At 72.0% G+C, this 55,550-nt stretch carries 51 protein-coding genes and 1 pseudogene (1 of these 52 only partly in view); 15 read left to right on the forward strand and 37 right to left on the reverse strand.

From position 1 onward, the window contains the following. Positions 1-285 carry the 3' portion of a hypothetical protein gene (locus ACZ4MF_RS01360; RefSeq protein WP_467488700.1) on the forward strand. The gene continues 189 nt to the left of window position 1, outside the view, so 285 of the gene's 474 nt are visible here — the last part of the coding sequence; the start codon falls outside the window, past its left edge; it ends in the stop codon at positions 283-285. Positions 286-340: 55 nt separating this feature from the next. Here the strand turns inward: ACZ4MF_RS01360 and ACZ4MF_RS01365 are convergent, their stop codons facing one another. After that, positions 341-2,362, reverse strand: a complete 2,022-nt coding sequence (locus ACZ4MF_RS01365) for a carbohydrate-binding module family 20 domain-containing protein (protein ID WP_467488702.1) — start codon at positions 2,360-2,362, stop codon at positions 341-343. Positions 2,363-2,609: 247 nt separating this feature from the next. Here ACZ4MF_RS01365 and pulA point away from each other — a divergent pair, with 247 nt between their 5' ends. Beyond that, positions 2,610-7,985 (forward strand): pullulanase-type alpha-1,6-glucosidase, encoded by a 5,376-nt coding sequence (pulA, locus tag ACZ4MF_RS01370; RefSeq protein ID WP_467488704.1) that lies wholly within the window; start codon positions 2,610-2,612, stop codon positions 7,983-7,985. A 68-nt stretch (positions 7,986-8,053) separates the two neighbouring features. Further along, a complete protein-coding gene (locus ACZ4MF_RS01375; protein WP_467488706.1) occupies positions 8,054-8,416 on the forward strand; it encodes a 5-carboxymethyl-2-hydroxymuconate Delta-isomerase in 363 nt (120 codons plus the stop codon). A 10-nt stretch (positions 8,417-8,426) separates the two neighbouring features. Here the strand turns inward: ACZ4MF_RS01375 and ACZ4MF_RS01380 are convergent, their stop codons facing one another. The 4 genes from ACZ4MF_RS01380 to ACZ4MF_RS01395 all read right to left on the reverse strand — a co-directional run bounded on the left by ACZ4MF_RS01380 (position 8,427) and on the right by ACZ4MF_RS01395 (position 13,081). Beyond that, positions 8,427-9,143, reverse strand: a complete 717-nt coding sequence (locus tag ACZ4MF_RS01380; protein WP_467488708.1) for a TetR/AcrR family transcriptional regulator — start codon at positions 9,141-9,143, stop codon at positions 8,427-8,429. 36 nt (positions 9,144-9,179) lie between these two features. Further along, positions 9,180-10,202, reverse strand: a complete 1,023-nt coding sequence (locus tag ACZ4MF_RS01385) for a PDR/VanB family oxidoreductase (protein WP_467488710.1) — start codon at positions 10,200-10,202, stop codon at positions 9,180-9,182. Continuing rightward, positions 10,202-11,080 (reverse strand): metal-dependent hydrolase, encoded by an 879-nt coding sequence (locus tag ACZ4MF_RS01390; RefSeq protein ID WP_467488712.1) that lies wholly within the window; start codon positions 11,078-11,080, stop codon positions 10,202-10,204. Before ACZ4MF_RS01390 ends, ACZ4MF_RS01385 begins: the two co-directional genes overlap by 1 nt. Positions 11,081-11,158: 78 nt before the next feature. Then, entirely contained in the window at positions 11,159-13,081 is a 1,923-nt protein-coding gene (locus tag ACZ4MF_RS01395) for a hypothetical protein (RefSeq protein WP_467488714.1), read from the reverse strand. 131 nt (positions 13,082-13,212) lie between these two features. Between ACZ4MF_RS01395 and ACZ4MF_RS01400 the strand changes: the two genes are divergently transcribed. Further along, positions 13,213-13,626 (forward strand): hypothetical protein, encoded by a 414-nt coding sequence (locus tag ACZ4MF_RS01400; RefSeq protein ID WP_467489460.1) that lies wholly within the window; start codon positions 13,213-13,215, stop codon positions 13,624-13,626. A 99-nt stretch (positions 13,627-13,725) separates the two neighbouring features. Here ACZ4MF_RS01400 and ACZ4MF_RS01405 read toward each other — a convergent pair whose 3' ends face one another. The 6 genes from ACZ4MF_RS01405 to glnII form a co-directional block, all read right to left on the reverse strand. Continuing rightward, complete coding sequence (locus ACZ4MF_RS01405) at positions 13,726-15,255, reverse strand: DUF1996 domain-containing protein (protein WP_467488716.1); 1,530 nt, start codon at positions 15,253-15,255, stop codon at positions 13,726-13,728. Between the two features lie 160 nt (positions 15,256-15,415). Continuing rightward, complete coding sequence (locus ACZ4MF_RS01410) at positions 15,416-16,069, reverse strand: response regulator transcription factor (protein ID WP_356020749.1); 654 nt, start codon at positions 16,067-16,069, stop codon at positions 15,416-15,418. Then, positions 16,054-17,328, reverse strand: a complete 1,275-nt coding sequence (locus tag ACZ4MF_RS01415; RefSeq protein ID WP_467488718.1) for a sensor histidine kinase — start codon at positions 17,326-17,328, stop codon at positions 16,054-16,056. The genes ACZ4MF_RS01410 and ACZ4MF_RS01415 overlap by 16 nt, the downstream gene beginning before the upstream one ends. A gap of 31 nt (positions 17,329-17,359) precedes the next feature. Then, positions 17,360-18,406 carry an NAD-dependent epimerase/dehydratase family protein gene (locus ACZ4MF_RS01420; protein WP_467488720.1) on the reverse strand — a complete coding sequence of 349 codons (1,047 nt, stop codon included), beginning with the start codon at positions 18,404-18,406 and terminating at the stop codon, positions 17,360-17,362. Between the two features lie 69 nt (positions 18,407-18,475). Further along, complete coding sequence (locus ACZ4MF_RS01425) at positions 18,476-19,069, reverse strand: winged helix-turn-helix domain-containing protein (protein WP_467488722.1); 594 nt, start codon at positions 19,067-19,069, stop codon at positions 18,476-18,478. A gap of 396 nt (positions 19,070-19,465) precedes the next feature. Continuing rightward, on the reverse strand, positions 19,466-20,497 hold the full coding sequence (gene glnII, locus ACZ4MF_RS01430) for a glutamine synthetase (RefSeq protein WP_467488724.1): 1,032 nt from the start codon (positions 20,495-20,497) through the stop codon (positions 19,466-19,468). 195 nt (positions 20,498-20,692) lie between these two features. On the opposite strand from glnII, the pseudogene ACZ4MF_RS01435 reads away from it, so the two are divergent. Next, positions 20,693-21,588: pseudogene (locus ACZ4MF_RS01435) on the forward strand (alpha/beta fold hydrolase). Between the two features lie 12 nt (positions 21,589-21,600). Here ACZ4MF_RS01435 and ACZ4MF_RS01440 read toward each other — a convergent pair. The 3 genes from ACZ4MF_RS01440 to ACZ4MF_RS01450 form a co-directional block, all read right to left on the reverse strand. Further along, a complete protein-coding gene (locus tag ACZ4MF_RS01440; RefSeq protein ID WP_467488726.1) occupies positions 21,601-22,308 on the reverse strand; it encodes an RlpA-like double-psi beta-barrel domain-containing protein in 708 nt (235 codons plus the stop codon). 120 nt (positions 22,309-22,428) lie between these two features. Then, a complete protein-coding gene (locus tag ACZ4MF_RS01445) occupies positions 22,429-22,797 on the reverse strand; it encodes an arsenate reductase family protein (RefSeq protein ID WP_467488728.1) in 369 nt (122 codons plus the stop codon). A 23-nt stretch (positions 22,798-22,820) separates the two neighbouring features. After that, positions 22,821-23,114: a hypothetical protein gene (locus ACZ4MF_RS01450; RefSeq protein ID WP_467488730.1), complete on the reverse strand. Its 294-nt coding sequence runs from the start codon at positions 23,112-23,114 to the stop codon at positions 22,821-22,823. A 394-nt stretch (positions 23,115-23,508) separates the two neighbouring features. On the opposite strand from ACZ4MF_RS01450, the gene ACZ4MF_RS01455 reads away from it, so the two are divergent. Continuing rightward, complete coding sequence (locus ACZ4MF_RS01455) at positions 23,509-23,823, forward strand: hypothetical protein (RefSeq protein WP_356020766.1); 315 nt, start codon at positions 23,509-23,511, stop codon at positions 23,821-23,823. Positions 23,824-23,884: 61 nt separating this feature from the next. Here the strand turns inward: ACZ4MF_RS01455 and ACZ4MF_RS01460 are convergent, their stop codons facing one another. Next, entirely contained in the window at positions 23,885-24,070 is a 186-nt protein-coding gene (locus tag ACZ4MF_RS01460; protein ID WP_467488732.1) for a hypothetical protein, read from the reverse strand. Positions 24,071-24,360: 290 nt separating this feature from the next. After that, the gene (locus tag ACZ4MF_RS01465) at positions 24,361-24,492 is read right to left on the reverse strand and encodes a hypothetical protein (RefSeq protein ID WP_467488734.1); all 132 of its coding nucleotides are present in this window, start codon (positions 24,490-24,492) and stop codon (positions 24,361-24,363) included. 146 nt (positions 24,493-24,638) lie between these two features. Here ACZ4MF_RS01465 and ACZ4MF_RS01470 point away from each other — a divergent pair, with 146 nt between their 5' ends. Continuing rightward, a complete protein-coding gene (locus ACZ4MF_RS01470) occupies positions 24,639-24,926 on the forward strand; it encodes a hypothetical protein (protein WP_467488735.1) in 288 nt (95 codons plus the stop codon). A gap of 16 nt (positions 24,927-24,942) precedes the next feature. On the opposite strand, the gene pspAB is transcribed toward ACZ4MF_RS01470, so the two are convergent. From pspAB to ACZ4MF_RS01490, 4 genes are all read right to left on the reverse strand, one after another. Then, complete coding sequence (gene pspAB / locus ACZ4MF_RS01475; RefSeq protein WP_356020775.1) at positions 24,943-25,527, reverse strand: PspA-associated protein PspAB; 585 nt, start codon at positions 25,525-25,527, stop codon at positions 24,943-24,945. A gap of 3 nt (positions 25,528-25,530) precedes the next feature. Continuing rightward, entirely contained in the window at positions 25,531-26,448 is a 918-nt protein-coding gene (gene htpX / locus ACZ4MF_RS01480; RefSeq protein ID WP_362820540.1) for a zinc metalloprotease HtpX, read from the reverse strand. A gap of 141 nt (positions 26,449-26,589) precedes the next feature. Then, positions 26,590-26,844 (reverse strand): SCO2583/SCO2584 N-terminal domain-containing protein, encoded by a 255-nt coding sequence (locus ACZ4MF_RS01485; protein WP_467488736.1) that lies wholly within the window; start codon positions 26,842-26,844, stop codon positions 26,590-26,592. An 84-nt stretch (positions 26,845-26,928) separates the two neighbouring features. Continuing rightward, positions 26,929-27,519, reverse strand: coding sequence for a cysteine hydrolase family protein (locus ACZ4MF_RS01490; protein ID WP_467488738.1), 591 nt, complete (start codon positions 27,517-27,519; stop codon positions 26,929-26,931). Between the two features lie 106 nt (positions 27,520-27,625). On the opposite strand from ACZ4MF_RS01490, the gene ACZ4MF_RS01495 reads away from it, so the two are divergent. Next, entirely contained in the window at positions 27,626-28,621 is a 996-nt protein-coding gene (locus ACZ4MF_RS01495; RefSeq protein ID WP_467488740.1) for a GlxA family transcriptional regulator, read from the forward strand. A 54-nt stretch (positions 28,622-28,675) separates the two neighbouring features. Here the strand turns inward: ACZ4MF_RS01495 and glnA are convergent, their stop codons facing one another. Continuing rightward, positions 28,676-30,085 (reverse strand): type I glutamate--ammonia ligase, encoded by a 1,410-nt coding sequence (gene glnA / locus ACZ4MF_RS01500; RefSeq protein WP_071382506.1) that lies wholly within the window; start codon positions 30,083-30,085, stop codon positions 28,676-28,678. 210 nt (positions 30,086-30,295) lie between these two features. On the opposite strand from glnA, the gene ACZ4MF_RS01505 reads away from it, so the two are divergent. Continuing rightward, complete coding sequence (locus ACZ4MF_RS01505; protein ID WP_467488742.1) at positions 30,296-30,763, forward strand: RDD family protein; 468 nt, start codon at positions 30,296-30,298, stop codon at positions 30,761-30,763. 162 nt (positions 30,764-30,925) lie between these two features. Continuing rightward, the gene (locus ACZ4MF_RS01510) at positions 30,926-31,426 is read left to right on the forward strand and encodes a flavin reductase family protein (protein WP_467488744.1); all 501 of its coding nucleotides are present in this window, start codon (positions 30,926-30,928) and stop codon (positions 31,424-31,426) included. Between the two features lie 13 nt (positions 31,427-31,439). Here ACZ4MF_RS01510 and ACZ4MF_RS01515 read toward each other — a convergent pair whose 3' ends face one another. The 4 genes from ACZ4MF_RS01515 to lipB all read right to left on the reverse strand — a co-directional run bounded on the left by ACZ4MF_RS01515 (position 31,440) and on the right by lipB (position 34,515). Next, positions 31,440-32,129: a DUF4191 domain-containing protein gene (locus tag ACZ4MF_RS01515; protein WP_467488746.1), complete on the reverse strand. Its 690-nt coding sequence runs from the start codon at positions 32,127-32,129 to the stop codon at positions 31,440-31,442. Between the two features lie 60 nt (positions 32,130-32,189). After that, on the reverse strand, positions 32,190-32,387 hold the full coding sequence (locus ACZ4MF_RS01520) for an SCO2195 family GlnR-regulated protein (RefSeq protein WP_356020791.1): 198 nt from the start codon (positions 32,385-32,387) through the stop codon (positions 32,190-32,192). Between the two features lie 220 nt (positions 32,388-32,607). Beyond that, the gene (lipA, locus tag ACZ4MF_RS01525) at positions 32,608-33,573 is read right to left on the reverse strand and encodes a lipoyl synthase (RefSeq protein WP_467488749.1); all 966 of its coding nucleotides are present in this window, start codon (positions 33,571-33,573) and stop codon (positions 32,608-32,610) included. 114 nt (positions 33,574-33,687) lie between these two features. After that, positions 33,688-34,515 (reverse strand): lipoyl(octanoyl) transferase LipB, encoded by an 828-nt coding sequence (gene lipB / locus ACZ4MF_RS01530; protein WP_467488751.1) that lies wholly within the window; start codon positions 34,513-34,515, stop codon positions 33,688-33,690. 229 nt (positions 34,516-34,744) lie between these two features. Between lipB and ACZ4MF_RS01535 the strand changes: the two genes are divergently transcribed. After that, entirely contained in the window at positions 34,745-36,202 is a 1,458-nt protein-coding gene (locus ACZ4MF_RS01535; protein WP_356020797.1) for a regulator, read from the forward strand. An 11-nt stretch (positions 36,203-36,213) separates the two neighbouring features. On the opposite strand, the gene ACZ4MF_RS01540 is transcribed toward ACZ4MF_RS01535, so the two are convergent. Next, complete coding sequence (locus ACZ4MF_RS01540; protein ID WP_467488753.1) at positions 36,214-37,578, reverse strand: NAD(P)/FAD-dependent oxidoreductase; 1,365 nt, start codon at positions 37,576-37,578, stop codon at positions 36,214-36,216. Between the two features lie 181 nt (positions 37,579-37,759). Next, positions 37,760-38,665: a TIGR01777 family oxidoreductase gene (locus tag ACZ4MF_RS01545; RefSeq protein WP_467488755.1), complete on the reverse strand. Its 906-nt coding sequence runs from the start codon at positions 38,663-38,665 to the stop codon at positions 37,760-37,762. Between the two features lie 67 nt (positions 38,666-38,732). Between ACZ4MF_RS01545 and ACZ4MF_RS01550 the strand changes: the two genes are divergently transcribed. Then, positions 38,733-39,224, forward strand: coding sequence for a GNAT family N-acetyltransferase (locus tag ACZ4MF_RS01550; RefSeq protein ID WP_467488757.1), 492 nt, complete (start codon positions 38,733-38,735; stop codon positions 39,222-39,224). Positions 39,225-39,234: 10 nt separating this feature from the next. Here ACZ4MF_RS01550 and ACZ4MF_RS01555 read toward each other — a convergent pair whose 3' ends face one another. Further along, positions 39,235-40,419 (reverse strand): MarP family serine protease, encoded by a 1,185-nt coding sequence (locus ACZ4MF_RS01555; RefSeq protein WP_467488759.1) that lies wholly within the window; start codon positions 40,417-40,419, stop codon positions 39,235-39,237. A gap of 323 nt (positions 40,420-40,742) precedes the next feature. On the opposite strand from ACZ4MF_RS01555, the gene ACZ4MF_RS01560 reads away from it, so the two are divergent. Together ACZ4MF_RS01560 and ACZ4MF_RS01565 are read left to right on the forward strand one after the other, a co-directional pair. Continuing rightward, positions 40,743-41,735, forward strand: coding sequence for a peptidoglycan recognition protein family protein (locus ACZ4MF_RS01560; protein WP_467488761.1), 993 nt, complete (start codon positions 40,743-40,745; stop codon positions 41,733-41,735). 85 nt (positions 41,736-41,820) lie between these two features. Then, positions 41,821-42,045 carry a hypothetical protein gene (locus ACZ4MF_RS01565; RefSeq protein ID WP_467488763.1) on the forward strand — a complete coding sequence of 75 codons (225 nt, stop codon included), beginning with the start codon at positions 41,821-41,823 and terminating at the stop codon, positions 42,043-42,045. 27 nt (positions 42,046-42,072) lie between these two features. Here ACZ4MF_RS01565 and ACZ4MF_RS01570 read toward each other — a convergent pair whose 3' ends face one another. The 9 genes from ACZ4MF_RS01570 to ACZ4MF_RS01610 form a co-directional block, all read right to left on the reverse strand. Beyond that, positions 42,073-42,591 (reverse strand): DUF4240 domain-containing protein, encoded by a 519-nt coding sequence (locus tag ACZ4MF_RS01570; protein ID WP_467489462.1) that lies wholly within the window; start codon positions 42,589-42,591, stop codon positions 42,073-42,075. A gap of 69 nt (positions 42,592-42,660) precedes the next feature. Next, entirely contained in the window at positions 42,661-43,656 is a 996-nt protein-coding gene (locus tag ACZ4MF_RS01575) for a helix-turn-helix transcriptional regulator (protein ID WP_467488765.1), read from the reverse strand. A gap of 76 nt (positions 43,657-43,732) precedes the next feature. After that, the gene (gene aceE / locus ACZ4MF_RS01580; RefSeq protein ID WP_467488767.1) at positions 43,733-46,435 is read right to left on the reverse strand and encodes a pyruvate dehydrogenase (acetyl-transferring), homodimeric type; all 2,703 of its coding nucleotides are present in this window, start codon (positions 46,433-46,435) and stop codon (positions 43,733-43,735) included. 312 nt (positions 46,436-46,747) lie between these two features. Then, entirely contained in the window at positions 46,748-47,383 is a 636-nt protein-coding gene (locus ACZ4MF_RS01585; protein ID WP_356020813.1) for a GntR family transcriptional regulator, read from the reverse strand. A gap of 183 nt (positions 47,384-47,566) precedes the next feature. Further along, the gene (gene sucB, locus ACZ4MF_RS01590; RefSeq protein ID WP_467488769.1) at positions 47,567-49,390 is read right to left on the reverse strand and encodes a 2-oxoglutarate dehydrogenase, E2 component, dihydrolipoamide succinyltransferase; all 1,824 of its coding nucleotides are present in this window, start codon (positions 49,388-49,390) and stop codon (positions 47,567-47,569) included. 62 nt (positions 49,391-49,452) lie between these two features. Continuing rightward, positions 49,453-50,841 (reverse strand): dihydrolipoyl dehydrogenase, encoded by a 1,389-nt coding sequence (gene lpdA, locus ACZ4MF_RS01595; RefSeq protein WP_356020817.1) that lies wholly within the window; start codon positions 50,839-50,841, stop codon positions 49,453-49,455. A 291-nt stretch (positions 50,842-51,132) separates the two neighbouring features. Then, on the reverse strand, positions 51,133-52,671 hold the full coding sequence (locus tag ACZ4MF_RS01600) for a leucyl aminopeptidase (RefSeq protein ID WP_356020819.1): 1,539 nt from the start codon (positions 52,669-52,671) through the stop codon (positions 51,133-51,135). 208 nt (positions 52,672-52,879) lie between these two features. After that, the gene (locus ACZ4MF_RS01605; RefSeq protein ID WP_467488772.1) at positions 52,880-53,491 is read right to left on the reverse strand and encodes an RDD family protein; all 612 of its coding nucleotides are present in this window, start codon (positions 53,489-53,491) and stop codon (positions 52,880-52,882) included. 53 nt (positions 53,492-53,544) lie between these two features. Continuing rightward, complete coding sequence (locus tag ACZ4MF_RS01610; protein ID WP_467488773.1) at positions 53,545-54,339, reverse strand: adenosylcobinamide-GDP ribazoletransferase; 795 nt, start codon at positions 54,337-54,339, stop codon at positions 53,545-53,547. Positions 54,340-54,442: 103 nt separating this feature from the next. Between ACZ4MF_RS01610 and ACZ4MF_RS01615 the strand changes: the two genes are divergently transcribed. Continuing rightward, a complete protein-coding gene (locus ACZ4MF_RS01615; RefSeq protein ID WP_467488775.1) occupies positions 54,443-55,210 on the forward strand; it encodes a hypothetical protein in 768 nt (255 codons plus the stop codon). The last annotated feature ends 340 nt before the right edge of the window (positions 55,211-55,550 follow it).

Below are 55,550 nucleotides of genomic sequence, written 5' to 3' on the forward strand. Positions count from 1 at the left end.
GTGCCCGCCGCCCAGTACCGGGAGAGCCTGCCGGACTGGCATCATCCCGCTTACGACACACTCATGCGCCGAGCCGGTCACGTGCACGAGACCGGGCTGACCGAGTCGAACTCCGAAGCTCACATGGCTGGCTCCGAAATCCTTGTCGGCCTGGCTGACGAGCTGATTGCCGTGTGGGACGGGAAACCCGCGCGGGGATACGGCGGCACGGCGGATGTTGTGGCCTATGCGGAACGGACTGGGGTCCCCGTACGCGTGCTGTGGCCGGAAGGCGCCAGCCGCTGAGGCCCGGTCCGCCCGCAGGGGGGACCGGGCCTGCGTACGGACCACGGTGAACTGGCTACTTCCAGGTGTCGCTCGTCGTGTAGCCCGACGAACTGCCCGTCGTGTACGAGCGGTTCGTCCCGGACTCCCAGGTCACGTTCCCGGAGCCGTCCTTCTTCAGGTACTTGTACGTGAAGGACGTGCTCTTGGGGACGATGACGAGCTTGCTCCAGTCCGGGTACGACGCCGAGGACAGCGGGATGGCGTCGGCCGTGTTCCATGAGCCGAGCGAGGGGATGGAGCCGGAGACGTAGACGTTGGTGCCCCAGTCCGTCGTCGCGTTCTCGTGGAAGGTGACGTCGGTGGCGTCCGTGTCCGCCACGTTCCAGGAGTTGTTCAGGGTGAGGGCCGAAGTCGCCGTCGCCGACGACCTGTTGGCGTTCGACTCCCAGGTGACGTTGCCGGCGCTGTCCTTCTTTATGTACTTGAAGGTGAAGGACGTGTTCACCGGAACGCTCACCTCGCCGGACCACTCCGGGTAGCCGGACGACGAGAGCGCCACCGCCTTCGAGGTGTCCCAGCCGCCCAGGGCGGCGATGGAGCCGACCACGTAGACGTTGGTGCCGGACGTGGTGGAGGCGTACTCGTTGAAGGTCGCGCTGACCGTGTCGCCGGAGCCGCCGCCGGCGTTCCCGCAGCCCACCGTGCAGGTGTAGGAGGAGTTGAAGAAGGCGACCGCGCCCTTCGCGGGGATGGTGATCGAGGCGCTGCCGCCGGAGACGGTCACGGTCGTCTTGCCGCCGTCGATCACGTTGGTGTACGTGCCGTCGGCCATGCCCGTCGTGAACGTGTAGGTCGCCGCCGACGTCCCGTTGTTGAGGGCGAAGAAGCCCTTGCCGCCGCGCCCGAAGCCGATCACGTTGGACGACATGGTCTGCCAGTTGGAGACCGCGGCCGTGTCGGTCGCGTTGTGCCAGGCCACCATGCCGACCACCGCGGTGTCACGGTCGAGGCAGTACCAGGCGCCGCCGGAGCAGTCCGTGTCCGTCACCATGCCCGACGAGTTCGGCGGGGCCTGGTCGCTCTGGGTCCACTCCCAGCTCGCGTACACCGTCGGGGTCGACCACGGGTAGGCGAGCTGGAAGAGGTTGGCGAGCTTGTAGGTGTCGCCGTCCTTGTACGACATGTGCAGGCCGTTGCGCTCGGTGTCGTGGTTGGTCACGAAAGACACCGAGTCGGCGGCGGGCAGGATGCCGGACGACGACAGCGAGGCCAGGTCGCTCACGTTGCCCTGGAAGGCCGACTTCATCGTGCTCGCGTAGGTGAAGTCCAGGACGTCACCGGTGCCGTAGTAGTCGCTCGGCTGCGGAGTCGAGCCGGGATAGATCTCCTGGAAGACGTACGGTGCCGTCCCGGACGTCGTGTCCGTCAGCTTGCCCTCGATCGCCGCGATGTCGGCTTCGGGGATGTGCTTGGCCGCGTCGACGCGGAAGCCGTCCACGCCCAGGGCGAGCTGGGAGTTGAGGTAGTTCGCGAGGCCCGCGCGGACGGTGTCCGACTCGGTCTTCAGATCGGGCAGGCCCAGCAGTTCGCAGTTCTGGACCTGGGTCAGGTTCGAGTAGTCCTGGATGGTCAGGTCCGAGGTCGGGCACTCGCTGGAGTCGTGGTAGTCGGTGCGGGACCAGTTGGGTGTGGCGTACTTGTTCGTGATGGTCGTGCCGTTGTAGCCGGTGCCGGTCTGGGCGGCGGTGTGGTTGATCACCGCGTCGGTGTAGACCTTCACGCCCGCCTTGTGGCACGCGGTGATCATGGCGCTGAACTTCGCCTGGCTGCCGAAGCGGCTGTTCAGGGAGTAGGAGTACGGCTGGTAGACGTCCCACCAGTAGTAGTTCGTCTGCTTCAGGGACTCCTCCGGCGGTGCCACCTGGACCGCGCCGTAGCCCGCCGGGCCCAGCACGTTGGTGCACTCCGAGGCGATCGAGTCCCAGTTCCACTCCCACAGGTTGGCGATCACGTCGCCCTTGGCGGTCGTCCTCGCCTGCGCGGGCGTCGCCGGCAGGGCGAGCACGCCCGCGAGCGCCAGCGCTCCGGCGGCCATGGCCCCGGCCGTCCGGCGGAAGACACCCGCGGGACCCGGTGGTCGGTGTCGGTTTCCGGTCATCTGCGGCTCCGAGAAAGGGATGGGGTTCAACAACCGGTGAGCGTGCGGCAGTTGAGAAGGGCACGTCAAGGTTGACGTTGAAACTTCTTGCTATGAGTTTCAAGCCTCTTGCTGTAAAGCTTTCGTTGGGGATACGGTCGCGCGGGGTCGGACCCAAGAGAGCCGCATTCGCTAGGAGTTACGTGTGATACCCAGAGCGAGACGGGCCGCGGCCGTCACCGCCGCAGCCCTCGCCGCCGCCCTGATCCAGCCACTGGCGGCCCGCGCAGCCACCCCGCCCGCACCCCCGTCGGACGCGGCGCTCGCCGCCCAGCCCGCCCGGCACGACGACACCCGCGAGCAGTTCTATTTCGTCATGCCGGACCGCTTCGCCAACGGCGACAAGGCCAACGACAGGGGCGGCCTCACCGGCTCGCGCCTCGCCACCGGCTACGACCCCACCGACAAGGGCTTCTACCAGGGCGGCGACCTCAAGGGCCTGACCAGCAAGCTGGACTACATCAAGGGCCTCGGCACCACCGCCATCTGGATGGCCCCGATCTTCAAGAACAAGCCGGTCCAGGGCACCGGGGCGGGCGCCTCCGCCGGATACCACGGCTACTGGATCACCGACTTCACCCAGGTCGACCCGCACTTCGGCTCCAACCAGGACCTGAAGACCCTCATCGCCAAGGCCCACGCCAAGGGCATGAAGGTCTTCTTCGACGTCATCACCAACCACACCGCCGACGTCGTCACCTACAAGGAGAACTCCTCCGACTACCTCGCCAAGGGCGCCTTCCCGTACCTGACCAAGGACGGGAAGCCCTTCGACGACGCCGCCTACGCGGACGGAAGCGGGAAGTTCCCGGCCGTCTCCGGCGACTCCTTCCCGTACACCCCGCGGGTCACGAGCGACAGCAAGGTCCCGGCCTGGCTCAACGACCCGACGATGTACCACAACCGCGGCGACTCGACCTTCGCCGGCGAGTCCGCGACCTACGGCGACTTCTCCGGCCTCGACGACCTGTGGACCGAGCGTCCCGAGGTCGTCCACGGCATGGAGCAGATCTACGAGCGCTGGGTGAGGGACTTCGCCGTCGACGGCTTCCGGATCGACACGGTCAAGAACGTGAACATGGAGTTCTGGACGCAGTGGGCCACCGCGCTGGACACGTACGCGGCCGCGCACGGGCGGAAGAACTTCTTCATGTTCGGCGAGACGTACGACAGCGACACCTCGGTGACCTCGCCGTACGTCACCCAGGGCCGCCTCGACGCGACCCTCGACTTCCCCTTCCAGGACGCGGCCCGCGCCTACGCCTCCCAGGGCGGCAGCGCCCAGAAGCTCGCGAGCGTCTTCGGCGACGACTGGAAGTACACGACCGACAAGGCCAACGCCTACGAGCAGGTCACCTTCCTCGGCAACCACGACATGGGCCGCATCGGCCACTTCCTGAAGCAGGACAACCCGAAGGCGACCGACGCCGAGATCCTGAAGAAGGACAGGCTCGCCAACGAGGTGATGTTCCTCAGCCGCGGCAACCCGGTCGTCTACTACGGCGACGAGCAGGGCTTCACCGGCTCCGGCGGCGACAAGGACGCCCGCCAGACCATGTTCGCCTCCCAGGTCGCCGACTACCTCAAAGACCCCGAGATCGGCACCACCCGCACCCACGCGAGCGACTCCTACGACACGAGCGCCCCGCTCTACCGCGACATCGCCGCCCTCTCCAGGCTCCGCAAGGCCGACCCGGCCCTGACCGACGGCGTGCAGACCGAGCGGTACGCGGCCGAGGGCGCCGGGATCTACGCCTTCACCCGGACGGACGCCAGGACGGGCGCCGAGTACGTCGTCGCCCTCAACAACGCGGACAGCGCGAAGACGGCCACCTTCGCGACGGGGTCGGCGGACATGGCGTACCGGGGGATCTACGGCGCGGACGGCTCGGTGCGGACCGGCGGGAACCGTGAACTCACCCTCACCGTCCCGGCCGAGTCCGCCGTCGTCTACCGGGCCGCCGGCCGGCTCGCCGAGCCCGCCGCCAAGCCGGCGATCACCCTGACCGCCCCGGCCGCCGGAGCCACCGGGACCGTGGACCTCGCGGCCGACGTCGACGGGGGACAGCTCGACCGGGTCGTCTTCGCGGCCCAGGTCGGAGACGCCCCGTGGCAGGTGCTCGGCTCCGCCGACCACGCCCCGTACAAGGTCACCCAGACCGTCGGCAAGGCCGTACCCGCCGGAACCGCCCTGCGCTACAAGGCCGTCGTGATCGACTCGGCCGGGCACACCGCGAGCGCCACGGCGAGCAGCACCAGCGGCACCCCGCCGGCGACGCCCGTCCCCACGGCCTCGTCGCGGGACTACGTGATCGTCCACTACAAGCGCGCCGACGGCGACTACGGCAACTGGGGCCTGTACGCCTGGGGCGACCTCGCCGACGGCGAGTCCACCACCTGGCCGGCCGGGCACCCCTTCACCGGCCGGGACGCCTGGGGCGCCTTCGCCTACGTCAAGGTCAGGCCCGGCGCCTCGAACGTCGGCTTCCTGGTCGTCGACAAGAACGGCGACAAGGACGTCTCCGCCGACCGGAGCATCGACGTCACCAGGACCGGTGAGGTCTGGGTCGAGCAGGGCAAGGCCGACGTCCTCACCCAGCGGCCCGCCGGATATCCCGCACAGGACACCACCAAGGCCGTCCTCCACTACCACCGCGCCGACGGGAACTACGACGGCTGGGGCCTGCACGTCTGGACGGGTGCCGCGAACCCCACCGACTGGTCGAAACCGCTCCAGCCGGTCAAGACTGATGCCTATGGCGCGGTCTTCGAGGTGCCGCTCGGCGCGGGTGCCACCAGCCTCAGCTACATCATCCACAAGGGCGACGAGAAGGACCTCGCCGCCGACCAGTCACTCGACCTCAAGGCGAACGGCTACGAGGTGTGGCTGTTGAACGGCCAGGAGAAGTACCTGCTCCCGCAGCCGGCGGGCAGCGCGGCCGCGCTCGACCTGACCACGTCCAAGGCGGTCTGGATCGACCGGGACACGGTCGCCTGGAACGGCGCCGACGGGGCCGCCTCCACCCAGCTGCTCTCCTCCCGCGACGGCTCGATCACCGTCAAGGACGGGGCGCTGACCAGCGACGACGAGCGCTGGATCCGGCTGGAGAAGACCACGCTCACCGACGCCCAGAAGGCGAAGTTCCCGTATCTGAAGGACTCCACGGCATGGTCCGTCGATCCGCGTGACCGGGATCGGGTGCGTACGGCGCTGACCGGCCAGCTCGTGCTCTCGCAGCGGGCCGCGAACGGCGCCGTGCTGGCCGCGACCGGCGTGCAGATCGCGGGCGTGCTCGACGACCTCTACCCGGGTGCCACCAAGGCAGCGCTCGGGCCGGTCTTCCACGACGGCAGGCCCACCCTCTCCGTCTGGGCGCCGACCGCGCAGAGCGTCGCACTGGAGCTGGACGGCTCGGTCAGGGCCATGCACCGCGACGACACGACCGGCGTCTGGTCCGTCACCGGGCCCGCCTCCTGGAAGGGCAAGCCCTACCGGTACGTCGTGAAGGTCTGGGCGCCCAGCGTCCGCAAGCTGGTCGTCAACAAGGTCACCGACCCGTACTCGGTCGCCCTCACCGCGAACTCCGCGCGCAGCCTCGTCGTCGACCTGAACGACAGGGCGCTCGTCCCGAGCGGCTGGGCGGGCCTGCGCAAGCCCAGGGCCGTACCGATGAAGGACGCGCAGATCCAGGAGCTGCACGTCCGGGACTTCTCGGTCGTGGACAGGACCGTCCCGGCGAAGGACCGGGGCACGTATCTGGCCTTCACCGACAAGAACAGCGACGGGTCCAGGCATCTGCGGGAGCTGGCGAGGGCCGGGACGTCGTACGTGCATCTGCTGCCCGCCTTCGACTTCACCTCCGTCCCGGAGACGAAGGCCGACCAGCAGAGCCCGGCCTGCGACCTCGCCTCCTACCCGGCCGACTCCGACCAGCAGCAGGCGTGCGTGGCGAAGACCGCCGCGAAGGACGCCTACAACTGGGGCTACGACCCGTACCACTTCACGGTCCCCGAGGGCTCGTACGCCACCGACCCGGACGGCACCGCCCGCACGGTCCAGTTCCGGCAGATGGTCCAGTCCCTCAACCAGGACGGTCTCAGGGTCGTCATGGACGTCGTCTACAACCACACTGCGGCGAGCGGCCAGGCGGACACCTCCGTGCTCGACAAGGTCGTGCCCGGCTACTACCAGCGGCTCCTGGCCGACGGCTCGGTGGCCAACAGCACCTGCTGCTCCAACACCGCGCCCGAGAACGCGATGATGGGCAAGCTGGTCGTGGACTCGATCGTCACCTGGGCCAAGGAGTACAAGGTCGACGGCTTCCGCTTCGACCTCATGGGCCACCACCCGAAGGCCAACATCCTGGCCGTCCGCAAGGCCCTCGACGGGCTGACCCCCGCCAAGGACGGCGTCGACGGCAAGAAGATCATCCTGTACGGCGAGGGCTGGAACTTCGGCGAGGTCGCGAACGACGCGCGGTTCGTGCAGGCCACCCAGGCGAACATGGCCGGCACCGGCATCGCCACCTTCTCCGACCGCGCCCGGGACGCCGTCCGCGGCGGCAGCCCCTTCGATGCCGACCCCGGCGTCCAGGGCTTCGCCTCCGGCCTCTACACCGACCCCAACTCCTCGTCCGCCAACGGCACCCCGGCCGAGCAGAAGGCCCGGCTGCTGCACTACCAGGACCTGATCAAGGTCGGGCTCAGCGGCAACCTCGCGAAGTACCGGTTCACGGACACCGACGGCAGGGCGGTCACCGGAGCGGAGATCGACTACAACGGCTCGCCCGCCGGTTACGCGGACGCGCCCGGCGACGCCCTCGCCTACGTCGACGCGCACGACAACGAGTCGCTGTTCGACGCGCTGACCTACAAGCTGCCCGCGCGGACGAGCGCCGCCGACCGGGCCCGGATGCAGGTCCTGGCGATGGCGACCGCCGCCCTCTCGCAGGGCCCGTCCCTCTCCCAGGCGGGCACCGACCTGCTGCGCTCGAAGTCCCTGGACCGCAATTCCTTCGACAGCGGCGACTGGTTCAACGCCATCCACTGGAACTGCGCCGACGGCAACGGCTTCGGGCGCGGGCTGCCGATGGCGGCCGACAACCAGGCCAAGTGGCCGTACGCCAAGCCGCTGCTGAGCCAGGTCAGGGTCGGCTGCCCGGACATCACCGGCGCCTCGGCCGCCTACCGGGACCTGCTGAGGATCCGCACGACCGAGCGGGCGTTCTCCCTCGGTACCGCCGCGCAGGTGCAGGACGCGCTCTCCTTCCCGCTGTCCGGCACGGACGAGACGCCCGGGGTGATCACCATGCGCCTCGGCGACCTGGTGGTCGTCTTCAACGCCACCCCGCAGCGGCGGGAGCAGACCGTCGCGGCCCTGGCCGGGACGCCGTACCGGCTGCATCCGGTGCAGGCCTCCGGTGCGGATGCGGTGGTGAAGACCTCGGCCTACGCCGCCGGGTCGGGCACGTTCTCCGTCCCGGCGCGGACGGTGGCGGTGTTCACCCGGGCGGGGAAGTAGGGTCGGGCTCTCGTCCCGGAACGGTCTTGAAAGCCGTCGTAGAAAACCGTCGCAGAACAGGAACGCCCATGCCGCAGATCACCATCGACTACTCGGACCTCGTGGCGGACGCCTTCGACCGTGAGGGCTTCGCCCGGGGGCTGCACGAGGCGACCGTGGCGATCGCGGCGGCGAAGCCGGAGGCCTGCAAGACGCAGTTCCGGCCGAGCGCGTACACGGTGTTCGGGTACGAGGACCCCGAGGCGCGCGGGCACGCGATCGTGCACGTGACCATCGGGCTCCTCGCCGGACGCAGCGACGAGACGAAGGCGAGGCTCACGGAGACGGCCCTGGAACTGCTCCGCGGGCACGTGGCGGACGCGGGCGTCGCCCTGCACGCCTCCGTCGAGGTCCGTGAACTCGACGCGTCCTACCGGAAGTTCGACCAGTAGCGGCCGCCGCTCAGGGCGCGAGGGTGATGAGCCGGCCGACCAGCTCCGCGAAGGTGCCGTCGGCCGGCTCGTCCTTCACCATCTGCTTGAGCAGGGTCGCCATGTCCGTGTCGTAGGCCGCGCTGACCGCGACCAGTGCGGCGAAGTCGTGCACGAGCTGGAGCTCCAGCTCGGCGCGCGGGACGCGGCGGCCGTCCAGCCAGAGCAGCGCCGTCGACTCGGCGAGCGAGATCCAGGACCGGACGACGAGCTCCAGGCGCGGGGAGGCGTCCGTGACGCCGAGGTGCGCGAGGATCTGCTCGTAGGCGGCCTGGCGCACGGAGTCGATGAGCGCGTTGGTCGTGGAGACGTGGTCCTTGGTTCCGATCCCGTCGGCGGAGACGGCCGGGCCGCCGCGCATCAACGCCGAGAAGCCGGGTCCGTGTTCGTCCACGAAGTCGAAGTAGCGGCCCATCACGCGCAGCAGCCGGGCGCCGAGCGGACCCTCGTGCGGCTCGGCGAAGCGGGCCGCGAGTTCCTCCGAGGCGCGCTTCAACGCGGCCTCGTACAGGCTGAGTTTGCCGGGGAAGTAGTGGTACACGAGGGGCCGCGAGATGCCCGCGGCCGTCGCTATCTCGTCGATGGAGACCTCGTCGGGCGAGCGTCGGCTGAACAGGTCGAGCGCGACGCCGATCAGCTGCTGCCGCCGCTCCTCGACGCCCATCCTGCGGCGAACCCCGGTACTCATGCGAACACCTTACCGATCGAATCCGGCCGCAGGCGTTCACATGTCGATCACCAACCGACCGCTTCGGGCCCGCGACACACAGATCAGCATCGAGTCGGCACGCTCCGTGTCCGTCAGCAGCTCGTCCCGGTGGTCGATCTCCCCTTCCAGCACCCGCTGTTGGCAGGTCCCGCAGAATCCCTGCTCGCAGGAGTACGCGGTGTCCGGCAGCTCCCGGCGGATCGCGGCCAGCACGGTGGAGTCGGCCGGGACGGTCAACGTGCGCCCGCTGCGCCGGAGTTCGACCTCGAATTCCGTGTTCCCGTCGGACGACGTACGTGGCGCGAACCGTTCGAGACGAACGCCCGGGAAACGCTCCGCGACGGCCGCCATGAGCCCCTCGGGACCGCAGCAGTAGACGACGGCCCCCTCATCGACCTCCAGCGCGTCGAGATCGGGCACGCCCTCGACCATGGTCACCCGGTCGCGGCCCAGCTTCTCGACCTCCTCCAGGAACGGCATCGAGGCACGGTCGCGCCCCGCGTACAGCAGCCGCCAGGGGGTGCTGTCCGGGAGCGAGCGCAGCATCGGCAGCAGCGGGGTGATCCCGATCCCGCCGGCGACGAAGACGTACGACTCCGCCTCGACGAGCGGGAAGCGGTTCCGCGGCCCCCGCACCTCCAGCTCCATGCCCTCCGTCACCTGCTCGTGCACCTCGCGCGAACCGCCCCGCCCGTTCTCGACGAGCCGGGTCGCGACGGTGTACGACGAGGTGTCCTCGGGGTCGCCGCACAGCGAGTACTGCCGGACCAGCCCCGAGGGCAGCACGAGGTCGAGATGCGCGCCGGGCTCCCAGCGCGGCAGGTCCGTTCCCTCCAGCCGGAGTCGTACGACGCCGTCCGCCACCGTCTCGTGCGCGGTGACCAGCAGTCGCAGCGCCCGCGAGCGCGGCCGGCCCGAGGTGGGCTCCTCCAGGGCGGGCAGCGGCCACAGCGGCGAGACCTGGATCCGGCGGCGCAGGGCACCCCGGGTCACCAGCACGGCGCCCGCGAGGAGCGCGACGGTACGCAGCTTCGGCATCACGCGGCCCCCTTCTCCGCCGCCGTGGCCGCCGGGGAGGACGCGAGGTAGGCGACGGCCTGTGCGGTGTCGCCCTCCTGCGAGGGGTGGTAGTCACGGCTCAGATAGCGGGGGATGGACCGGACCATGTCTCCGGCCGAGGGGAGCAGGCCCCGCCGGCCGCGGACGTAGAACTCCTTGAAGGACGCCTTGCCGTCGATGAGGGTCGGGTCGTTCTCCATGAAGAACCGCGTCCCGCGCTGCCACAGGAACACCAGTGCCGTGAAGGCCGTCGCCCAGGTCCGTGCGCGCCGCCGGTAGCTCCCGTCGACGTGCATGAACAACTCGAAGGCCACGGAACGGTGTTCGACCTCCTCCGCGCCGTGCCAGCGGAGCAGGTCCAGCATGGTGGGATCGGCGCCCCGCCGGTCCAGTTCCCCGGCGTTGAGCACCCAGTCGCCGAGGAACGCGGTGTAGTGCTCGATGGCCGCGATGAGCGCGACCCGTTCCATCAGCCACCACCTGCGTGGCCGCCCCGGCGGGAGCGTGCGGTCGCCGAGCAGCTTCTCGAAGAACCAGTCGACCTGCGCGGTGTACGGCGTCGGGTCGAGGCCCTGCTCGCGCAGGTGCGGCAGCACCTCGTCGTGTGCCTGGGAGTGCATCGCCTCCTGGCCGATGAACCCGATGACGTCCGCACGGAGCCGCTCGTCCCGGATGTACGGCAGTACCTGCTTGTACACGTGCACGAACCACCGCTCACCGGCGGGCAGCAGCAGATGCAGCACGTTGATGGTGTGCGTGGTGAAGGGATCGCCCGGCACCCAGTGCAACGGCGTGCCGTCCCAGGAGAAGGACACTTTGCGTGCCTTGAGCGGCACCCGGGCCTGCGTGTTAGACATGGCGTCAATGTACTGAGGGGTAAGCCCGCTGAGAACCCCTGTGACACATCTTGTTTACGCCGGTGTCAGCAACCGGGATCAGTGCAGTCCGCTGATCGTCCGGCCGTTCGCCAGGGTGCCCTTCAGCGTGGCCTGCGCCCCCTGCGTGGCCCGGGCCATCAGCAGCGGACCCTGGCCGGACGCGGTGATCCCGCCCGCGGCACTGATCGTCGCGGTGTCCTTGCCGCCCGCCGCCAGCAGGAACCAGTGTCCGGCCGCGGACTTCCACAGCACCCCGGCCAGCACCTGGGGATCGAGCGGCCCGCAGCCCCGTACGTCCGTGCCCTTGGCGACCACCGCGCCGACCGGCCGGCCCGGCGTGCGGAACTGGGCCAGCGCCGCCGTGCCGTCGCCGCGCCAGGTCTCGGCCCGGGTGCACACCCAGTCCGCGGCGCCGGTGCCGTCGGGCAGTGGCTGCTCCGCGAACTGCCAGGCGTTCACGCTCCGGACGCCCGCCGAGCGCTCGGCCGTGAGCGAGCAGGCGAACGGCGCCCAGGCGCGCAGCCCAGCGGGACCGGACGCGTCCGCGGGCGCGCCGGGCGGGCCCGCGGTCAGCCGGGCCGGGACCAGCTCGCCGAGGTCGGTGGAGACCACGGTGCCCAGGGCGCCGGTCAGCTGGAGCACGGTCCACGAGGTGCAGCGACCGGGCTGGAGCGCCGGGCTGGTCAGCGGTGCGGTGACGCCGCCGGTGAGGGCCAGCGGGGTCGCGGCCGCGGCCGGCTTCATCAGGTTCCGCGCCGCCGCCTTCTTCACCCAGGGCGCGGTCAGGTACCGCACGTTGCCGTCGGAGCGGCCGAGCAGCAGCGCGCTCGCCTCGGCGCCGGTCGCGCCGTCGGCGCGCGCGAGGTCGAGGGCGGCGCCCTCGGTGCCGCTCACCGGCTCGGCGTAGCGGACGATGCGCAGGCCGTCGTAGAGGATCACCACCCGGGCGTTGTCGACCTGGCCCGCGTACAGCAGCTGGGGCGGGCCGGCCGGGCCGCCGGTCTGGGTGCCGGGGGTCGCCGAGACGCGGACCTCGCTGCCGGGGCGGGCCCAGACGGCGAGGGCGCGGCGCAGCAGGCCCTGGTCGCCGGTGAGCGGGCCGCGCGCGGGCCACACGGAGAAGTCGCTGCGTGCGGAGGTCTCCCAGGCGGTGGGCGAGACATGGGTCAGCCGGGCCGGATCGAGGGCGGCCTGGGCGGCCGGGTTCTCGGCGTAGACGGGCGCGGCGGCGCCGTCCGGGCCCCAGCCGTCGCCCGGCAGGGCGACCAGTGCCCCGCACACCGCGAGCGCGGCGGCCGCGGCGAGGACGGCCTTGGTGTGCTGGCGGCGGCGCATCAGGTCGGTGGGCCGGGCCTGGAGCGAGCACGCGTCGAACTCGGCCGAGGCGAGCAGCGCGGGCTGCAGGGGCACGCCGTTCGCCGAGGCCAGCGCGTCGCCCGGGTCCTCGACACCGGCGGCGGACAGCAGCCTGCGCACGTCGGCGTCGGAGAGTTGCTCCAGGCCGCGCAGCACATAGGCGGCGCGGGCCGGGCCGGACAGGGCGGACAGCCGCTGGTCCAGGGCGAGTTCGTCGGCGCCGCCCGAGCGCGGGAACAGCCTCAGGCCCCAGACCTGGGGCAGCAGCGGCGGCAGTTGGGAGAGCCGGGGCAGGCCCTTGCGGGGGGCCGCCGCCTCCAGGGCCGTACGCAGGACACGCTCGCGCAGGAACGCGTACCCGGGGTCGCCCGGCCGGCCCGAGGTCTGGGCCGGGATCGTGGCCGACTGCGGCTTGCGGCCCCGGGGCAGGGCGCGCTGGACGAGGGCGTGTGCGGTCAGCACCCGGCGGCTGCGGCCGAGGCTCGGCGGCAGCACCAGATAGGCGATCCGGACCAGCCGTGGATAGTGCTCGACGAGCGCGGCCTCGGCCTGCTCGACGTCGACCGGGCCGGATTCCCCGGCGGAGGAGGCTGCGTGACGCTGGGCTACATCCTGTGACTGCACGCCATGGAGAACGAGCGGGGCGGCGGTCGGTCACCATCGGATGGGTGATTATCGCATTTGAGCGTACGACGGCCGGGGTCCGTATCCGAAGGAGTCGAGCCATGCTGGGGCCGCGAGGACCGGAGGAACTGATGAGGGTGACACGACTGCTGCTGGGTGCGAGCGCCGTGCTGGCGCTGGCGGGCTGCGGCGCGGGCGGGGAGACCAAGGCGGTCCCGCCCACCGCGACCGGCAGCCTGGAGAGCCTGGCCGCCGAGGTGAGGTGCAAGCCGGACATGCAGACCGACGCCGACACGATCCGGCAGGCCATCTGCACGAACACCGACGGGAAGTTCATCCTCGCCACCTTCTCCACCGACCGCGGCCAGCGCGAGTGGATCAACACCGCCGAGGACTACGGCGGTTTCTACCTCGTCGGCCGCAAGTGGGTCGCCGTCGGTGCCGATGACACCGTCACGGCGCTGCGCGGCACGCTCGGCGGGGACGTGGAGATCGGCGCGAACCACTCCGCGCACTCCTCCGCGCACTCCGGGCACGGCGGCTGAGCGCTGAGCACAGCTGAGCACACGGGAAGGCCGGTGACGGGAGGGGGGCTCCGTCACCGGCCTCGTCGTGTGGCCCGTGTCAGGGCCTCACGTGCGGCATCACGCGCAGTTCCGGCCGCTGTTGAGGCAGTTGGCGATCTTGTTGGCCAGACCGCCGGTCGTGACGCTGATGAAGTCGTCGTGGTCGGTGATCGCCTTGTGCAGCTCCTCCGGGAAGCCGTCGACCGCGTAGGCGTTCTTCACCGTGCCGTTCGCCTGGATGACGGGCTGCGGCACGTTGTAGACCAGGCGCATCGTCAGCTGCGGGATCGCCTTGAAGCCGTTCGGGCAGACCCCGCTCGCGGGATCGGCGAAGGCCACGTGCGTGCGGTGGTTGGCGCTGTCGATGTTCTGGCCGTCCCAGCAGCTCTGGAAGGCGAACGAGCGCACCACCTGGCTGCCCTGCGGACAGATCGGGTACTTGTCCGTCAGCTGCACCTTGTTCTCGAAGCCGGTGCAGCTCCAGTGCGCGTTGGCGTTGGCCGGGCCGTTGACGAAGGCCTTGGCGTCACCGGTGATGATCCGCAGGAACTGCGGCATCGCGACGACCTTGCTCGCCGGCGAGCCGACGTACTTGATCTGCGCCTGCTGGGCGACCAGGATCTTGCCGACGTTGAGGTCCTTGCCGCCGCCGTCGGCGTTCGCGTCCTTCTCCTGCGTGCCGTCCTGCTCGCGGATGACCGGCCAGTAGTACGCCGACAGGTCGTTGCGGTTCTGGCAGCTGGTGCCGCCCTGCAGGAAGGTCTGGTTGCTGGAGAACGCGTTGACCTTCTGGTTGCCCACGTAGTCGTGCACGTGGTGGGCGCCGTTGGTCACACCCGGCGCGACGATCACGTTGTCGCTGTTGTGGTTCTGGTTCGCGTTCACGCCGCAGCGCGTGGTGAACGTGCCCGTCGAGGCGTTCTGCTGCTTGGCCGGCTTGCCCTGGACGTTGGGCGCCACCTTCGTGATGTCCACGAAGTCCGCCGCGGCCGGGCCGTCACCGCCCTGCCCGCCGTTGTTGCCCTGCTGCTGACCGCCCTGCTGCTGGCCGCCGTTGTTGTTCTGCTGGCCGCCGTTGTTCTGCTGACCGCCGGTCTGGCCGTTGTTCTGGCCGCCGGCGTTGGTCTGGTTGGCGGACTGCGTCGTGCAGGCGGCGAGCTGGGACAGCGCGGTGTTGAACTGCCCGCCGACCCGCTGGATGTCGATCCGGATCCGGTCGATCGTCGCCGCGCGCTTGTCCTTGAGCGGACCGACGATCGCGTTCTGCACGAAGCTCGGGTCGTTCGTCTGCGCCTGCCGGGTGGAGGCGAGCCGGTTGTACGCCTCGGTGATCTGCTTGTCGAGGGTGGCCAGCTCGGTCGCCACGCCCTGGCGGGCCCGCCAGGGCACGTTCGTCAGCTTCTGGCCGACGTCCGGGCAGGAGATGGTCGCGACCTGCGCCGTCGCGGCCTTCGTCTGGTTGCCTCCCCATGTCTGGTTGTTCGACTCATGCGCGGAGGCATAGAAGTTCGCCCAGATCAGCCCGCCCCCACCGAGCGCTAGGGCCGCCGCCCCGGCAAGGGCCTTGGTGGCCAGCGGCGTACGGCGTTTTCGTATGTTGCGTCCCATGGAACTCCTCTGACTTCCTTGCGGGGCAGCATCGAGGCGCCCGACAGGAGTGAAGCGGCGCCCTTGTGTACGGACGCCGCCCCAGAGGTGTTCACCGGTCTCACAAATTCCTCGTAGAAACAGGTGAGTTGGCAGGTCACAGACGTCGACTCCGGCCGCGTCAGCGGTCCTGGTCGAGGTGGGCGAGCACCGCCAGCACGCGCCGGTTGTCGTCGTCCGACACCTCCAGTCCCAGTTTGGCGAAGATGTTGGAGGTGTGTTTGGCGATGGCCCGTTCCGTCACCACGAGCTGGGCGGCGATGCCCGCGTTCGACCGGCCCTGCGCCATCAGCTCCAGCACCTCCCGCTCACGCGGGGTGAGCCGGGCGAGCGGCCGGTCCTCGGCGGAGCGCCGGGCCAGCAACTGCTGGATCACCTGCGGGTCCATCGCCGTACCGCCGGCCGCGACCCGCCGTACCGCGTCGATGAACTGCTCGGCGTCGAACACCCGGTCCTTCAGCAGATAGCCGATCCCGCCGGTGCCGTCCGCGAGCAGCTCGCGCGCGTACAGCTGCTCCACGTGCTGGGAGAGCACCAGCACCGGCAGCCCGGGCCGCGCCCTGCGGGCGGCGAGCGCGCACTGGAGCCCCTCGTCGGTGTGCGTGGGCGGCAGCCGGACGTCGACCACGGCGATGTCCGGCTCCGACTCGGCCAGCGCGCGGGTGAGTTCGGGGCCGGTCTCGACGGCGGCCGCGATCTCGAAGCCGAAGGCCGTCAGCATCCGGACGAGCCCGTCGCGCAGCAGGAAGAGGTCTTCGGCTAGGACAACACGCACGGGATCTCCATGGTCACCATGGTGGGGCCGCCCGCGGGACTGCTGACGGCCAGGACGCCGTCGAATGTACCGAGCCGGCGCTCGACCCCGGCGAGCCCCGACCCGGCGCCGATCGCCGCCCCGCCCCGGCCGTTGTCGGTGACCGTGATCCGCAGCCGGCCGTCGGTGTGGTGCAGGCCGGCCCAGATCCGGTCGGCGCCGGAGTGCTTGACGGCGTTGGTGAGCACCTCGCTCACCGCGAAGTAGGCCGCCGACTCCACCGGGGCGTCCGCACGGCCCGGCAGCTCCACGGCCACCTCGGCCGGCAGCGGCAGCCGCAGCGCCAGCGCCCGTACCGCGTCGCCGAGTCCGCGCTCGGCGAGGACCGGCGGATGGATCCCGCGCACCAGGTCGCGCAGCTCCTCCAGGGCCTCGGCGGAGTTCCTGCGGGCCTGCGCGAGCAACTGCTTGGCCTGCGCCGGGTCGTGCTCCACCAGCATCTCGATCGTGCCGAGGTCCATGCCCATGGCGACCAGCCGGGCCTGGGCGCCGTCGTGCAGGTCGCGCTCGATGCGGCGCAGCTCGGCCGCGGAGGTGTCCACGGCGTCCCGCCGTGTCTCGGTCAACACCCGTACCCGCTCGGCGAGTTCGGCGTCGCCGCCGAGCACCGCCCGGGCCAGCCGGAAGTGGGCCGTCAGCGTGCGCGGGGTGTACCGGTAGGCGGCGACGAGGAGCGGGGCGGCGAGCACGGCCGCGCCGAACGCGCTGGTCAGGCCGGTGACCGGCACGAAGGCGTACCAGTAGGGGGTCCCGTCGGCCGGCACGTACGCCCGCCACAGCCCGGCCGGCAGCAGGAGCCCCTCGACCGGGTAGAACACCAGCAGGGCCGGCAGCAGCGCGGTGACGAAGCCCGCCGTGAAGAGCACCGGCAGCCACAGCACGTCGCGCCGGACCTGCGGGTCGGCCAGCAGCCGGAAGGTGCGGGTCCACGGCCGGGTCCCGGCCGGGACGGGCCGGTAGACGGCCGGGACCCGTATCCCGCACCACTGCTCCGCGAGCCTGCGGTGCACGTCCGCCAGGGCACGCACCCCGGTCAGGACCACGGGAGTCGTGAACAGCCCGATGCCGAGCGGGACGAAGGCGACGGAGAGGAGCGTCAGGACGAGGAACGCCACACCGAGGGGCAGCACGGTCACGGCCAGCGTCAGGCCCTGAACGGCGGCCAGCAGGACCCCGCGTGTCCGCTCCCGGAACGTGCCGTGACTGATGTCGGTGTTCATGGCACCAGTGTCGCCGAGACCCCTGCCGCAGTCAGTCGCCCGAAGTCCCCTCCTCGGGGGTGGTGCCAGGTACACCCCCGGCCGCGGCCAGCACCTTCGCCTCCGTCTGCGGATCGAGGCCGTTGCCCGTCCGGTCCGGCCGGACCGGCGCCACGCCGCCGATCGCCGTCAGCCACCGCCAGGTGTCGGCGACGGTCTCGGCGGCCGGCCGGCAGCTGAGCCCGGTGGCCAGCGCCCGGGAGACGTCCGTGCGGTGGGCGGCGGCGTACAGTTCGCTCTCCGGCGGCACCCACACCGGCAGCTGGGTCCAGGGCTCGATCCCGGCGGCCAGGATCGTCTCCGGGTCGGTCCAGCGCAGCTCGGCGTCCGCGCCCGTGACCCGGACACAGCTGTCGAGCAGCTCGCCCATGGTGGTGTGCCCCGGCGGACCGATCAGGTCGTACGGCCCGCTCAACCCCTGCCGGAGCGCGCCGAGGAGCCAGCCGGCCAGGTCGCGGGCGTCGATGAACTGCACCGGCAGCTCGCGCGGGCCGGGGGCCAGGACGGGGCCGCCGCGCGCGATCCGGTTCAGCCACCAGGGCAGCCGGCCGACGTTCTCGTACGGGCCGAGGATCAGCCCGGCCCGCACCAGCAGCGAGGCGTCCGCGCCGAAGGCCTCGGCGGCGGCCAGCTCGCCGCCCCGCTTGTCCCTGGCGTAGTCCGTCGGCCCCGCGTCGGCAGCGGCGCCCTCGACCACCGCCGCGCCGGGCCCGCCCGTGGTGGGCCAGGGCCAGGCGTACACCGACCGGCTGGAGACGTACGCGTACCGCGCGGCACGGTCCCGCAGCAGCCGTGCCGCCGCGAGCACGGCACGCGGCTGCGCCGACCAGGTGTCGACGACCGCGTCCCAGCCGCCCGGCTCGGCGGCGAGGGCCGCGAGGCCGTCGGGAGCGGTGCGGTCGCCGTGCAACGACCGCACCCCGGACGGCGGTTGGCGCCGTCCCCGGTGGAAGACGGTCACCTCCCAGCCGCGCGCCACGGCGGCCTCGGCCACCGCCCGTCCCACGAACTCCGTACCGCCCAGCACCAGAAGCCTCATGCCGCTGATCGTGCCCGGTCCGGGCGGGCGGCGGTACGGGACTCTGCCGAGGGCAGAGCCGGGGGAGGGTCAGTGGCCGGTCGGCGGGGTGTACTTGTAGCCGACCCGGCGCACCGTCTGGATCGTCTGCCGGTACTGCGCGCCCAGCTTGCGGCGCAGCCGGGCGATGTGCACGTCGACGGTGCGGCCGTCGCCGACGTGGCCGTAGCCCCACACCGTGGTGACCAGCTGGTCGCGGGTGTGTACCCGGTGCGGGTGGGCCACCAGGTGGGCCAGCAGCTCGAACTCCAGGTAGGTCAGGTCGAGTTCGCGGCCCGCGACGTCGGCGGTGCGCTGCACGGGGTCGATCCGCACCAACTGCTCGGCGCCGGCCCCGGTCTCGCCGTGTCCGGCCTCGGCCTGCTCGGTCTCGGCCGGCTGCTCCGGCAGCGCGACCGGCAGGAACGGCGGCCGCTGGTCGGCCGGGACCAGCACCAGGTAGCCGACCATCGGCGGCTGGCCGGGCAGGGTGGGCAGGGTGTGCTGCGGCGCGGGCAGCCAGGTGGCGCCGGGCGGCAGGACGTCCGGGACCTCGATCACCTCGTCCCGGTCGACGGCGCGCAGCCGGTGCCGGGCGGGAGCGGTGAGGGAGGTGGCGGACGAGAGGGAATGAGTGGTCGCCATGAGAGGTCAGCTCTTTCGCGCGAGAGGTTCGTCAGGAAGGGCGACGGCCGCGATTCGTGGTCGGGCGCGCCGGCGGGACGTACGTCGTTTCGCGCTGGCCGGAAGGCCGGGGGTTACGGCTCTACAGGGCCCGCGCGTCGGTCGCGCGACAACACACCCGGTCGAAGTCGTGGTGCTGACGGGAAGGCCAGAAGGGCTCAAGGTCGTGGCGACCTGTCGCGGTGCACTTCTGGGAACTGGCCATGCACCCATTGAAGCAGACGCGGCCGCCGACGAGGACCCTCCTCTCACTGCGTGGACGCTTCCTTGGCGGGAAGTTGACGTCGGCCCCGTGCGTGATACGCGACAGGGGCGCCCGCCGGAATGGCGGGCGCCCCTGGGTGCGTGTGTGGGGGATCAGACCTGGCCGGCCTTCTCCAGGGCGGAGCAGCAGGTGTCCACGAGCAGGCGGGTCACCACGTACGGGTCGACGTTGGCGTTCGGGCGGCGGTCCTCGATGTAACCCTTGCCGTCCTTCTCGACCTGCCACGGGATACGGACCGAGGCGCCGCGGTCGGAGACGCCGTAGGAGTACTCGTCCCACGGGGCGGTCTCGTGCAGGCCGGTCAGGCGCTCGTCGATGCCGGCGCCGTAGTTCTTGACGTGGTCCAGCGGCTTGGAGCCCTCGCCGAGCGACTCGCACGCGGTGATGATCGCGGCATAGCCCTCGCGCATCGCCTTCGTGGAGAAGTTGGTGTGCGCGCCCGCGCCGTTCCAGTCGCCCTTGACCGGCTTCGGGTCGAGGGTCGCCGAGACGCCGAAGTCCTCGGCGGTGCGGTACAGCAGCCAGCGGGCCACCCACAGCTGGTCGGAGACCTCCAGCGGGGCGAGCGGGCCGACCTGGAACTCCCACTGGCCCGGCATGACCTCGGCGTTGATGCCGGAGATGCCGAGACCGGCCTTCAGGCAGTTCTCCAGGTGGGCCTCGACGACGTCGCGGCCGAAGATCTCGTCGGCGCCGACGCCGCAGTAGTAGCCGCCCTGCGGGGCCGGGAAGCCGTTCTCGGGGAAGCCGAGCGGGCGGGTGCCGTCGAAGAAGGTGTACTCCTGCTCGATGCCGAAGACCGGCTCCTGCGCGGCGAACCGCTCGGCGACCTCGGTGAGCGCGGCACGGGTGTTGGACACGTGCGGCGTCATGTCGATGTCGAGGACCTCGCACAGCACCAGGATGTCCTCGCCGCCGCGGATCGGGTCCGGGCAGGTGAAGACCGGCTTGAGCACGCGGTCCGAGGCGTGGCCCTCGGCCTGGTTGGTGGAGGAGCCGTCGAAGCCCCAGATCGGCAGCGCGTCGAGACCGGCCGGAGAACCCGCGATGATCTTCGTCTTGGAACGGAGCTTCGCCGTCGGGGCGGTGCCGTCGATCCAGATGTACTCGGCCTTGAAGGTCACGGGGCCACTTCCTTCGGGTGGGTCGGGCGCACTTGTCGCGGGTGCTGCGGTGCTGCGGTGCTGCGGGTGGCTGCGGCGCCACGGCACCGGGGCGCCGCGTCGATCTCGCGGGCAGCCTCGCAACAGGCGATTTCTCGTCCGTTGCCCTTGTGTGAACCCCGTGTTACCTGATGTTTCTGTGCCGCGTCTCACGCGGTGAGGCGCTACCGTGCGGCGGTGGACTTCCGGGACGCATACGACAGGGTGCCGGCCAAGTGGCCCGCCGACCGCGAGGCGCCGACCGTCCGCACCCCTTCGGGGACACCCGCGTCAACTCCTGCGGCCCGCGCGACGCACCCCCGCTGCTCCTGCCCCCGGGCGGCGGGGCGGCCACCTCCGTCTCCTGGTACGGCCAGGCCGCCGCCCTCGCCCGCGTCCGCCGGGTGTACGCCGCCGACCTGATCGGCGCCCCCGGCCTGAGCGTCCCGGCCGCCGACCGTCACCCCCGTACGGTCGCCGATCTGTCCGCCTGGCTGGACGCCCTGCTCGACGGCCTGGGCGCCGACGAGGCCGGCCTGGGCGCGTACTCGTACGGCGGCTGGATCGCCCTGCACCACACCCTGCGGGCGCCCGGCCGGGTACGCCGCCTGTTCCTCCTGGACCCGACCCAGTGTTTCGCCGGGTTCAAGGCGGCGTACCTGCTGCGCGCCTGCCGATGCTGCCGCGTCCCTCACCCCGCCGGGTCCGGGCCTTCGTGGAGGGAGACCGGAGCGGGGGCGCCGCTCGACCCGGACCGGCTCGCCCTCCAGGAGGCGGGCGCGGGCTTCCCGGCCCGCAGGCCGGTCACGGGGCCGCGCCCGGCGCCGGACGCGCTGCGCGCGCTCAGGACGCCGGTCCTGCTGCTCGTGGCCGCGAACAGCAGGACCCTCCCCCACTCTCGACTTCGCTCAAGCGGGGGGACCCCCATCCCGCGCGAGGTGGCGGTCGGGGCCGCCGGGCTGCTGCCGCGCGTGGAGACGGCGGTCCTGCCGGGCGTCTCCCATCACGCGCTGCCCCAGTCGGCGCCGGCCGGCCTGGCGGGCCGTATCACCGCGTTCCTGTCTGCCGACTGATGCTCCCCGGCCTCACCCCACCTTCTCGATCAGCGCGTGACGGATGAGGAACTTGCCCGATTCCCGGACCTGTTCGAAGGCCGCGTTGTTCAGCAGGACACAACTGCCGGAGACCGAGGTGACCTTCACCGTCGTGGACTTCTTGTTGTCCAGGTTGGTGACCTTCAGGGTCGTCCCCGCCGGGAACCGGTCGCTGGACGCGGCCGGGGCGCCGCCCTCGCCGGAGAGCGTGACGGTGGAGCCGTTGCAGACCTGCTGCCCGGAGGCGGCGGCACCACCGGCACCACCGGCACTACCGGCGCCGCCGCTCCCGGCGGCGGACTGCGAGGGCTGTGCGCTCGGCTGGGCACTGCCGGACTGCTGCCCCGCGCCCTGCTGTGCCGACTGGGAGCCCTGAGCCGACTCCCCAACGGTGCAACCGGCCGCCTTCTGCTGGACCTTGATCTGCGCGATGACCGCCTGCCGGTTGGCGATCCGGGCCGCCGACTGGGCGTCCGGGGCGGCCTGCTGCCCGGCGATGAACCGTTCGTTGTTGCCGAGGGCCGTGGCGAGCCCCTGGCAGACGGTCGAGTTCCCGGCGGACAGGGTCTTCGCGTTCTGCGCGGTCTGGGCGGCGTTGGACGTGGTGGCGAGCGCGAAGGCCCCGCCGCCCGCCACCGCCGCGGCACCGACGAGCAGTGCGATCGTCTTCTTCGGACCGAGAGTTCGCCTGCGCGACATGCGCGCCTCCTGTAAGAGGTAGGGGAGCGTACGTCGCTATGTACGAGATACCGAACGAGGTGACTCAGCGACCACGGGAGCCGCTGAAGTGACCTGCGCCACACGGGACTTGCTGTCGGCTCAGCCCTTGTTGTGCGAGAGGGCCTCGCGTACGGCGTCCTCGGTGCGGGCCACCAGGGCCGTTCCGTCGTCGGCGGTGATGATCGGGCGCTGGATGAGCCGGGGGTGCTCGGCGAGGGCGGTGATCCACCGCTCGCGCGTGCCGGCGTCCTTCGCCCAGTCCTTGAGCCCCAGTTCCTTGGCGTCGGCCTCCTGGGTGCGGGTGATGTCCCACGGTTCGAGGTTCAGCCGGTCGAGCACGGCCCTGATCTCGTCGGCACCGGGCACGTCGTCCAGGTAGCGCCGGACGGTGTACTCGGCCCCCTCGGCGTCGAGCAGGCTGATGGCACTGCGGCACTTGGAGCAGGCCGGATTGATCCAGATTTCCATGCGGACACGGTACGCGCCCCGGATCAGGAGCCGGTCCAGCGCCGGCGGCTGCCACTGGGGGAGCACGTGATGGGCGTACCGCTCGCGTCGGTCGTCGCGGCCCCGTGGTCGCTGTTGCGGCAGAACTCGCCCGCCGCGTAGCAGTTGCCTGCGGCGGAGACGATCGAGCAGGTCCCGGTGCTGCCGGTGGTGCTGCCGGTGTCGAGGGTGGAGTCGTCGGTGCCGGCCGTCGCCGTCCTGGTGACGGTCACTGTCGGTGCGGGTGTGGGCTCGGCGGTCCTGGTGACCGTGACGGCGGGCTTGGGCGCGGCCGTCACGGTGGCGGTGACGGTCGGCCCTCGATGCGGCGGTAGTCCTCACGGTGTCGTCGTGGGCGCCGCACCGTCCGGCGGCCGAGCCGATCACCAACAGGAGGACGCAGCCGACCCAGACGCGCTTGCGCTTGAGCAGGGGGCGGATGTCCACGGGCCGTGGCGCGGGCGCAGCGGTGTGCGGGTAGTTCATGCCGTCCCCCCTTTGTTCGAATTTCTGCAGCCCCACATGCATCGTGAAAACCGTAGGTGACACGACGACAATTCCCTTGTTCACCTGGATGTTTGCCGGGCTCCGCGGGCTCCCTCGATGTCAGTGCCCGGCAGTAGACTGGAGGCAGTGTTCGAGGGTGTCGCCGGGCTGTCCGGTAGGCGCCCTGACCGCGACAGGAGGATGCCTGTGCCCGCTGCCGCCCTGAGGCCGAAGCCGTCCCGGACCCAGTCCACCGCCCAGCACCCCGTGCTGTTCGACTCGCCCGTCCAGCCCGTGACGAAGCGCCCGCTGCCGGCCGGACGACCGCGCCAGTGGTACGTCACGCACAACCGCCGGCTGAAGGCCATGCGCCTCGCCATAGCCCTGCTCGACTCCGGCGTCTACCTCCCGTCCCAGGCCTCCGACGCCGCGATCCGCACCACGGCGGAGGACATCGGCATGCGCCCGCCGTCCGACACGACCTGCCACATGGTCCGGGCGTTCATGCGCTACAACCGCTGAGACCGGCCGCACCCGACCGCACACCGGGTGCCCGCGCCATCGGCGGGCACCCGGTCCGCGCTCACGTCGGCGCGGCCGTGAGCCGCTCCACGAACGCCCGCCGGTGCGCGGGATGCTCCCGGAACCACAGGCCCAACCGGTGCTCCGCGTCCGCGAGTTCGAAGCGGGAGCAGCGGGCGCGTGCCGACAGCGCGTCCTGGAGGGCCTGCGTCACGGCCGGCGGGATGACCGTGTCGTCGCCCGGCACGGCCGGCACCATCCGGCCCCCGTAGGTACGTCTCCAGCGCCCGCGACCGCCGCCGGCTGTCCGGCGTACGGATGATCTCGCTGAACCGTCCCTGGCGGTTCTCGAACGGCACCTCCCGGGCCTCGGGCGCGTAGACGGCGGGCGAGCACAGGCCGACGGCCCTCACCCGCGGCCCGTAGTGCCGTACGAGACCGGCGACCGTCTCGCCGCTCATGCTGAACCCAAGGAGTCGTCCGCCGGAGCGTGCGCGTCGAGCGCCGCCACCGCCTGCTCGAACCGCCGCCGCAGGCTCAGCTCGGCGAGCTGCCCGTGCTGTCGCCGTGGCCCGAGAGGTCGAAGGCCAGGGCCTGGCAGCCGTGCCCCGTGAACGCGTCGAGCAGCGGCAGGAGCCGCTCCTTGCTGCCGTTTCCCGCACCGTGCAACAGCACCGCCGTGGCCCGCCCGGGGGTGCCGGCGCGCGGCGGGCGGAAAACGGGGTGCGGGCGCGGTCGTGGGCTCCCTACCCTGAACAAACGGCGCGAAGCCGACACACCCCACCCCCGCCACACTCACCCCACGGAGGTCCGTCATGCGTGGCATCATCGCGACCGGGACCCTCGTCCTGGTGATCCTCGGATTCGGAAACCATCTCTGGTGGCTGGCCGCCGTCGCGCTGCTCTACCTGTACGCGACGCTCGCGGGACACGGACGCGGTGCGCCCGGCCCGCCCCCGCCCACCGGCACGGGCACCCCGCCCCCGCCCGACAGCTACCGCGCCTACCGCGACCGCCGGGACCGGCAGGCCAGGTGGGAGCGGCGCTACCGCCGGGAGCGGCCCTTCGAGACCCTCCGGCAGGAGAAGCAGAAGAGCAGGTGAGCGCCGGCGTCCCCGGTCACAGGCCGGGGGCGCCCCACACCGGGAACCAGCGGCTCAGATCCTGCTCGATGCGCAGGTCGTTCGCGAGGGCCGCCTTCACCTGGAGTTCCAGCGCGCTGTCCCGCCGCTCCCCGCCGCCGGGGACGGGAGCGAAGGGGTAGAACGTGCCCCGCTTGTAGAGGTAGACCAGCGCCAGTGTGCGGCCGGCGTCGTCCCGGAACGCGGCCAGCGAGCACAGCAGCTGCGGGCCGAAGCCGTTGACCTCCATCGCGCTGTTCACCGCGTGCAGATCGTTGACCAGCTGCACCAGCTGGTCCGGGGTCCGCTCGGACACCAGCCACGAGTAGCCGTACGTGTCCCGCTCCAGCTTCACCGGCGGGCCCGTGCGGTCGGTGTCCGCGTCCAGCAGCGCCTGCACCTCCCGGTGGGTCTGCTCGAAGGCCGCCCCCTCCACCGTGGCGAAGCACACCGCCCCGCCCCCGGTGGGTGTGAAACCGGCCGCGGCCTCAAGGGTCACGGCCGCCGAGGGCAGCGCGAAGAGCTGATCCAGATCGGGCGCGACCGGTTTCGTACGGCCCAGCAGGATGTCCAGCAGCCCCAATGCTCAGCCCGCCTTCCCGGGAGTGGTGGCCTCGCCCAGCTCCGCCGAGATCCGACCCAGCTGCTCCAGGCGCTGCTCCAGGGTCGGGTGGGTGGAGAAGAACCGCTCCAGGCCCGGCTCCTTGCCCTTGGCCGGGGTGAAGAAGAACGCGTTGAACGCCTGGGCCGTGCGCAGGTCCTTGGTCGGGATCCGGGCGATGTCCCCGGAGACCTTGGTCAGCGCCGAGGCGAGGGCCGAGGGGCGGCCGGTGAGATGCGCGGCCGCGCGGTCCGCCGCCAGCTCCCGGTACCGCGACAGGGCACGGATCAGCATGAAGCTGATCGCGTACACCGCCACCGAGACGGCCAGCACGGCGCCCATGACGGCCGCCGTGTTCTGGTCCCGGCGGCCCCCGAAGAGGCCCGAGTAGAGGGCGAACCGGACGATCAGGCCGGCCAGCACGCCGAGGAAGGACGCGATCGTGATCACGGCGACGTCCTTGTGCGCCACGTGCGACAGCTCGTGCGCCAGCACGCCCTCCAGCTCGGCGGGCTCCAGCCGCCGCAGCAGGCCCGTCGTCACGCAGACCACCGCGTGATCGGGGTTCCGCCCGGTCGCGAACGCGTTCGGCATGTCCATCTCGGACACGGCGACGACCGGCTTGGGCATGTCCGCGATCGCACACAGCCGGTCCACGACCGCGTGCAACTCGGGATACTCCTCGCGCTCCACGACCCGACCGCGCATCGCGAACATGGCGATCTTGTCGGAGAACCAGAACTGGGCCACGAACATCGCCCCGACCACGACGACGACCAGCACCCAGGACCTCAGCAGCACGATCAATGCCGCGACGAAGCCCACGTACAGCAGCCCGAGCAGGAACATCGTGAGTCCCATGCGCACGGTCAGCCGTCGGTCGCTCCGGAACCGGCTCTGCATCTTGCATCACCCCGCAGTCACGCACTCGTCCCGCAGTCCAGTGTGCACCTGCCGCATGCCATGAAGCGGTCCCGAACGAGCCTAGGCGCGGCAAAGGCTGCCTGTGAGCGCCCCTCCCGGTACGCGCAGTGAGCTCTGCCCCTACGAGGAGGAGCTGAACTGCGAGAGCGCGATCAACGCCATCACCGCGACCACACAGCCGACCACCACGGCCGTCGACGCCCACGACGCCCGGCGCGGCGCCGCGTCCGGGTCGGCGCGGAAGGGCGCCGGGTCCGGCGGGTTCTCCTTCCAGCGGGCGGCGAGCATCCGCGCCCGGGCCGAGGGCTCCTTGTGCTCGGCGGACTCCGCCCACCGGTGATCGAACTCCCGCTCCCAGTCGTCCTGTTGCGACATCCCCGTTCAACCTCTCTCGTCCGTCAGGGTCAGGAGGGATGATCCCCCGAAAGGAGGAAGCCTGGGAAGCGGAAAAGGTTGCGCTCAGGCCAGCGACGCGGCCGACGGTACGACGACGCCGTAGAGGTCCGCGACCGTGGCGAGCGCGCTGTGGTGGAGCTGGGCGGCCCCGACCCCGGCGACCGGGGTGGTGAGCGGGCGGGTGGCACAGGCGTCGGCGACGACCGTGGGGCGGTTGCCGCGCAGGAAGGCGCCCTGGGCGGTGAAGGCGACGCACATGTGGGTCATGAAGCCCGCGAGGATCACGTCCTGGTGCCCGGCGGCGTCCACGTGCGCGGCCAGGTCGGTGTCCCGGAACGCGTCCGGCGTCTTCTTGACCACCACCGGCTCGCCCTCGGCCGGCGCGACCCGCGGATGGATCGCGCCGATCTCGGCCCGGATGTCGTACGGCGTCCCCGGGCCGCCGTCGTTGACGACGTGCACGACCCTCGCCCCGGCCGACCGGGCCCGCGCCAGCAGTTCGGCCCCGGCGTCGAGGGCGGCCTCCCAGCCCGCCAGTTCCATGACGCCCCGGGTGTAGGTGTTCTGGTAGTCGATGAGGATCAGCGTCGCACCGGCGAGCGAGGCCGGGGTCTGATCGAAGCCGTTGAGGTCACGCAGTGTCGTCGAAGTCATGACCCTCACGCTATGAGCGGCTCCCGGATGGCGGCAATGTCAGGTAACTTGCAGATTCGGACATCGGTCGGCCGTCGGTCGGCACCGAAGGGGAGCGGGGGACCGTATGGGTGGTGTCGAGCGGTTCATCGTCGTGCTGCTCTTCGACGGCGTCGACCTGCTCGACGTCACCGGCCCGCCGGAGGTGTTCGCGCTGCTGCGCCGCGAGACGGACGAGGCGGCCGGCTGCCGGGTCGTCCTCGCCGCCGAGACCCTGGACCCGGTCACCACGTCGGCCGGGGTGCGTGTGCTGCCCGACGTCACGTGCGAGGAGGCCGCCCGGCGCACCATCGACACCCTGCTGGTGCCCGGCGCGGTCGAGGTCGACGGGGAACGCCGGGTGCGGGCCCTGACCGACGAGGGCGTGGTCCGCTGGGTGCGGACGCTCGCCGGACGCTCCCGGCGCGTCGCCTCCGTCTGCGTGGGCGCGCATCTGCTCGCCGCCGCCGGACTGCTCGACGGCAGGCGGGCCACGACCCACTGGTCGACCGCGCGGCAACTGGCCGACGAGCACCCGGCCGTACGGGTCGACGCCGACCCGATCTTCCTGCGCGACGGCACCGTGTGGACCGGCGCGGGCATCACCGCCTGCCTCGATCTGACCCTCGCGCTGGTCGCCGAGGACTTCGGCGAGGCCGTCGCGCTGCGCGTGGCCCGGCAGCTGGTGATGTACCTGAAGCGGCCGGGCGGCCAGAGCCAGTTCAGCGTGCCGATCGAGCCCGTCTCGACCACGCGCCGCATGGACGACCTGCGCCGGTACGTCGACCGGCACGCCACCGGCCGGCTCACGGTCGCCGACCTCGCCGCCCACGCGCACGTCAGCGAGCGCCAGCTGACCCGGCTGTTCAAGTCCGAGCTGGACACGACCCCGGCCGCCTACATCGAGTCCGCCCGTGTCCAGGTGGCCCGGGGCCGCCTGGAGTCCACCGACGACACTCTCGACCGGGTGGCCTCGGCCTGCGGCTTCCAGACGGTCGACACCCTCGTCCGAGCGTTCCGCCGCCGCCTGGACACGACCCCGACGGAGTACCGCAACCGCTTCCGGCACACGGGCCGGACATGAGCGAGGCCCCCCGGCACGAGCCGAGGGGCCTGCTGATCCCGGGGGATCCGTCTGTCACACGTCGAAGTACAGCTCGAACTCGTGCGGGTGCGGACGCAGCTGGAGCGGCGCGATCTCGTTGGTGCGCTTGAGGTCGATCCACGTCTCGATCAGGTCCGGCGTGAAGACGTCGCCCTGGAGGAGGAACTCGTGGTCGGCCTCCAGCGAGTCGAGGACGGCCGGGAGGGAGGTCGGGACCTGGGCGACGTTCGCGTGCTCCTCGGGAGCCAGCTCGTACAGGTCCTTGTCGATCGGCTCGGCCGGCTCGATCTTGTTCTTGATGCCGTCCAGGCCCGCGAGGAGCAGGGCCGAGAAGGCGAGGTACGGGTTGCCGGAGGAGTCGGGCGCGCGGAACTCGACGCGCTTGGCCTTCGGGTTGGAGCCCGTGATCGGGATGCGCATGGCCGCGGAGCGGTTGCGCTGCGAGTACACCAGGTTGATCGGCGCCTCGAAGCCCGGCACCAGGCGGTGGTACGAGTTCACCGTCGGGTTGGTGAAGGCCAGCAGCGACGGGGCGTGCTTGAGGATGCCGCCGATGTAGTAGCGGGCGGTGTCCGACAGGCCCGCGTAACCGGCCTCGTCGTAGAACAGCGGGTCGCCGTTGCTCCACAGCGACTGGTGCACGTGCATGCCCGAGCCGTTGTCGCCGAAGATCGGCTTCGGCATGAAGGTCGCGGTCTTGCCGTTGCGCCAGGCCACGTTCTTCACGATGTACTTGAAGAGCTGGAGGTCGTCGGCGGCGGCGAGCAGCGTGTTGAACTTGTAGTTGATCTCGGCCTGGCCGGCGGTGCCCACCTCGTGGTGCTGGCGCTCGACCTTCAGACCCTGCCGGTCCAGCTCCAGGGAGATCTCGGCGCGCAGGTCGGCGAAGTGGTCGACCGGCGGGACCGGGAAGTAGCCGCCCTTGTAGCGGACCTTGTAGCCGCGGTTGTTCTCGACGGCGCCGGTGTTCCAGGCGCCCGCCTCGGAGTCGATGTGGTAGAAGGACTCGTTCGCCGAGGTGGCGAAGCGCACGCTGTCGAAGACGTAGAACTCGGCCTCGGGGCCGAAGTACGCGGTGTCCGCGATGCCGGTCGACGCGAGGTAGGCCTCGGCCTTCTTCGCCACGTTGCGCGGGTCACGGGAGTACTGCTCGCCCGTGATCGGGTCGTGGATGAAGAAGTTGACGTTGAGGGTCTTGTCCCGGCGGAACGGGTCGATCCGGGCCGTGGACAGGTCGGCGCGCAGCGCCATGTCGGACTCGTGGATGGCCTGGAAACCACGGATCGACGATCCGTCGAAGGCCAGCTCCTCGTCGGGGTCGAACGCCTCGACGGGCACCGTGAAGTGCTGCATGACGCCCGGCAGGTCGCAGAAGCGGACGTCGACGAACTTGACGTCCTCGTCCGCGATGAACTTCTTGGCCTCGTCGGCGTTCTGGAACATCCAGCTCCTCCTACTCCCGACCGTCCTCGCCGGGGTGGTAGATCGTTCGTGCGGCCAGTGCGGTGGCACACGCTGGTCTCGACCCTAGGGACGGGTGATTTCTCGGGCGTGACCCATTTGTTTCGCAGAAGTTAACCGGCCACCTGTCCACCGTAGCCCCGACACACCCCTCGGCACAGGGCTCGCGGCCGGGCGCAGTACCGTTGACGGGTGGACAACAGGCAGGCAATCGGATCATGGCTCTCCGGGCCCCGCGAAGCCATGGAAGACGCCGGCGCGGACTTCGGCCACCGGGGTGAACAGCTCGGTCTCCCGCAGGACGGGCCGAACTCGATCGCCCGGCCCGGCCGGCGCCTGGGCGCCCTCGCCGTGGACTGGGCGATGAGCGTCCTGATCGCATACGGCCTGATCACCAACGGCTACAGCCAGGCGACCGGCAACTGGGCCCTCGGTGTCTTCTTCGTCCTGAGCGTCCTGACCGTCGGCACGGTCGGCTTCACCCCGGGCAAGCGCCTGTTCGGCGTCCGCGTCGTGGCCCTGGGGACCGGCACGGTCAACCCGGTCCGCGCCCTGGTCCGCACGATCCTGCTGTGCCTCGCGATCCCGGCCCTGGTCTGGGACCGCGACGGCCGCGGCCTGCACGACCGGCTGGCGAAGACGGTCGAAGTACGGATCTGAGCGTCGCCGGGCGCACCACGCGCGTCGCCGGGCGCACCACGCGCACCCGGCCATGATCCGGTTGCCCCGCCCCCTGCCCGGCGGCATAGTCGTGACCGTGGTCGTGACCGCCCGGACACGGACGGTCGTCGGACCGACGTCGCGGGACAGGTGGTGCACGCAATGACCGATGGCCAGGATGTGATGGCGGCCGAGGTGACCCCCGAGGACTTCCGGGACGCCATGGCCCGCTTTCCGTCGGGCGTGGTGGTGGTGACCGCCCACTGCGAGGACGGCACCCCCCGCGGCTTCACGGCCAGCTCCTTCTGCTCGGTCTCCCTGGAGCCCCCGCTGGTCCTGGTGTGCCTGTCGGACACGGCCGACTCGGCGCTGGTCTTCGCGCGCTGCGAGCACTTCGCGGTGAGCGTGCTGGCCCCGGAGCACCAGCACCTGGCGCTGCGCTTCGCCACCAAGGGGGCGGACAAGTTCGCCGACCCGGTGCTCAAGCCGAGCCCCACCGGGCTGCCGACGGTGTACCAGGCGCCCGTACAGCTGGACTGCGCCGCATACGCGCGTTACCCGGCCGGGGATCACACGATCCTGATCGGCCGGGTAACGGGGGTGCGGCTGGGCGAGGGGTCGCCGATGGTGTACTGCGAGCGGGAGTTCCGCTCGCTGGACTAGCGCGTGTCGGGGCTCAGCGGCCCTTCGGCATGCGCATGCCCTTGGGCATGGGGCCCTTCGGCACCGGCATGTTGCTCATCAGGTCGCCCATGGCGCGCAGCCGGTCGTTGGTGGCCGTCACCTGGGGGCCGGTCAGCACGCGCGGGAACTTCAGCATGGTCGTCCGCAGCTTCTTCAGCTCGACCAGGCCCTCGCCGTCGCCGACGATGACGTCGTGCACGGGCACGTCGGCCACGATGCGGTTCATCTTCTTCTTCTCGGCGGCCAGCAGGGTCTTCACCCGGTTCGGGTTGCCCTCGGCGACCAGCACGATGCCGGCCTTGCCGACCGCCCGGTGCACCACGTCCTGGCTGCGGTTCATCGCCACCGCCGGGGTCGTCGTCCAGCCCCGGCCGATGTTGTCCAGCACGGCGGCCGCGGCGCCCGGCTGGCCCTCCATCTGGCCGAAGGCGGCACGCTCGGCCCGGCGGCCGAACACGATCGCGGCCGCCAGCAGAGCGATCAGCAGGCCGAAGATGCCCAGGTAGACGGGATGGCCGAGCAGGAAGCCGATCGCGAGGAAGACGGCGAAAACGCCGATTCCGACGGCCCCGAGCACAAGACCGATCTTCTTGTCGGCCTTACGGGTCATCTTGTATGTGAGAGCGATCTGCTTCAGTCGCCCTGCGTTCGCGGCGTCCGCCGCGGTTTCCTTCCTCGCCATGGCACGAAGTCTACGTGGCCCGTGGAGTGCCGACGACGGCAGTGCCCGGGGAAGGAGCGGTCAGGAGCGGTCCGCGGCCTGCTCCAGGACGCGCTGTGCCTCCACGCGGTCCTTGGCGCGGCGGCGGTCCTCCAGCACGGAGGTCCAGGCATTGCGGCGGGCGGTGCGCTGACCGCCGCTCATGAGCAGGTGCTCGACGGCGCGGAGAGCATCGGTGAAGGACGGGATGGCGGTGGCGCGTACGGGCGCGGCCTGCATGTTCGAGGTCCCCCCTCGGAGCGGCGGGTGGTGTACGGGGCGTGATAGCAGAGTCACTGTTTGGTGTTACCAGGGCGTGACCGACCGGTCAAACGCCAATGAAACCTTGATGCGGTACACCCAAAAGCTGACGCGGCCCTGATGAACGCCCTCATCAGCGAGGACGGTCAGGACCGCGTCGACTCGGCCATTACTGGCCGGTAATTACTTGTGCGTGAATTCACACAGCCTGGGAGGCGATGTAACTCCCACGCTTCTCGACGGCCATCTGGTACAGCCGCCCGGCCCGGTACGAGGAGCGCACCAGCGGACCCGACATCACCCCGGAGAAGCCGATCTGCTCGGCCTCCTCCTTCAGCTCCACGAACTCCTGCGGCTTGACCCAGCGCTCGACCGGGTGGTGTCGGACGGAGGGGCGCAGATACTGCGTGATGGTGACCAGCTCGCAACCCGCGTCGTGCAGCTGCCGCAGCGCCTCGCTGATCTCCTCGCGGGTCTCGCCCATGCCGAGGATCAGGTTCGACTTGGTGACCAGTCCGAAGTCGCGGGCCTCGGTGATGACCTTCAGGGAGCGCTCGTAGCGGAAGCCGGGGCGGATCCGCTTGAAGATCCGCGGCACCGTCTCGACATTGTGCGCGAAGACCTCGGGGCGGGAGTCGAAGACCTCGGCCAGCTGCTCCGGGACCGCGTTGAAGTCGGGGGCCAGCAGCTCGACCTTCGTGCGGCCGGCCTCGCGGTCCGCCGTCTGCCGGTGGATCTGGCGCACGGTCTCGGCGTACAGCCAGGCGCCGCCGTCCTCCAGGTCGTCGCGGGCGACGCCGGTGATGGTGGCGTAGTTCAGGTCCATCGTGACCACGGACTCGCCGACGCGGCGCGGCTCGTCGCGGTCGAGCGCCTCCGGCTTGCCGGTGTCGATCTGGCAGAAGTCGCAGCGTCGGGTGCACTGGTCGCCGCCGATGAGGAAGGTCGCCTCGCGGTCTTCCCAGCACTCGTAGATGTTCGGGCAGCCGGCTTCCTGGCAGACCGTGTGCAGGCCCTCGCTCTTCACGAGGTTCTGCATCTTCGTGTACTCGGGACCCATTTTCGCCCGGGTCTTGATCCACTCGGGCTTGCGCTCGATGGGGGTCTGGCTGTTACGGACCTCCAGGCGCAGCATCTTGCGTCCGTCGGGTGCGACTGCGGACACGACCGGCTCCCTAAGCTTTGATTCCTCGGCGCACACCAGGGTACGCCCGTGCAAAATGCGCCCTGCCGCTGGAGCCAACCCCGCTGCCGCAGGGCGCATTCCCGGCGGAACGGGTCAGGCGGACGCCTTCTCGACCACCCGGGGGCGCAGTTCCGCGTTTCCGAGGACGTCCCGCAGATGCCTCTCGGCGATCGGCAGCACCTCGTCGATGGTCACCTCGCGGCCGAGTTCGTACGAGAGGGAGGTCACGCCCGCGTCGCGGATGCCGCACGGGATGATCTTGTCGAAGTTCGAGGTGTCCGGGTTCACGTTCAGGGCGAAGCCGTGCATCGTGACGCCCTTGGCGACGCGGATGCCCATGGCGCAGATCTTGCGGTCCTCGCGACGCTGGCCCGCGTTCGAGGGCGCGTACTCGGGGCCGTTGAGCCGGGGGTCGAACTCGGGGTCGGCTGCGCGCGGGTCGAAGTCGAGGGTGAGTCCGCCGAACCCGGGGCGCTGCTCGACCGGGTCGCCGAGCACCCACACGCCGGCGCGGCCCTCGACCCGGGAGGTCTCGACGCCGAACTCGGCGCACACCGCGATCATCGCGTCCTCCAGGCGGCGCAGGTGCGCGACCACGTCCACCGGGCGGGGCAGCTTCTGGATCGGGTAGCCCACCAGCTGGCCCGGTCCGTGCCAGGTGATCTTGCCGCCGCGGTCCACGTCGATCACGGGGGTGCCGTCCAGCGGGCGCTCCTCGGGCGCGGTGCGGCGGCCCGCCGTGTACACGGGAGGGTGTTCGAGGAGGAGGACGGTGTCCGGGACCTCGTCGGCGAACCGGGCCGCGTGCACCCGGCGCTGTTCGTCCCAGGCCTCCTGGTATTCGACGGCGTCCGCGCCGAACCCCTTGCGGACGAACCGCAACTCACTCACGGCAAGCGCCTCCCTCGGTGACCGGGCCATCGACCGGGCAATCGGTGTGACAGGCGCGTAACGCGCCCACGCCACTGTACGTCCGACCGGAGTACGTCAGCCCTACGGGTGTTTCTCACACGATCGGATGAATGGGTGGCGGAATGTGTGATCGCACCCTCACTCTCCGCTACATTCACGCCGTTCACGAGGCCATAAGGGCTGCTCAACGGCAATCCGGGCACTGCGTCAGCCCGGAAGGCAGGAGACCGCACCGCAGATGACGGACCGACCCGCGCAGCGCACCCCCAACCGCCAACTCGCCGCGCTCATCGCAGAAGCGGGGTTCTCCAACGCGGGGCTGGCCCGTCGCGTCGATCAGCTCGGCCTGGAGCACGGGCTGGACCTCAGATACGACAAGACCTCGGTCACCCGCTGGCTGCGCGGACAGCAGCCCAGGGGCACCACCCCCGCCCTGATCGCCGAGGTGTTCACGCGGCGGCTCGGACGCCGGCTCACGGCTCAGGACCTCGGCCTGGACGCGTGCGCCCCGGTGTACGCCGGGCTGGAGTTCGCGGCCACCCCGGAAGAGGCCGTCGACATCGTCAGCGGGCTGTGGCGCAAGGACTCCGGCAGCCACGCCGAACTGCGCAAGATCGCCTTCACCCCGGCCGGGCTCGTCGTGCCCAGCCGGGACTGGCTGATCGGCAAGGCCGACGACAAGGTGGCCCGGGAGCCCGCGCCCCGGGTGCCCGCGCAGGCCCGGGCGGGCCTCGCCAAGCCCCAGCCGCTCGCCCCGCCCCGCTCCCGCGGGCACGCCGAGCGCGTCCCCGGGCACAAGGTCAGCGGCGGCGACATCGCCGCGCTCCGCTCGGTGGGCGAGCTGTTCCGCACCCTCGACGACCGCTTCGGCGGCGGCCACGCCCGCCAGGCCCTCGTGCGCTACCTGGAGCACGAGTGCGAGCCGATGCTCCGCGGCACCTACGACGAGCAGACCGGCCGCCGGCTGTTCGGCGCCGCCGCCGACCTGACCCGCCTCGCGGGCTGGACGTCGTACGACATCGCGGCGCACGGCCTCGCCCAGCGCTACTTCGTACAGGCGCTGCGGCTCGCGCAGGCGGCCGGCGACCGGGCGTACGGCTCCTACGTGCTGGTCACCATGAGCCGCCAGGCCGTCTACCTCGGGCACGGCAGGGAGGCCGTGCAGCTGGCCCGGGTGGCCCAGCAGGGGGTCGGCACCGGCGCACCGCCGGTCGTGCAGGCGCTGCTGCACGCCTCCGAGGCGCGGGCGCACGGCGTGCTGGGCGAGGTGCGGGCGTGCACCGCGGCGCTGGTCCGGGCCGAGCGCGCCCTGGAGGCGGCCCGGCCCGGGGACGACGTGCCGTACTGGGCCAAGTTCTTCGACGAGGCCCAGCTCGCGGACGAGTTCGGGCACTGCCACCGGGACCTTCAGCAGTTCCGGGCCGCCGCCCAGCACGCCGAACGCTCCCTCCAGCTGCGCGCGCCCTCCTTCGCCCGCAGCCGGCTGTTCTGCCGCATCGTGCTCGCCACGGCCCGCCTGGGCCTCGGCGAGCTCGACCAGGCGTGCACGCTGGCCGCGGAGGCCGCCGGCGCGGCCGCCGAGATGAGGTCCGCTCGCGCGATCGAGTACGTGCGGGACTTCGAGCGGCGGCTGGAGCCGTACCGGGACGCGGCGCCCGCGAGGGGGTACCGGGAGAAGGTGGCCGCACTGGGCTGAGGGCTTCCCGGCTACGCCGCCTTCGGCAACGTCGGCGCCGGGTCCGCGCTGTGCATCGAACCCGCCGCCCCCAGGTCCGCCAGGATCGCCCCCGCCGCCCGGTGGGCCGAGTGCAGCGCGCCCTGGACCGTGCTGGTGTCGCGGTGGTCGCCGCAGACGTACAGGCCCGCTAGGAGGCGCACCGGGCGGCGCAGGTCGTGGGGCGGGCGCATCGCCGGGACCGCCTCCGGCGTGTGGTGCACGGCCAGCGTCTCCCAGCGGCGCGTCGAGGTGCCGTAGAGCCGGGAGAGGTGGATGCGCACGGCGGTGTCCACGCCCTCCGGCGGGCGGCCGAGGACCGTCGAGGAGATCAGGGCGCGGCCGACCGGTGCCCGGCTCGGGTCCACGTTGCTGAGCACCGCCGTGTGCGCCACCGGCCCGCCCCGGTCGGCGTCCAGCAGGAGCGAGGTGCCGGTGGCGAAGGCGGCCGTCGCGTCGTCGGTGGTGTGGTGGACGACGGTGACCGGATGGAAGTCCGGCACCCGCAGGCCCGGCAGCAGCTCCGCCGCCGCCCGCGCGTCCGTCGCCAGCAGCACCGCCCGGCAGCGGATCTCCCCGTGCTCGGCCGTGGTCACCGACGTGGTGCACACCGAGGTCACCCGCACCCCGGTGTGCACGGTGCCGGGCGGCAGCGTGCGTGCCAGCAGTTCCGGCAGCACGTCCGCGCCCCCCTCCGGCACACACAGCCGCCCGCTCGCGAAGGCGCGCAGCGCGAGGTCGGCGCACCGGCTGGACGTGGTCAGCCCGGGGTCGCACAGGAGCGTGGCCAGCAGGGGGCGCAGGAAGCCCTCGACGGTGCGCGCCGGGACCCCGCGCCGGGCGAGGGCCTGGGCGGCGGGCATCTCGGGGCGGGCCAGGATGCGCTCGACGGGGGTGGTGGCGATCCGGCCGAGGGCGACGCCCAGCCGGGCCTGGTCCACCGCGCCGCCCACCGGCGCGCCGGTCCGGCCGGGGGCGGCCGCCGCACCCCTGGGGGCGCTCGCCAGGGCGCGTACGGCATGGAGTGCGCCCCGTGCGCTCCCTCCGGCCGCTGGTGCGCCCGCCCGCTGGGTGCGGCCGTCGCGGTGCAGCAGGACGCCGGGCGCGAAGGTGCGCAGGACCAGGGAGTCCAGGCCCGGGGTCGTGCGGAGTTCGGGATAGGACGTGGACAGCAGCTGTCCGATGCGGTCGAGCCGGAAGCCGTCGACCTTCTCGGTCGACATGCGGCCGCCCACGTAAGGGGCGGCCTCCAGGACTGCGGTGGTTACTCCTGCGCTGGTGAGCCGATGAGCCGCCGAGAGACCGGCGATTCCGGCTCCCACGATGACGACGTCCACCTGGTACGCGGGCTCAAGCACGAGGCCCCTCCTGTGGTTGCGCGGCCGGTGGAGACGTCATGCCCCCAACAGGCTCCGGGGATACCCGAGTTCGGGTCGAGGTTAGGGCCGTGATCGGTCGTAAACAGTCGCGCATGAACAGGGCACGGTCGCATGGAGGTCGCATACGGTCACATGCGTTCGCCTGTCTCCCATGGCCGGTTCAGTCCGCCGCGCGGATCGCCTCCTCGGCACCGGGGAACGCGAACCGGAACCCCGACGCCAACAGCCGCTTCGGCACCACCCGTTGACTGCCCAGCACATCCCCGGCCAGCTCACCCAGCACCGCCCGCAGCACCGGCGCCGGAACCGCGAACGGGGCCGGACGGCGCAGGACACGGGACATCGCGGCCGTGATCTCACGGTTCGTCAGCGGCTCGGGCGCGGTCAGGTTGAACGGCCCGGACAGGCCCTCGTGGTCGATGAGATGCCGGATCGCCGCGACCTCGTCGTGCAGCGCGATGTACGACCAGTACTGCCGCCCGTCGCCCAGCCGCCCGCCGAGCCCCGCCCGGAACAGCGGGAACAGCCGCCCCCAGGCCCCGCCGCCGCGCGCCACCACCAGTCCCGTCCGTGCGAACACCGTCCGCACCCCCGCCTCCTGCGCGGGCGCCGCCGCCTCCTCCCACTCCACGCACAGCCCGGGCAGGAACCCGTCACCCGGCGGCGCCTCCTCGTCCACCACCCGGTCGCCGGTGTCGCCGTAGATGCCGATCGCGCTGCCGCCGACGAAGACCCGCGGCGGCTCGGGCAGCGCCGCCACCGCCTCCGCCAGCGCGGCCGTGCCCAGCACCCGGCTGTCCCGCAGCAGCCGCTTGTACTGCGGCGTCCAGCGCCGGTCGCCGATCCCGGCCCCCGCCAGATTGACCACGGCCGTACAGCCGGTCAGCCCCGCGGCGTCCACATACTGTCCCTCGGGGTCCCAGCAGACCTCGTCCGGCCCCGCCGCCGCCCGGCGCACCAGCCGGACGACCTCGTGCCCGTCCGCCGTCAGGGACCGGGCCAGCGCACTGCCGATGAGCCCGGACGCACCCGCCACCGCGATCCGCATACGTTCCTGTGCCTCCATGGACCCCAGCATGCCCGCGGGAAAACCCCCTGGGGCGCTTCCGGCCGCCCGCCGTAGGGTGATCGTCATGCCGGAGCCGTACAAGCAGCCGAACATACGCATCGCCGTGGCCGGTGACGAGGAGGGCCTCGCGCTCCTCGACCGCGCCACCTGGTCCACCCTGCACGCCGTCTCGCCTCCGCCCGAGCCGCCGTTCTTCGACGAGCGCCACCTCCCGCGGGACCACCTGGTCGCCGAGGCCGACGGGCGGATCGTCGGCTACATCCGCCTGGCCCGCGCGACGCCGCTCGCCTCCAACGCGCACGTCCTGTCGATCCAGGGCCTCGCCGTCGCCGACGAGGCGCGCGGGCAGGGCCTCGGGCGGGCGCTGGTCCGGGCCGCCGTCGCGGAGGCACGCCGCCGCGGGGCGCGCCGGCTGAGCCTACGCGTGCTCGGGCACAACGCCCCCGCCCGCGCGCTGTACGCGTCCGAGGGGTTCGCCGTCGAGGGCGTGCAGCCCCAGGAGTTCCTCCTCGACGGCGTCTACGTCGACGACGTGCTCATGGGCCGCACCCTGTGACGGGCACCTTCTAGGAGCTGACCAGGTGGCCCGTGCCCACCGGGGTCGTCGCCGTGGCCGCGCGCCGGGCGGCGTCCGCCACCTCGGCCGCCGTCAGCGCGTACCCCGTCTCGGCGTCCGAGGTGGAGCGGGCGAAGACCACGCCGAACACCCTGCCGTCCGTGGTCAGCAGCGGGCCGCCGGAGTTGCCCGGGCGGACCGTGGAGCGGATCGAGTAGATGTCCCGGGTGACCGTGCGGTCGTTGTAGATGTTCTGCCCGGTCGCGTTCACCCGGCTCGCCACCGTCGCCGCCTGGAGGTTCAGGCTGCCGTCCTGCGGATAGCCCGCGACCACCGCCGAGTCCCCGCGCGCCGCGCTCGTGTCGAAGCGCAGCACCGGCGCGCGCAGGCCCGGCACGTACAGCACGGCCACGTCCCGGTCGGGGTCGAAGAGCACCACCCGGGCGTCGTACGACCGCCCGACCCCGCCGATCCGCACGCTCGGGTGGTCGATGCCCGCCACCACGTGCGCGTTGGTCATCACCCGCTCCGTGGCGTAGACGAAGCCGCTGCCCTCCCGGCCCTCGTTGCCCGAGACACCCTCGATCTTCACGGTGCTCAGCCTCGCCGCGCTGGTCGCGGCCGGGGTCACGCTGTCGCCGGAGGGCCGGGCCACCTGGGCCGTCGACTCGTTCTCGAACGGGTTGAAGACCTGCGGGAAGCCCGCCTCGGTCAGCGCCGACGTCGCCCGCGAGAACCACGCGGGCGTCGTCCGCGGCATCGCCTCCTGCACCGCGCCGAGCAGCGTCGAGTTCCGTATCGCCGTCGTCACCGCCTGCGACGGGGCCGCGCCCAGCACGCTCGCCGCCACCCAGGCCACGATCAGCACCGCGACCGAGTTGGCCGCCGCACCGCCTATCCCGTCCGCCACCCGCAGCGGGCCGCGGTCCAGCTCCCCGCGCAGCCGCAGCGCCAGCCGGCCCGCCAGCTCGTGCCCCACCACCGCCGGCACCAGCACCGTCATCACCGCGAGGACCGTCGCCTCCGCCGTACCGCGTGCCACCAGGCCCGCGACCCACGGCAGCACCCACACGCCGACGACGGCGCCGCCGACGAACCCCGCCAGCGAGACGCAGCCGGCCACCAGACCACGCCGGTATCCGGACACCGCGTAGACGATGATCACCAGCACAAGCACCAGGTCGAGCAGGTCCACGGAGCCGCCTTTCTCTCGGACCCCTACGTACGGACGGGACGGGCCCGGTGATCAGTCACCCACACCTGAACGGCCGCCGCGCGGCGAACCGGCCACGTATGTGTGTACCCGCAGAAACGTCCCGGACCAGGACGATGGTTCCACCGGGTGGCACAGCGCACATCGCGGGCACGGCGCATCGCCGTGAGAGTGGGACCATGCGCGTTGTCCGAAGACCGCTGAGCCGGTCGCTGCGAAGGTCGTCGAGAAGGTCGCCGAGAAGGCCGCTGGCGAGATCGTTCAGAAGATCGCCGATAGGACCGGGAACACCGCGGGCGCAGGGGGTGTACGGGCCGCCGGAGCCGCCGGGCCGGCCGACCCGGCCCGCTGAGCCGGACGGGGTACGGCGGTGGGGGCCGGGCACGCGGGTCTCCGGACCGGTGCTGGTGCTGATCGGGTGTCTGCCCGGCGTCTGCGCCCTGCTGGCGCTCGTGCTGTTCGTCCGCGGGGTCGACGGACCCGCCACCGTGCGCGTCGAGCGGCACGGGGCGGGGTCGGCCGCGACCGCCTACCGCGCCGCCCGGCCGGCCATCGTGCCGCGGTCGGTCTGGCTGGGCCCCGGCGCCGCCCAGCAGCCGCCCCCGCGCTACGACGACAAGGTGGTCGCCGTCTTCCTGCACCACACCGACTCACCGAGCAACTACGACTGCGCGGACGCGCCCGCCATCATCCGGCACCTGTACGCCGGCCAGCGCAGCGACCGCAACTGGGACGACCTCGGCTACAACTTCGTCGTCGACCGCTGCGGCACCATCTACGAGGGCCGCGCCGGAGGCGTCGACCGGCCCGTCACCGGCGCCCACACCCTGGGCTTCAACCACCGCACCGCCGGCATCGCCGCCCTCGGCACCTTCACCGCCGGCGTCCCGGTGCCCCGGGCCATGACCGACGCGATCGCCGCCCTGGCCGCCTGGAAGCTCGGCCTCGCCGGGATCGACCCGCGCGCCACCATCCAGCTGCTCTCCAGCAGCAGCCACAGCCGCTACCGGGCCGGCACCACCGCCACCCTGCCCGTCCTGGCCGGCCACGACGCCGGCTACATGACCAGCTGCCCCGGCGCCGCGCTCAGCGCCCGCCTCCCCGAGATCCGCCGACAGGCCGCCCGCCTCCAGGGCCGCCCCGTCGCCCCGCCGATCCCGCCCCGCACCGCGACCCCGGTGCACGTACCCGCCCCGGCGCACCGGCCCGCCCCGGCGCACACCCCCGCCCCGGCGCACGCGCCCACCGCGGCCCGTACGCCCGCCGCGTCCCGTACGCCGTCCACAGCGACGCCATAGGCGCCGCGCAGGCATCTCCGAGCCCCGCGTCCTACGGTCGGCCGTGACAGCAGGCCGAGACAGGCCGACCGGACGTGGGTTGACGATGAGCGGTCGTACGCGACAGCAGGAACAGCACGCCGAGAACTCCCGGTGGTCCGCGCCGGAATCCGTGTGGGGCCGGGCGGTGCGCGGCCCCTGGACCGTGGTCTGCGTCCTCGCCGCGGTCGTGGTCGGGCCGGCGGCCGGCACGGCCTCCGCGCTCGACCGGGCCAACGCCGCGCCGCCCCTGCACACCCCGGCCCGCGAGATCCCCAAGCCCCTTGTGTGACAGGGGAGTTCGGGAATCGCCGGGGAATCAGCCCCTGAAACGATCCCAGAGTCTGGGGTAACGCTCCGCCAGGACGGCTTCGTTCTCGAAGTCGATCGAGGCGCCCTCGGGCTCGGCGGGCGCCGGGGCGATGCCCAGCTCGGGAGCGACCGTGCCGGTCAGCTGCTCGTACGCCTCGTCCGCGGCGTAGCCCAGCTCCTCGCCGTCGCCGTCGATCTCCTCGTCGAACTCGCCCAGCAGGTCGGCCAGCGCGTCCGGGTCGTGCAGAGCGCCCTCGAAGACCTCCCGGCCCTGGCCGATCAGCCAGCACCGGAAGAAGTCGAACGCGTCGTCGCTGGCCCCGTCCAGCAGCACCCACGCGGCGCCCCACAGATCCCAGCGGTAGGCGCGGTTGTAGCGGGCCTCGAAGTGACGGGCGAAGTCCAGCACCAGGTCCGGCTCCAGCTGGAGCAGCCGGTCCACGAGCAGGTCGGCCTGTTCCTCGGCGTCCCCCTCGGCGGCCTCGCGGCTGGTGTCGATCAGCTCCCAGAACTCCGTCTCGTCCATCACGCCACCAGCATCGGGCCTCGGCCCGTGCGACGCACGCGGAGTGCGCGGGAGTACGGCGGATCGTTATCAGGCGCCCCCGCGGCCGTACCGCGCGGCGAGCCGGGCCGCGTCCGCCGCGAACCGCTCCCGCAGGGTCGCCGGCGCCAGTACCTCCGCCTCCGCGCCGAGCGCCGTCAGCTGCGCGTAGGCCACCTCCTCGGACTCCACCGGGACCGTCACCGTCACCCAGCCCTCGCCGTCCGGCTCACCCCCGGCGCCGAGCGCCGCACGCGCGGCCGGCGGATCGACGGCGTGCCGCAGCCGCCGCACCCCCTCCGGGGACAGCCGTACGACGACCTCGGCGCGCAGGATCGAGCGCGCGAACCGCTCGGCCTGCCCGGCCCAGTACGCGGGCAGATCGAAGCCGGGGTCCCGGTCGAAGCACTCGGCCAGGGCCTCCACGGCGCCGAACCGGTCGAGCCGGTACGTCCGGAAGGCACCCGCTCCGGCATCGGCGTCGGCGACGCGTGCGCACAGGTACCAGACCCCCGCCTTCAGTACGAGCCCGTACGGCTCCAGCTCACGCTCGACCGTGGTCTCCCCGCGCCGGTAGAGCGCGCGGACCCGTCGGTCGGCCCACACCGCCTCGGCCAGCACCGGCAGCGGCGCGGGCGTCTCCGGCTCGCGGAACCAGGCCGGCGCGTCCAGGTGGAAGCGCCGGGCCGCGCTGTCCGGGGCGTCCCGCAGCGAGGGCAGCAGGGCGGCCGACACCTTCAGCCGGGCGGCGGAGGCGGCGTCCTCAAGGCCCATCTCCCGCAGCGCCCCCGGCACCCCGCTCAGGAACAGCGCCTCGGCCTCGCTCCTGGCCAGCCCCGTCAGCCGCGTGCGGTACCCGCCGACCAGCCGGTAGCCGCCGGCCCGCCCCCGGTCGGCGTACACCGGCACCCCCGCCTCCGACAGCGCCTGCGCGTCCCGCGTGACCGTCCGCTCCGACACCTCCAGCTCCTGCGCCAGCTCGGCGGCGGTCATGACGGGCCGGGACTGGAGGAGGAGCACCATTTTGATGAGCCGGGCGGCGCGCATACGGCCATCATGCAACGAGGCCCCCGCCGCGGTGTCCTCGGCGGGGGCCTCGTCGGTCTGCTCTCACAGCCCGTTCTTACAGCCCGTACTTCTCCCGGGCCTCCTTGACCGCCGTGGCCTTGACCTCGCCGCGGCGGGCGAGCTGGGCCAGGGCCGCGACGACGATCGACTCGGCGTCGACGCCGAAGTGGCGGCGGGCGGCGTCACGCGTGTCCGACAGGCCGAAGCCGTCGGCGCCCAGCGAGGAGTAGTCCTGCTCCACCCACTGCGCGATCTGGTCCGGGACCTGGCGCATGTAGTCGGAGACGGCGAGCACCGGACCCTCGGCGCCCTGCAGCGCCTGGCGGACGTACGGCACGCGCTCCTCGCCGCGCAGGAGGGCCGCGTCGGCCTCCATCGCGTCCCGGCGCAGCTCCGTCCAGGAGGTCGCGGACCAGACGTCGGCCGCGACACCCCACTCCTCGGCGAGCAGCCTCTGCGCCTCGACGGCCCAGTGGATCGCCGTACCCGAACCCAGCAGCTGGATGCGCGCGGCGTTGGCGGCCGGGGACAGACCCGCGGACTCCGCCGTGTTGAAGCGGTACAGACCCTTGACGATGCCCTCGTCGATGCCGAGGCCCTGCGGCTTCGCGGGCTGCGGCAGCGGCTCGTTGTAGACCGTCAGGTAGTAGAAGACGTTCTGGTCCTCGCCCGGCTTGGCCTCGCCGTACATCCGGCGCAGACCCTCGCGGACGATCACCGCGATCTCGTAGGCGAAGGCCGGGTCGTAGGAGAGGGCGGCGGGGTTCGTCGCCGCGATCACCGGCGAGTGGCCGTCGGCGTGCTGGAGGCCCTCGCCCGTCAGGGTCGTACGGCCCGCCGTGGCGCCCACGAGGAAGCCGCGGCCGAGCTGGTCGCCGAGCTGCCACATCTGGTCGGCCGTGCGCTGCCAGCCGAACATCGAGTAGAAGATGTAGAAGGGGATCATCGCCTCGCCGTGCGTCGCGTACGACGACGAAGCGGCGATGAAGTCGGCCATCGAACCGGCCTCGGTGATCCCCTCGTTGAGGATCTGGCCGTTCTTGGCCTCCTTGTAGTACATCAGCTGGTCGCGGTCGACCGGCTCGTACGTCTGGCCCTTGGGGGAGTAGATGCCCAGCGAGGGGAACAGGGACTCCATGCCGAAGGTGCGCGCCTCGTCGGGGACGATCGGCACCCAGCGCCTGCCCGTCTCCTTGTCGCGGACCAGGTCCTTGACCAGGCGGACGAAGGCCATCGTGGTGGCCACGTTCTGCGAGCCGGAGCCCTTGTCGAAGGAGGCGAAGGCCTTCTCGGCGGGGGCGGGCAGCGGGGCCAGGGCGTGCGTGCGGCGGGCCGGGGCCGGGCCGCCGAGGGCCGCGCGGCGCTCCTGGAGGTAGCGGACCTCGGGGGAGTCGGTGCCCGGGTGGCCGTAGGGGACCACGCCGTCGACGAAGTCGCCGTCCTTGATGGGCAGTTCGAGAAGGTCGCGCATCGTCTTGAACTCGTCCACCGTCAGCTTCTTCATCTGGTGGTTGGCGTTCTTCGACGCGAAGCCCTCGCCGAGGGTGTGGCCCTTGACCGTCTGGGCCAGGATCACGGTCGGCGCGCCCTTGTGCTCGACGGCGGCCTTGTACGCGGCGTAGACCTTGCGGGCCTCGTGACCACCGCGGGAGAGGTGGAAACACTCAAGGATCTTGTCGTCGCTCAGCAGCTTCGCCAGCTCGACGAGCGCCGGGTCCTTGCCGAAGAAGTCCTGGCGGATGTAGGCGGCGTCGCGGGTCTGGTACGTCTGGACCTGCGCGTCCGGTACCTCGCGCAGGCGGCGTACCAGCGCGCCCGTCGTGTCGAGGGCGAACAGCTCGTCCCAGGCCGAACCCCACAGCGTCTTGACGACGTTCCAGCCGGCGCCGCGGAACTGGGCCTCCAGCTCCTGCACGATCTTGAAGTTGGCGCGGACCGGGCCGTCGAGGCGCTGCAGGTTGCAGTTGATGACGAAGGTCAGGTTGTCCAGGCCCTCGCGGGAGGCGAGCGCGAGCGCGGCCGTCGACTCCGGCTCGTCCATCTCGCCGTCGCCGAGGAACGCCCACACGTGCGAGGCGGAGACGTCCTTGATGCCGCGGTTGGTCAGGTAGCGGTTGAAGCGCGCCTGGTAGATGGCGGAGAGCGGGCCGAGGCCCATCGACACCGTCGGGAACTCCCACAGCCAGGGCAGGCGGCGCGGGTGCGGGTACGACGGCAGACCGTTGCCGCCGGCCTCCTGGCGGAAGTTGTCCAGGTGCGCCTCGGTCAGGCGGCCGTCGAGGAAGGCACGGGCGTAGATGCCGGGGGAGGCGTGGCCCTGGATGTACAGCTGGTCGCCGGAGCCGTCGCCCTCCTTGCCCTTGAAGAAGTGGTTGAAGCCGGTCTCGTACAGCCACGCGGCCGACGCGAAGGTGGCGATGTGGCCGCCCACGCCGTGCTTGGCGCCCCGGGTCACCATGGCGGCCGCGTTCCAGCGGTTCCAGGCGGTGATCCGGGCCTCCATCTCCGGGTCGCCGGGCAGGCCCGGCTCGGCGGAGGTGGGGATGGTGTTGACGTAGTCCGTCTCGAGGAGCTTCGGCAGCGCGATGCCGCCCGCCTCGGCACGCTCCAGCGTCCGGCGCATCAGGTACGCGGCGCGGTGCGGCCCGGCCTGCTGGGCGACGGCGTCCAGGGAGGCCTGCCACTCGGCGGTCTCCTCCGGATCGCGGTCGGGGAGCTGGTCGAGCGCGCTCGGCTGGATGGCGTTGGGGTCGGTCATGTCGCCGCCTTCCTCAGTCGAAGGGGGTTCCCTCGTCGGTAAGGGTTCGGGTTGCCCTAGGTCTGGCAGGACAGGGCGAGGACTTCGGTGACAGTGTCGAGGTGCGACTCCGTCGCGTGTCCGTCGGTGACAATAACTCCCTGATCGATGATCGATCAAAGGGTTGAGGGGCAAAACTTCTCGATTGCGAGAAAGTCGGCACGCGGTGCCTTCGATCAGGGCACCGAGTGTCGGTTGAGAGCCATGTTTTCGCAGGTGGAGCTACGTTTGAGCGGGGCTCTGCTCGCCGGTGCCGGGGCAGGCTGCGGCGCGCTACGGGCGCGCTACGGGCGCGGGGGCGCAGCCGAGGACGTGAGCCTTCACCAGCTCCGCGATCTGCGGATCCCGGCGCTTGAAGGCCTGCACCAGCTCCTCGTGCTCCTCGGCGTACGACTGCTGGACCGTGCCCAGCCAGCGGATGGACAGCGCCGTGAAGACCTCGATGCCGAGACCTTCCCAGGTGTGCAGCAGCACCGAGTTGGCCGCCGCGCGGACCAGTTCGCGGTGGAAGCCGACCGTGTGCCGGACCTGTGCGGTGCCGTCGGCGTCGCGGTCGGCCTCGTACAGGGCCAGGACGTGCGGCTCCAGGGCCGAGCAGTCCGCGGCCAGGCGGTCGGCCGCCAGCTCCGCCGCGATGGCCTCCAGTCCGGCCCGGACCGGGTAGCTCTCCTCCAGGTCGGCCGCGGTCAGATTGCGGACGCGGACGCCCTTGTTCGGCGCCGACTCGATCAGTCGCAGCGACTCCAGCTCGCGCAGGGCCTCGCGGACCGGGGTCTGGCTGACCTCCAGCTCGGTGGCGATACGGCGCTCCACGATGCGCTCGCCCGGCTGCCAGCGACCGCTCACGATTCCCTCCACGATGTGCTCGCGGATCTGTTCGCGCAGCGAGTGGACGACGGGCGCGGTCATGGAGGGCTCCTTAGGGAGGGCTGACGTTTAGACAATACGGCGGGTTCGCTTCGTCGGCGGGACGTGTGGGGGGCTTTTGCGCAGGTGAGACGAGGCTTACACGCAACGCGCGCCGACAAACACGAACACCCCGCCCGGAAAGCTCCGGACGGGGTGCCGTACTGCCTGATCAGGCCAGGAGGGTCACAGGCCCAGTTCGACCTCGAACTCGCCCGCCTCCAGGATCGCCTTGACGGCCGTCAGGTAACGGGCCGCGTCGGCGCCGTCCACCAGACGGTGGTCGTAGGAGAGGGTCAGGTAGGTCATGTCGCGGACGCCGATGACCGTGCCCTCCTCGGTCTCGATGACGGCCGGACGCTTGACCGTGGCACCGATGCCGAGGATCGCGACCTGGTTCGGCGGCACGATGATCGTGTCGAACAGCGCGCCGCGCGAGCCGGTGTTGGAGATGGTGAAGGTCGCGCCGGACAGCTCGTCCGGGGTGATCTTGTTGGCGCGGACCTTGCCGGCCAGGTCGGCCGTGGCCTTGGAGATACCGGCGATGTTGAGGTCACCGGCGCCCTTGATGACCGGGGTCATCAGGCCCTTCTCGGAGTCCACCGCGATACCGATGTTCTCGGTGTCGAAGTAGGTGATGGTGCCCTCGGCCTCGTTGATCCGGGCGTTGATGACCGGGTGGGCCTTCAGTGCCTGGGCGGCGGCCTTGACGAAGAACGGCATCGGGGAGAGCTTGACGCCCTCGCGGGCCGCGAACGAGTCCTTGGCCTGGGTGCGCAGGCGCATCAGGCGGGTCACATCGACCTCGACGACCGAGGACAGCTGGGCCTGCTCGTGCAGCGCCTTGACCATGTTGTCGCCGATGACCTTGCGGATGCGGGGCATCTTGACGGTCTGGCCACGCAGGGGGGAGACCTCCAGCGCCGGGGCCTTCTTGGCGGCATGGCCTCCGGCAGTCACAGCGGCGGCGGCCACGGGGGCCGGAGCGGCGGCGGCGGCCTTCGCGGCCTCGGCGGCGGCGATGACGTCCTGCTTGCGGATACGGCCGCCGACGCCGGTGCCCTTGACGGCGCCGAGGTCGACACCGTTCTCGGCGGCGAGCTTGCGCACCAGCGGGGTGACGTACGCGCCCTCGTCCGTCGCCTGGGCGGCGGCCGGAGCGGGAGCGGCGGGGGCCGGGGCGACCGGAGCCGGAGCGGCCGGCGCGGGGGCCGGAGCCGGGGCGGCGGCGACCGGGGCGGGCGCCGGCGCCGGGGCCGGGGCGGCGGGCGCGGGCGCCGGGGCGGCCGGAGCCGGGACCGGGGCGGCCGGGGCAGCGGCGGCGGGGGCCGGGGCGGCCGGAGCCGGAGCGGCGGCCGGGGCGGCACCCGGGGCGCCGATGACGGCGAGCTTGGCGCCGACCTCGGCGGTCTCGTCCTCGCCGACCACGATCTCCAGCAGGACACCGGCGACCGGCGCCGGGATCTCCGTGTCGACCTTGTCGGTGGAGACCTCCAGCAGAGGCTCGTCCTCCGCGACCTCCTCGCCGACCTGCTTCAGCCAGCGGGTGACGGTGCCCTCGGTGACGGACTCACCGAGCGCCGGGAGGACCACGTCCGTGCCGGTCGCGGCGCCGGCCGGGGCGGCCGGGGCAGCGGCGGCGGGGGCCGGAGCCGCGGGGGCCTCGGCGACCGGGGCCGGGGCGGGCTCGGCCACGGGGGCCGGGGCGGGCTCGGCCACGGGGGCCGGGGCCGCGGCGGCGGCCGGGGCGGGAGCGGCAGCGGGCGCGCCCGTGCCGTCGTCGATGATGGCCAGCTCGGCGCCGACCTCGACCGTCTCGTCCTCGGCCACCTTGATGGAGGACAGCACACCGGAGACGGGCGAGGGGATCTCGGTGTCGACCTTGTCGGTCGACACCTCGAGCAGCGGCTCGTCGGCCTCGACGCGCTCGCCCTCGGCCTTCAGCCAGCGGGTGACAGTGCCCTCGGTGACGCTCTCACCGAGCGCCGGAAGGGTTACGGAAACCGCCATGGTTTCGGTTGCTCCTTACGAAATTGCGGAAGTCTGTGTCGTCGCGCCCGTTGACCGAAGGCTCAGTCGTGGGAGTGCAGCGGCTTGCCGGCCAGCGCCAGGTGCGCCTCGCCCATCGCCTCGTTCTGCGTCGGGTGGGCGTGGATGAGCTGGGCGACCTCGGCCGGCAGCGCCTCCCAGTTGTAGATCAGCTGGGCCTCGCCGACCTGCTCGCCCATGCGGTCGCCGACCATGTGGACGCCGACCACGGCACCGTCCTTCACCTGGACGAGCTTGATCTCGCCCGCGGTGTTCAGGATCTTGCTCTTGCCGTTGCCCGCCAGGTTGTACTTCAGAGCGACGACCTTGTCCGCGCCGTAGATCTCCTTGGCCTTGGCCTCGGTGATACCGACGGAGGCGACCTCCGGGTGGCAGTACGTCACCCGCGGGACACCGTCGTAGTCGATCGGAACGACCTTCAGACCGGCCAGACGCTCTGCCACCAGGATGCCCTCGGCGAAGCCGACGTGCGCGAGCTGGAGCGTCGGGACCAGGTCACCGACGGCGGAGATGGTCGGGACGTTCGTCCGCATGTACTCGTCGACCAGGACGTAACCGCGGTCCATGGCGACGCCCTGCTCCTCGTAGCCCAGGCCCTGGGAGACCGGGCCACGGCCGACGGCGACGAGGAGGACCTCGGCCTCGAACTCCTTGCCGTCGGCGAGGGTGACCTTCACGCCGTTCTGCGTGTACTCGGCCTTCTGGAAGAAGGTGCCGAGGTTGAACTTGATGCCGCGCTTGCGGAACGCGCGCTCAAGAAGCTTCGAGGAGTTCTCGTCCTCGACCGGGACGAGGTGCTTCAGGCCCTCGATGACCGTGACGTCCGAGCCGAAGGACTTCCACGCCGAGGCGAACTCGACGCCGATGACACCGCCGCCCAGGATGATCGCGGACTGCGGCACGCGGTCCAGGACGAGGGCGTGGTCGGAGGAGATGATCCGGTTGCCGTCGATCTCCAGGCCCGGCAGCGACTTCGGCACGGAGCCGGTCGCCAGCAGGACGTGGCGGCCCTGGACGCGCCGGCCGTTCACGTCGACGGAGGTGGGGGAGGACAGCCGGCCCTCACCCTCGATGTAGGTCACCTTGCGGGACGCGATCAGACCCTGCAGGCCCTTGTACAGGCCGGCGATGACGCCGTCCTTGTACTTGTGGACGGCCGGGACGTCGATGCCCTCGAAGGTGGCCTTGACGCCGAACTGCTCGCTCTCGCGGGCCTGGTCGGCGATCTCGCCCGCGTGGAGCAGGGCCTTGGTGGGGATGCAACCCCGGTGCAGGCAGGTGCCGCCGACCTTGTCCTTCTCGATCAGGGCGACGTCCAGGCCCAGCTGCGCCCCGCGCAGGGCCGCGGCGTAACCACCGCTACCACCGCCGAGGATCACTAGGTCGAAAACGGTGCTGGCGTCGTTCGCCACGTCACGTCCTCCATGCATGTGCGCCTTGCGCCGATCTCCAGTGACCGGCGGGCGGCTGGTGTCCGGCCGCTTGATGCTTCGGCCCTTCGGTGGGGGCCCTGTCCTGCCGGGCTCCATCTTTGCACTTGTTCGAGGCGTACGAGACGCCGGGCCGGGGTGTGAGACGTCCCACTAGAGCGCCCGAAGGGGCGCGGGGCCGCATTCGATGTGCGGCTCCGCCGCGTGGGCGCGACCGGCCCCCACGCGGCGGAACGGCGATACGACAGTGAGCCCCGAGCTCACGGACGAACGTCAGCCCAGGTCGCCGGAGGCGGTCTGCTCGGCCAGCCGGACGAGCGTGCGCACCGCCGAACCGGTACCGCCCTTCGGCGTGTACCCGAACGCCCCGCCCTCGTTGAACGCCGGGCCGGCGATGTCGAGGTGCGCCCAGGTGATGCCCTCGCCCACGAACTCGCGCAGGAACAGACCGGCGACCAGGCCGCCGCCCATCCGCTCGCCCATGTTCGCGATGTCGGCGACCTGGGACTCCATGCCCTTGCGCAGGTGCTCCGGCAGCGGCATCGGCCAGGCCGGCTCGCCGACCTCCTCGGCCGCCTCGTGCAGCGCGGAGCGGAACGCGTCGTCGTTGGCCATGACACCGAAGGTGCGGCTGCCCAGGGCCAGCATCATCGCGCCGGTGAGGGTCGCGACGTCCACGATCGCGTCCGGCTTCTCCAGCGAGGCCGCCCACAGCGCGTCGGCCAGCACCAGCCGGCCCTCGGCGTCGGTGTTGAGCACCTCCACCGTCTTGCCGCTGTACATGCGCAGCACGTCACCCGGGCGCACCGCGGAGCCGGAGGGCATGTTCTCGGCCAGCGCGAGCCAGCCGGTGACGTTGACCTCCAGACCGAGGCGGGCGGCGGCGACGACCGCGGCGAACACGGCGGCGGCACCGCTCATGTCGCACTTCATGGTCTCGTTGTGGCCGGCCGGCTTCAGCGAGATGCCGCCCGAGTCGTAGGTGATGCCCTTGCCGACGAAGGCCAGGTGCTTGTCCGCCTTCGGGTGCTTGTACGACAGCTTCACCAGGCGCGGGGTCGCGGCCGAGCCGCCGCCGACGCCGAGGATGCCGCCGTAGCCGCCCTTGACCAGGGCCTTGTCGTCGAGCACCTGCACCTTGAGGCCGTGCTCCTTGGCCGCGGTCTGCGCGAGGTCCGCGAAGATGGCCGGCGTCAGATCGTTCGGCGGGGTGTTGATCAGGTCGCGGGCGCGGTTCAGCTCCTCGGAGACCGCGACGGCGCGGGCGAGGGCACTCTTGTGGGCGGCGTCGCGCGGCTTGCCGCCGAGCAGCGCGGCCTCGGCGAGCGGCGCCTTGCCGTTCTTGCCCTTGGCGGAGCCGTTCGCGGCCTCCTTGTAGGCGTCGAAGGCGTACGCGCCGAGCAGCACGCCCTCGGCGATCGCGCCGACGGCGCCCGGGCCGTCGACGGGCAGCGCGAACGCGGCCTTCTTGGCACCGGCGAGCGCCCGGGCGGCCACGCCGGCCGCCTTGCGCAGCGCGTCGGCGTCAAAGCCGTCCGCCTCGCCCTTGGCGTCGGACTCGGCGCCCAGGCCCACCGCCACCACGAGCGGGGCCTTGAAGTCCGCCGGAGCGGGCAGCTTGGTCAGCTCGCCCTCGGCACCCGAGGCGCCGAGGGTCTCCAGGACGCCGGCCAGCTTGCCGCCGTACGCCTTGTCCACGGCCTCGGCGCCCGGCGCCACGACGGGGCCCTTGGTTCCCTTGGCGACACCGATCACGATCGCGTCGGCCCGGAGGCCGGGCGCCGCGGAGGTGCTGAGAGTCAGAGCAGTCACGGTGGTGAATTCTCGCTTCCGATGTGAAGTTGCTGTGGCCGATGCGGGGTGGGTCGACCGGGCCCGGGAGCCGACCCCAGGTCCAGGCCTGAGGACAGGTGGCGACCGGGGCCTTCACCGTGTCGGCGGACACCCGCAACGAGACTACGCGCGTGCGGGCGTCCACTCATTCCCCCGGGTATTCACCGGACTGTGATGTCACGGCCACTTACCACCCCTGGGGCATGCCGTCCGGCGCACCGGAACCGGCCCGCCGCAAGGCGCCCTCGACGGAGGTGCCGGCCAGCCGGTCGGCCAGCGAGCGGCGGCCGGGGAAGAGCACCGGCAGCGCGTTGACCAGGAACAACACCACCGCGGCCGCCCAGAGCAGCAGCGACAGCAGGAAGTGGCCCTCGATCAGCAGCACGCAGGCCAGCGCGAACACCGCGACGTCGGCCGCGGTGGTGACGGCCGCGCGGCGCAGGGTGTGCCGGGACCGCCGCGGGGTGACCCGCAGGCCGAGCAGGCCCTTGCCGAGGGTGCCGCCGAGCAGTCGCAGACAGATCCACTGGTACAGGAACGTGACGAGAACGAGTGCCCCGAAGGCCTCCTCCACGTCCAGCACCACCGAGTCCCACAGGGACAGCCCGAGGTGTTCGGAGACGCCGACGACGTCGCCGCGCGAGGTGACGAGGTCGAGGCCGCCCTTCGTGGCCAGGGACGGGACGTCGGTGACGAGGGCGGTGATGCGGTGGAAGGTGAGGACGGCCAGCACCACGGCCGCGCCCGTCACGAGTGCGAAATCTATGAACCAGGCCGTCCCGCGGCGCAGTTTCAGCACGGAGATCCCCCGATCGTGCTCACTTGTCCGTGTACGGGCGAAGAGCTTAGCGCTCAGTGGCCGAAGGCCAGTACCACCAGCGCCGCCGTGGCCGCCGTCTCCTCCAGCGCCCCGAAGACGTCCCCCGTGACCCCGCCGAACCGCCGTACGCAGCGCCGCAGCAGCAGCTCGGCCGCGGCCAGGGACAGCAGCACGGCGGCCGCCGCGCGGACGGTGCCGTACGCCCCGAACGGCACGCCCCCGGCCGCCGCCGCGAGCGTGCACAGCGCCGCGGCCGCCAGGGCGCCGCGCGTCGGCACGACTTCGGCGACCGCCGCGCCGAGCCCTTCCGGGCGGGCCGCCGGTACGCCGGTGCGGGCGGCCAGGGTGAGGGCGAGGCGGGCGGCCACCGCGCAGGTCAGGGCCGCCGCCGCGCCCCGGCCCCAGGAGTCGCCGTAGAGCTGGGCCAGCACGGCGACCTGGGCCAGCAGGGTCAGGACCAGGGTGAGGACGCCGAAGGGGCCGATGTCCGACTGCTTCATGATCCGCAGGGCGTCCTCCGCGGGCTTGCCGCTGCCCAGCCCGTCCGCCGTGTCCGCGAGGCCGTCGAGGTGCAGGCCGCGGGTCAGCGCCGCCGGTACGGCGACGGAGCCGACGGCGGCGAGCAGCGGGCCGGCGCCGAGGGCGAGCAGCAGCAGGCCGAGGCCGGCCGCCGCCGCGCCGACCACCAGCCCGGCCGCCGGTGCGGCCAGCATGCCGCCGCGTGCGGCCCCGCGGTCCCAGCGGTGCACCCGGACGGGCAGCGCGGTGAGGGTGCCGAAGGCGAAACGGAGGCCGTCGAGAGGCGAGGGTGACGAGGTCGTGGGCATCGGCGCAGGGTATCCGGCGGCCGTCGGGTCTCCCCGACCCCCGACCGGAGCTCGGACCGGGCAGAGCTGAAGAAGACGGCGCTTATGCGGGTAATGTGCGCACATGGGGCACTGGTGGGAGCGGAACATCCTCGAACCGGGCAAACTCCCGTTGCTGCTCGCCCTCGCGGCGTTCGTGCTGACCTTCCTGGTCACCAGGGTGATCACCCGCCTGATCCGGGCCGGCAAGGGCCCGTTCGGCAACGTCAGGGCGGGCGGGCTGCACATCCACCATGTCGTGCCCGGGGTCGTCCTCACCGTCGTCGGCGGCTTCGGCGCCGTCGCCAGCGACCGGCACGGCGTCGCGGGGGCGGGCTCCGCGGTGCTGTTCGGCATGGGTGCCGGGCTGGTCCTGGACGAGTTCGCGCTGATCCTGCACCTGGACGACGTCTACTGGAGCGAGGAGGGCCGCAAGAGCGTCGAGGCCGTCGTCCTCACCGCGGCGCTCGTCGGGCTGCTGCTCGCCGGGTTCTCCCCGTTCGGCGTCAACGACCTGTCCCAGCAGGAACTCCACAGCCGGGGCACGGTCGCCGCCAGCATCACCGGGAACTTCCTCCTCTCGCTCATCGCGCTGAGCAAGGGCAAGGCCCGCACCGCGGTCTTCGGCGTGATCGTGCCGCTGGTCGCGCTCGTGGGCGCCGTCCGGCTGGCCCGGCCCGGCTCCCCCTGGGCCCGCCGCTTCTACGGCCGCCGCCCCCGCACCCGCGCCCGCGCGACCCTGCGCGCCTACCACCACGACCGCCGCTGGGCCGGTCCCCGGCGGGCGTTCCAGGACTTGATCGGTGGCAAGCCCGAGCCGCGTTCGGTGCGGTTGCCGGGCGGACGTGGTTGAGGGTGTCGTGGGCGGCGGTCGTGCGTCTGCCGTGGCGGGGCGGCGGGGGCGGTCCCCGGGGGGGCGTGGGCTTGACTGGCCGGCGCGCCGGGTCTAGGGCTGGCGCGCTGCTCGGTGGTCGCGGGTGACGGTGTCGCGTGGGCCGGTCCCCGGCGGGTTGTTTCAGGGCTTGATCGGTGGCAAGCCCGAGCCGCGTTCGGTGCGGTTGCCGGGCGGACGTGGTTGAGGGTGCCGTGGGCGGTGGCCGTGCGTCTGCCGTGGCGGGGCGGCGGGGGCGGTCCCCGGGGGGGCGTGGGCTTGACTGGCCGGCGCGCCGGGTCTAGGGCTGGCGCGCTGCTCG

The organism is Streptomyces sp. NPDC025793 (genome assembly GCF_055558375.1).

Coding starts and splice junctions, on each gene's coding strand:
- ACZ4MF_RS01365 (WP_467488702.1), bottom strand. CDS start 2,362: ATGGCCGCCGGAGCGCTGGCGCTCGCGGGCGTGCTCGCCCTGCCGGCG.
- ACZ4MF_RS01375 (WP_467488706.1), top strand. CDS start 8,054: ATGCCGCAGATCACCATCGACTACTCGGACCTCGTGGCGGACGCCTTC.
- ACZ4MF_RS01380 (WP_467488708.1), bottom strand. CDS start 9,143: ATGAGTACCGGGGTTCGCCGCAGGATGGGCGTCGAGGAGCGGCGGCAG.
- ACZ4MF_RS01385 (WP_467488710.1), bottom strand. CDS start 10,202: ATGCCGAAGCTGCGTACCGTCGCGCTCCTCGCGGGCGCCGTGCTGGTG.
- ACZ4MF_RS01390 (WP_467488712.1), bottom strand. CDS start 11,080: ATGTCTAACACGCAGGCCCGGGTGCCGCTCAAGGCACGCAAAGTGTCC.
- ACZ4MF_RS01400 (WP_467489460.1), top strand. CDS start 13,213: ATGAGGGTGACACGACTGCTGCTGGGTGCGAGCGCCGTGCTGGCGCTG.
- ACZ4MF_RS01405 (WP_467488716.1), bottom strand. CDS start 15,255: ATGGGACGCAACATACGAAAACGCCGTACGCCGCTGGCCACCAAGGCC.
- ACZ4MF_RS01415 (WP_467488718.1), bottom strand. CDS start 17,328: ATGAACACCGACATCAGTCACGGCACGTTCCGGGAGCGGACACGCGGG.
- ACZ4MF_RS01420 (WP_467488720.1), bottom strand. CDS start 18,406: ATGAGGCTTCTGGTGCTGGGCGGTACGGAGTTCGTGGGACGGGCGGTG.
- ACZ4MF_RS01425 (WP_467488722.1), bottom strand. CDS start 19,069: ATGGCGACCACTCATTCCCTCTCGTCCGCCACCTCCCTCACCGCTCCC.
- ACZ4MF_RS01440 (WP_467488726.1), bottom strand. CDS start 22,308: ATGTCGCGCAGGCGAACTCTCGGTCCGAAGAAGACGATCGCACTGCTC.
- ACZ4MF_RS01445 (WP_467488728.1), bottom strand. CDS start 22,797: ATGGAAATCTGGATCAATCCGGCCTGCTCCAAGTGCCGCAGTGCCATC.
- ACZ4MF_RS01470 (WP_467488735.1), top strand. CDS start 24,639: ATGCGTGGCATCATCGCGACCGGGACCCTCGTCCTGGTGATCCTCGGA.
- htpX (WP_362820540.1), bottom strand. CDS start 26,448: ATGCAGAGCCGGTTCCGGAGCGACCGACGGCTGACCGTGCGCATGGGA.
- ACZ4MF_RS01485 (WP_467488736.1), bottom strand. CDS start 26,844: ATGTCGCAACAGGACGACTGGGAGCGGGAGTTCGATCACCGGTGGGCG.
- ACZ4MF_RS01490 (WP_467488738.1), bottom strand. CDS start 27,519: ATGACTTCGACGACACTGCGTGACCTCAACGGCTTCGATCAGACCCCG.
- ACZ4MF_RS01495 (WP_467488740.1), top strand. CDS start 27,626: ATGGGTGGTGTCGAGCGGTTCATCGTCGTGCTGCTCTTCGACGGCGTC.
- glnA (WP_071382506.1), bottom strand. CDS start 30,085: ATGTTCCAGAACGCCGACGAGGCCAAGAAGTTCATCGCGGACGAGGAC.
- ACZ4MF_RS01510 (WP_467488744.1), top strand. CDS start 30,926: ATGACCGATGGCCAGGATGTGATGGCGGCCGAGGTGACCCCCGAGGAC.
- ACZ4MF_RS01515 (WP_467488746.1), bottom strand. CDS start 32,129: ATGGCGAGGAAGGAAACCGCGGCGGACGCCGCGAACGCAGGGCGACTG.
- ACZ4MF_RS01520 (WP_356020791.1), bottom strand. CDS start 32,387: ATGCAGGCCGCGCCCGTACGCGCCACCGCCATCCCGTCCTTCACCGAT.
- lipB (WP_467488751.1), bottom strand. CDS start 34,515: ATGGCCCGGTCACCGAGGGAGGCGCTTGCCGTGAGTGAGTTGCGGTTC.
- ACZ4MF_RS01535 (WP_356020797.1), top strand. CDS start 34,745: ATGACGGACCGACCCGCGCAGCGCACCCCCAACCGCCAACTCGCCGCG.
- ACZ4MF_RS01545 (WP_467488755.1), bottom strand. CDS start 38,665: ATGGAGGCACAGGAACGTATGCGGATCGCGGTGGCGGGTGCGTCCGGG.
- ACZ4MF_RS01550 (WP_467488757.1), top strand. CDS start 38,733: ATGCCGGAGCCGTACAAGCAGCCGAACATACGCATCGCCGTGGCCGGT.
- ACZ4MF_RS01565 (WP_467488763.1), top strand. CDS start 41,821: ATGAGCGGTCGTACGCGACAGCAGGAACAGCACGCCGAGAACTCCCGG.
- ACZ4MF_RS01570 (WP_467489462.1), bottom strand. CDS start 42,591: ATGGACGAGACGGAGTTCTGGGAGCTGATCGACACCAGCCGCGAGGCC.
- ACZ4MF_RS01575 (WP_467488765.1), bottom strand. CDS start 43,656: ATGCGCGCCGCCCGGCTCATCAAAATGGTGCTCCTCCTCCAGTCCCGG.
- aceE (WP_467488767.1), bottom strand. CDS start 46,435: ATGACCGACCCCAACGCCATCCAGCCGAGCGCGCTCGACCAGCTCCCC.
- ACZ4MF_RS01585 (WP_356020813.1), bottom strand. CDS start 47,383: ATGACCGCGCCCGTCGTCCACTCGCTGCGCGAACAGATCCGCGAGCAC.
- sucB (WP_467488769.1), bottom strand. CDS start 49,390: ATGGCGGTTTCCGTAACCCTTCCGGCGCTCGGTGAGAGCGTCACCGAG.
- ACZ4MF_RS01610 (WP_467488773.1), bottom strand. CDS start 54,339: ATGCCCACGACCTCGTCACCCTCGCCTCTCGACGGCCTCCGTTTCGCC.
- ACZ4MF_RS01615 (WP_467488775.1), top strand. CDS start 54,443: ATGGGGCACTGGTGGGAGCGGAACATCCTCGAACCGGGCAAACTCCCG.